Origin of the sequence: Streptomyces acidiscabies (assembly GCF_020010905.1) — a bacterium.
GTDB classification, from domain to species: Bacteria; Actinomycetota; Actinomycetes; order Streptomycetales; family Streptomycetaceae; genus Streptomyces; species Streptomyces acidiscabies.
The window spans coordinates 2310795-2368465 of sequence record NZ_JAGJBY010000001.1 but is presented as its reverse complement, the minus strand read 5'-3'; the positions used below and the strand labels follow the sequence as shown (position 1 = coordinate 2368465).

Here is a 57671-nt window from a genome sequence, read left to right as displayed (position 1 = left end):
GCGGGCGCTCGCCGGGGTCGACAGTCCATATGTGGCGCGGGTCCTCGACCACGGGGTGGAGGGTCAAACTCCTTATCTGGTCGCGGAGTTCGTGGAGGGGGTGACGCTGTCCGAGCTGATGCTGGGGAGCGGGCCCGGGGTGTCCGTCCCGGTGTACGCCGCGCTCGCGACCGACGTCGGCAAGGGGCTCGACGCCCTGCACGCGGCCGGTCTGGCGCGTGGACAGACCGGCGGCAACGGGCTGTTGCTGCGTGCGGACGGCGCCGTGCTCATCAGCCGGTTTGCGCTCGGTCAGGAGGCGGCCGACAAACGCCCCGCGGATGACGTCGTAGAACTCCACCGGCTCACCCAGGAGTTGGTGAAGCGCTCGCCGGACGTCCGGGAATTCCTGGCTCAACACCCCAGGCAGACCGAGGAATCACTGCGCCGGGCTCGCGCGTCCGAGCACCTCCAGATCCAGACGACCTCCCCGATACAGGTCACGCGAGGCTCCGTCTCCCAGCACATCCACTCCCACGAACTGATGGCGCTGCTGGTCAAGCTGCTGCACAACCGGGGCCACCGGGTGACGTTCGACGAACTGGCGCGCGTCCTGCCGGAGTGGAACCAATCAGCGTCCCGTATCAGGGAGTTGATCGCCGAGCTGGTCGTCGGCTTCCTCGGTCCCGGCACCATGGCCGAGGTCACCGACGGCTACGTCCTGCACCTCCCGGCGGTCCAGGTCCGCGCCCCTCAGCCCCTCCGTTTCGAGACTCTCGCCCCCCTCACTCCCGAGTCCCGCATCACCCTTGAGTATGTGGTGGACGAGGTCCTCTCCCGGGGCGGCCTCACCCCCACGGAGTACGAGACGCGCGTACTACCTCAGGGCTACCGCGTCGACATCTCCCCCGACACCTACCTCGTCCCCCTCCTCGCGGCGGCCGTCCGCTGGCTCCCCGGCCCGCTCGCCACCCTCACCGACCCGCCCCGCCTCCACGTCACCTTCGACGACGCCCCCGCTCCCCCGCCCACCGCCGCCCAGGTGACCGTCACGGTCCCGCCCGCGCTGTACGAGTCGTTCATCGAGAGTTCCGCGGCGTACGGCCCGCACCGCTTCCGCCCGCTGTACGGCGAGGCCCTCGACTCCCCGCCGCTGGCCTGGTACTGCCCCCTCCCGGCCCCCCGCCCCGAGGACGACGAGCGGGACCTCGTGAAGGGCCCGTACCTGGCCCGGGACCTGCGCGAGCTGCACCTCCCCGCGCCGGGCCGCTCGGCCGTCGTCCACACCCTCCCGGACTCCCCCCTCACCCTCCTCAACCCGGCCCAGCCGTACGGGAGTCGGCAGCCGGGCAGGGCGACGTACTACGAGGTGGACCTCATGCCGCAGAGCGCGACGCGCGAGCTGGGCCTGCCCAGTTCGGGCAAGGCCCGGTTCGCGGCGTCCGCGCACCTGACGTGGCGGGTGACGGACCCGGTCGCGTTCGTCCGCGCGGAAGTCCCGCACGTCGCGGACGCCCTGTTCGCGTACGTCGCCGAGCGGGCGCCGGGCATCACCCGCCACCACTCCCACAACCGCCCCCAGGGTGCCGAGCGGGCGCTGGGCAAGGAGCTGAAGCGGTGGCCGGTGCCGGGGCTCCAGGTGAGCTGCGAGGTGCGGATAGTGCCGTACGCGCAGCAAACGGTTGCACAACAGGCGGCGCCCGATCTCATGGCGCTGCTCGCCGCGCCCACCGTCCTGCTCGGCTTCGACGGCCCGCTCACCCGGCTCTTCCCGGCGGCGCAGGCCCGCGAGGCGGCGCTCGCGCTGCTGGCGGTGGCCGCCGAGCACCGGAACCCGGAGGACGCCCTGGCGGGCCGGCCGTTCGGGACGCCCCAGGCCCGCGACAACGTCGTCCATCCCCTGGAAGTACTACGTACCTACGCCCACGACCCCGTCGGGCCGGTCCTGCGGGCGCGGCTCGACGAACTGGAGCTGGCCGCTGTCCCGGACGCGCCGACGACGCACAACGCGGTGGCGCTGGTCCGGGCGCTGCACGCGGCGGGGAAGCGGGTTCTGGTAGTAACCGATTGCTGCGAGGAGGCGGTACGGCGGTACGTGGCGCCGTACCGGCTGCCGCTGGCCGGGGTCCATGGGCGGGCGGACGACCCGGCGGCGCTGATGCCCGACCCGGACTGCCTGCGGCGGGCGCTCGGCGAGGAGGCCGGGCCTGCCGTGTTCCTCGGGTCGACGGTCGCCGAGCTGACGGCGGCGCAGCGGGCGGGGCTGCCCTTCATCGGGCTGGCGCGCAACCGGACGGTGGAGCAGGGGCTGCGGGAGGCGGGGGGCGAGGTGGTGGTGCGGTCGCTGGCACCGGTGCTGGAGGCGGCCCGCACGCTCGGTCGTACCTGAGCGCGCCCAGTGATACTTGAGAGGTAACGCACTACATCCGAGGTGGTGGACATTTCGGACAAATCATCCATTCGGTCGCTCCCTGCCCGGCCCATCCCAGCAGGCGGCCCCTCCCACGCGCCCGCACGATGCGAAGGAGACCGCCGACCGGCGGTCGTGCTCTCGGGAGGACCTGTCCATGACCGCCAGCTTGGAACAGTTGCGCCGCTGCCACTTCGCCGTCGACCTGGGCGCGGCGCGGACGCGGGTGTACGTGAAGGGGGCCGGGCTCGTCGTCGACCAGCCGTCGGCCGCCGCCGTCAACACCCGTACCGGCGCGCTGATCGCGGTCGGCGAGTTCGCCGAGAAGATGACCGGGCGCACGCCCGACTACATCCGGGTGGTGCGGCCGGTGTCCGGCGGGACGGTCGTCGACATCGAGATGGCCCAGCGGATGCTGCGCCACCTCCTCGGGGACAAGATCCGCCGCCAGCTGCGCTACAAGCCGCGCCTGCGGGCCGCCGCCTGCACCCCGCACGACGCCGACCCGCTGGCGCAGCGCGCGACGATCGAGACGCTCGTCGGGCTCGGGGCGCGGCGGGTGGAGCTGGTGGACACGCTGACGGCCGCCGCGATCGGCTGCGGGCTGCCCGTCGAGCGGCCCGAGGCGACCATGATCATGGTGTGCGGCGCGGCGGCCACGCAGGTCGCGGTGCTCTCCCTCGGCGCGATCGTCACCGCCGAGCGGGTTCCCGTCGGGGGCGTGGCAGTCGACCACGCGATCGTCCAACACCTGCGCCACCAGCACGAGTTGATCCTGCCGAGCCAGTCGGTACGGCCGCTCCAGCTCGCCCTGTCGGGCAACGGCCTCTCCCCGCACGGCCCTTCGTCGACGGAGATCCACGGCAGGGACGTCGCGACCGGTCTCGCGCGGTGCGTCCAGGTCGACACGGCCGCCGTCCGGGACGCGATCGAGACGCCACTGACCGCCGTACTCGACGGTATCGGGCGGGTGTTGCGCAACTGCCCGCCCGACCTGGTCGCCGACCTCGCCGACCGGGGGATCATGATGGTCGGCGGTTCGGCGCTGCTGCCGGGCTTCGACCAGATGCTCCGCGAGGCGACCGGCATGCCGGTGCACATCGCCGACCGGCCCGACATCTGCGCGGCGCAAGGGCTCGGCATGATGCTCGAAGGCCGCATCCAGCCCATGGAGTTGGCCCCGCTGAGCGCCTGAAACCGGTGCGGCTCGACGCCCTCCTGGCCATCGGCACCGACCTCGAACTCGCCACGACCGTACGGCACATCGTGGACGCGGCGGCCGAACTCACCGGCTCCCGCAGCGCGGTTCTGGAGACGGGCCCCTGCGACGCGCCCGTCCTGCACGTCCCGGTCGAGGGGTACGGCCGCCTGCATCTCGCCGGCGGCCGGCCCTCCCCCGCCCTCGACGTCCTCGCCGCCCGCGCGCGCACCGCCCTCACAAGCGCCCACCTCTACGAGGCCGCACGCCAGCGCGAACGCTGGATCGAGGGCGCCGCCGCCGTCACAACGGCCCTGCTCGGCAACGCCAGTTCGGCCGACCCCCTGATGACCGTCGCCGACCGCGCCCGCCTCCTCGCCGACGCCGCCGCCGGCGTCGTACTCCAGCCCACCGCCGAGGGCGGCATGGAGATCGTCGCGGCCTCCACGTACGACGACCCCGGTGACATCGTCGGTACGACGATCCGGCCCGGCAGCGCTGTACTCGTCCAACTCCTCGGCGGTGAGCCGGTGTTCATCGACGACTCGGCGACCGATCCCCGGATGACGACCCACGTACGGCACCGGTTCGGGCCCAGCATGATGCTGCCGCTCCAGGCCGACGGCCGCCTGATCGGCACCCTCGCGCTGCCCCGGCGGCACGAGGGGCGCCCGTACACCGACACGGAGAAACGGCTCGCCGTACAGTTCACGTCCCAGGCCGCCGTCGCCCTCATGCTGGCCGACGCGCGGCACCGGCGGGAGCGGCTCGCGGTGTACGAGGACCGGGACCGGATCGCGCGGGACCTCCACGACCTGGTGATCCAGAGGCTGTTCGCGACGGGGATGATGCTCCAGGCGACGGGGAGGCGGGCGGCGAGCGCGGCACCCCGGGAGGCGCGGGCCAGCGACCGCCGTGCCGAGAAACCGCGAGCCGGAGACACCCCCGCCCAGGACGCCATCGACACCGCCGTAACCGAACTGGAAGCCACCGTCCAACAGATCCGCACCGCCATCTTCCAGCTCCAACAACCCCCCGCCGAACCGCCGTCGGGCCTCCGCGCCCGCCTCCTCCGCGAGGCCACCGCATCCCTCGGCACCCAACCCCCCGTACGCTTCACCGGCCCCGTCGACGCCCTGGTCCCCGACCACCTCGCCCCCACCCTCCTCGCCGCCCTCCGCAAAGCCCTCGCCGGGCTCACGGACGCTGACATCGAGGTGTTCGCGGACGGCCGCAAGGGAGTACGGCTGGCGGTGGACGGCCGAACGGTGTGGGAGGCGGCAGCCGAGTGAACTCCCGTACGCCGCCTACGCCTTACGCACCTTCCGAGGCACCCGCACATCGACCGCCGTCAACGCCAACGCCAACGGCCCCGGCATCAGAAACGCCAGCGGCAACAACATCCACGCACACAGCACAGCCGTAGCCACCGCAAGCAGCACGAGCGCACTCCCCCCGACATCCCGCACCCCATCCTCAGCAGCCGCACGAAGCGCCGCCCCCCAATCACTCATCGACTCCGGCCGCCCACAGGCCCGCAACCCGACCAGCAACGCACAGCAACCGATTACCGCCGCCACCACGGCAAACACCGCACCCCCCGGCAACCCCGCCCGCGCCAACGCCAGATCGGCGAGAAACAGCAGCACCCCCGCCACAACAACCGCACCCGCGACCAGATCCCCGCCCCGCAACCGCCGCCGCAGCATGGAGAAGTACCGCCCCGCAGTCGCCGGCCGATCCTCCCCCGCCCCCCGCAGCACCGCACAGGCCGTCGACAGCGCGGCCGGAATCGTCACAACAGGCAGACAGGACACGGCCGTTGCGAGCCCGACGCTCATCGTGTCGGCGAACAGGGCGAACCGGGGCCCGAACACCTCCCCCGGCTCCCGCGCACTACTCACACCCCTCACCCCTCACCCCTTCAGTCCGGAGCTGGCCATGCCCTCCACCAGGAACCGCTGGAAGGCGAGGAAGAACAGCACGATCGGCAGCAGCGCGATCACCGACATCGCGAACATCGGCCCGAACGACGACTGGCTGGACGCGTCGACGAAGGACCGCAGCGCGAGCGTGAGCGTGAACTTGTCGGGGTCGAAGAGATAGATGAGCTGCGTGAAGAAGTCGTTCCAGGTCCAGATGAACGTGAAGATGGCCGTGGTGATCAGCGCGGGCCGGGTCAGCGGCAGGATGATGTGGAAGAAGCTCCTGAACGGCCCGCAGCCGTCGATCCTCGCCGCCTCCTCCAGCTCGCGCGGCAGCCCGCGCATGAACTGCACGATGAGGAAGACGAAGAACGCCTCGATGGCAAGGAACTTGGGCAGGATGAGCGGCCAATACGTGTTCACCAGGCCGAGTTTGTTGAAGATGATGTACTGCGGGATCAGCACGGCGTGGTGCGGCAGCATGATCGTCGCGATCATGAACGCGAACAGCGGACCGCGCATCCGGAACCGCAGCCGCGCGAACGCGTACGCGGCGAGCGAGCAGCTGATGACGTTGCCGAGGACCGCACCGCCCGCGATCAGCAGGGAGTTGGTGAGCAGCCGGGTCACGGAGACGCCGTTCACACCGTCGAGTGCCGTGGAGTAGTTGGACCATTCGAGATGGCTGGGCCACAGGTCGAGGCTGGCGATGACCTCGTTCGCGGGCTTCAGCGAGGTCATGAGCAGCCAGGCCAGCGGATACAGCATGACGAGCAGCGCGGCGAGACAACTGACGTGCAGGACAAGCCGGTTGCGGCTCACCCCGCGCTCCCGAACCACCGCACCGCCCCCCGAAGGCCCCCCAGTTTCCGTCCGCAACAGACTCATCGCTCCCCCTCCGCCGCATAGAAGACCCACGCCCGCGACGTACGGAACAACACCGCCGTCACCACCCCGATCACCACGAGCAGCACCCACGCCATCGCCGATGCATAACCCATGTGCGACGCGACGAACCCCCGGTCATAGAGGTACATCGTGTAGACGAGCGTCGAGTCGGCCGGCCCGCCCTTCCCCGCGCTGATCGCGAACGCGGGTGTGAACACCTGGAACGCCTGGATGGTCTGGAGGACCAGATTGAAGAACAGGACGGGGGACAGCATCGGTACGGTGATGGAGACGAACTGCCGCCACCGCCCCGCCCCGTCGACCGCCGCCGCCTCGTACAACTCCCTTGGTATCTGCTGGAGTCCGGCGAGGAAGATGACCATCGGCGCCCCGAACTGCCACACCGTCAGCAGCGCCACGGCGAACAGGGACCAGCCGGGTTCGTTGACCCAGCCGCCGGTGCCGAAGAGGTTGTCGACCGTGCCGCCGTCGTTGAAGATCGCCCGCCAGACGAGGGCGATGGACATCGACGCGCCGAGCAGGGACGGCGCGTAGAACGCCGAGCGGTAGAAGGCGCGCCCGCGTCGCATCGACTTCAGCGCGAGCGCCACGGCGAGGGCCAGGGCGAGTTGGAGGGGGACGGCGATGACGACGTACGTCAGGGTCGTGACGACCGAGCGCCAGTAGCGGGGGTCCTCCGTGAACATCTGCGTGTAGTTGCGCAGCCCCACCCAGCGCGGCGGGTTGAACAAGTCGTAGTCGGTGAAGGAGAGATACAGCGAGACGGCCATCGGAACGAGCGTGAGGCCGATCGCGCCGAGCACCCACGGGGAGAGGAACACCCAGGCGGCGCCTTCCCGTTGGCGTTTCGCGCGGCCTACCACAGGGGGCGCCTCGGTGGGCCGGTCGACGGTGGTGGTCATGACCGCAGCTCCGCCTTCGCCTCGGTGACGTAGTTCTCGGCCGCCTCGCGGGGCGACATGCGCTCGTACGACACCTGGTCGTAGTCGCGCTGGAAGGTGGTCTGCAACGCGCTGTCGCCGGACGGCGGGGCCTGCGGCGGGTCCTTCAACTTCCCTTCCAGGGACGCCTGATAGTCGGAGATGGTCCGGTCGAAGTCGGCGAGCTGCGGCTCGATGGCCCCCCGGACCGACTCGTTGACGGGAATGCCCCGGGTGGCGCCGAGGACCTTCGCCGCCTCGACGTCATTGATCATGAAGTCGATGAACTTGGCCGCTTCAGCAGGGTGTTGAGTGTCGGCGGACGCACCGAGGAACATCGACGGCTTGAAGTACTGGCCAGGCGTGCCGTCTTGGCCGCTGGGCATCTGCGCGAGGGCGACGCCGCCTTCGAGCAGCGACTTGAACCCGCTCGCCGGGGCGTCCCAGTTGGCGTCGGTGACCGACTTGCCGCGTCCCAGCGGGGTGTTCTCGACCGTGCCGTCGAGCTGGGTGGTCTGCTGGGCGGGCGATACGACGCCCTCGCGGCGCAACTGGTCGGTGAACGTCCACCACTTGGTCAAGTCGTCGGCGGTGAACCCGAGTTGGTTGTCCTTGGTGTACAGCGGCTTGCCCTGGCCGCGCAGCCAGACCTCGAAGCAGTCCTCGCTCTGGCCGGGGTCGGTGGCGCCGGGCTTGCCGGTCGCCTTCTTCAACTCCCGCATGGTGTCCGCCCATTGGTCCCAGGTCCAGGGCCCTTTGGGGAGCGGTACGCCGGACGCCGTCCACGTCTTCACGTCGTACGCGACGGTCTCCGTACCGCGCCCCTGGGGGATCGCGTACTGCACGTCGTCCACTCGGCCGGTGGCCAGCAACCCCGGGTCGATCTCCGAAGTCCGCAGCGCCGCCCGCTCCTTGCCGAGATCGAGCAGGACACCGCCGTCCGCGTACTGGTCGATCTGCCGGTAGTCCAACTGCATGACGTCCGGGGCGTCGCCGCCCGCCGCCTGCGTGGCCAACTTCTGCTTGTAGGCGTCGTATCCGGCGAACGACGTCTGGATGTCGATCCCCGGGTTCGCCTTCTCGAACAGTGCCACGGCCTTCTCCGTGCGCGCGGCCCGGTCCGGGTTGCCCCACCAGGTGTAGCGCAGGGCGACCTTGCCGTCCGCCGAGGCGGAGCCGCCGCAGCCGGCCAGCGTCGCGCACAGCAGCAGCGCGGCGGCGGCCGACAGTCCCTTCGTCCGGTACATGCCTGCCTCGCTCTCAGGTCCAGGTGAGTCCCGCGAGATGCCCGGCGACGCGTTCTCGGTCCCACGCGCCGTCCGCGAACACCACCCGGTAGCGGTAGGCGAACGACTCCCCCGGCGGCAGCTCGAACTCCTCGAAGAACGCCCAGGAGAACGAGACCGTCGGGATGGGTTCGGCGCGTACGAACCAGTGGTGCGTGGCACCGTTGTCCGGCCCGTGCTCGAAGACGAGCGTCGAGTGGCCGTCCACGTCGTCGTGTTCACCGCTGTACGCCAGCCACCGGCTGCGCGTGCCCATCAGCTTCTCGGCGCCGTCCCCCTCCGGGGCGAACGCGGCGCCGCCCGTGAAGTCGCGGGGTCCACGCCAGTGCAGCCCTGTGTACCCGGCGAGTTCACGTCCGGCGGTGGTCGGCGAGCCGAAGGCGAGGGGTACGTCCCTGAGGTTGGTGAGCCGGATCGACCAGTCCAACGCCCAGGCACCGGCGGCCTCGTCGACGGAGTGGACACGAACTCCCCTGGTTTCCCGGGCCCATTCGGCGCCGCCGTTCTCGACCCAGGTCAACTCCTCGGTGAACACGAGCTGTCGGTCGTCGACCGCGAAGTCGGTGAACCCGTCGTGCCGCATCGAGCCGATGATGTCGGGCAGGTCGAGGTACCCCTCGCCGTGCACATAGCTGTGCCCGCCCCAGAAGTTCTGCTCCGAGAGGTGGCTCGCCGTCATCTGGAGGCCCTTGTGCCACCGGTGATCGCTGGGCCGGTACCCGCTCACCAGCCGTCCGCCCAGGGTCCGGAGCGGATGCGCGTACGGTTTGCGCGCCTCGTACGCCTCCGGATCGGGCCGGTACACGTACCGCAGGATCTCGACCCCGTTCGCGGCCTCCACCGCGACGTACTCCCCGTGAACGTGACTGACCCGGATCGCCATGCGTGCTCCCGCCGACAGAGAGAAAGCGCTTGCCCGCGTGACCCTAGGGGCGGACGGAATGTCAGGACAACCCCCGTGCAAGGAATGATCGAAAGAACCTTCGCGGCCCGGGGAGCGAGAGGTTCCGGTACCGCCGACGGCACAGGAGGCTCCCCCGCACCCCTGGGAAGGGGTGCGGGGGAGAACCGAAGGCCGTGTCAGATGATGCGGTAGGGACCCCAGCCGGTGCCGGCCTGGCTGCGGGTACCGAGGGTGTCCATGCCGGAGTTTCCGGTACCGGGGTACACCCACAGCGTCCCGTCCGACGCTTGCCGGGACAGCACGTCGGTCAGCCCGTCACCGTTGAAGTCCCCTGTGCGGAAGACGTCTTGGCTCTGCCAGCTCCTCCCCACCTGGTACCGGGTGCCGAAGGTGCTCATGCCGGAGTTTCCGGTACCGGGGTACACCCACAGCGTCCCGTCGGACGCCTGCCGGGACAGCACATCGGTGCGCCCGTCGTTGTTGAGGTCTCCGGTGACGATGGCGTCCTGGCTCTTCCAGCCGGTGCCGACCTGGTAGCGGGTGCCGAGCGTGTCCATGCCGGACTTCCCCGTACCCGGATACACCCACAGCGTGCCGTCGGACGCCTGCCGCGACAGCACATCGGTCAGCCCGTCACCGTTGAAGTCCCCTGCGCGGAAGACGTCTTGGCTCTGCCAGCCCCTCCCCACCTGGTACCGGCTGGGGAAGGCGCCCATGCCGGGCTTCCCCGTACCGGGGTAGACCCAGAACGTCCCGTCGGACGCCTGGCGGGACAGCAGGTCGCCGATGCCGTCGTTGTTGAGGTCTCCGACGGTGACGGCGTTCTGGCTCTGCCAGCTGGTGCCGGCCTGGAAACGAGGGCCGAGCGTGCTCATGCCGGACTTTCCGGTGCCCGGGTAGACCCACAGGACGCCGTCGTCCTCCTTGATCGCCGGAAGGTCGGCCTTGCCGTCGCCCGTGACGTCGTCCGGATTGCGGGAGGTGGTCTGCTGGACCCAGGCGCCGATGTCGTCGACGCGGGTGTCGACGGCGCCCGTACGGGTCTCGGCAGGGTCCATGCCGAGGCAACCACCCTGCCAGGAACGGGAGTTGACGGCGACGAGTTCCGTGACGCCGTTCACCGTGCGCAGGGCGGGGCCGCCGGCGTCGCCCTGGCAGACGGTCGCGGTGTCGGAGCCGTTCAGGTCCACGGTCGTGGCCGTGGTGGAGGCGACCGTGAACGCACCGGCGTGCAGCTTGTCGGGCACCCACTCGGTCTTCGTCCGCCCGAAGCCCGCCAGCGTCAGCACCTCGCCCGCAGCGGCGGGCGTGGTCGCCAGCGGCACGGGCTTGACGGCCGGATCGGTGATCCTGGCGGCGAGTTGGACGAGCACCAGGTCCCGGTCGGCGTGCGGGACGAGCCGGACGGCGGGCAGGACACCGCCGCCGGTCTGGGTCAGGTCGGTGCGGCCGACGGTGACGGTGGTGGCGACAGCGGGGCTGCCCGCGGGGACCCCGCCGACCGTCCCGAAACAGGAGGCCGCGGTCAGAACCCACTGCGGGGCGACGAGGGTGCCGGTGCAGGCGCTCTCTTCACCGACGTTGACTTTCGCTACGTACGTAAGCGCCGTGGCGTCGGTTCCGGCGAGAGCCGGGGTGCCGTTCACCGCCGTGGCCGGGAGGGTGCTGAACGCGAGCGGGGTCGCGAGCAGCGTGGCGGCCAGCGCGGAGAGGCGGGCGCGTCTGGAGAGGTGCATGGGCGTTGACTCCTGGAGACAGGGCCGCGCGTCCCACGGACACGCGGAAGGCGAGCAAGTGGGCAGGAAACTGCGGCTACTTGATGAACCCGCCGGTATCGCCGTGAGCCTCCGCCGCGACCGCTCCCGGCACGCGCCGTCTCCGCGCTGATCTGCTGAATTCCTTCATCGCATCCCCCAGTTCGTCGCTGACAACCGGACGTACGTCACCGGTCTCGGGTTCGGGTACGCGATGAGGAAGGCAGTCCCCACCCCTCGTATCGAGAGGCCCCCCGGTCTCGGTGATTGTCATCCGCTGCGCCATACCAACACGAAGCGCTCTCCAGGTCGAGCCCAGAAAAACACCACACACCACGCCAATTCCCACGGATCACCTGTGATCCGCGCCACGCTCGACGAGCGAGGCGAGCGGTACGAGCGGGGCGCTCAGGACCGATAGGCCGAGGGGCCGGCGTGATCCGGCCCCTCGTACGGGCTCACACCTCGCAAGAGCCCCGGTCGACCCGCACAAGGCGTCGGCTCCCGGCCCACCGGGCCAGCCGAACCCCGACGACAATGCCCGCGATGGTGACCACTGCGGGCAGATACCCACTGGCGACCTGGACGAGCGGAATCGCCGGGCACCCACCGGAGATCGCCCAGCCGATACCGAACAGCACCGCCCCGGGCACGACACCGGCATGGATACGCCGCGCACCCCGGCGCACCCGCAGCAGCGCGAACACGACCGCGATGATCACGACAGCGCCGATGAAGGAGAGGAACATCCGCAGGTCCTGGAAGGTGAACATGCGGTTGAGCTCGGCGTAGTCGCCGAACCCGATACGCGTCACGGTGAAGCCAAGAGCCAGCCCGGTAAGGAGGTTGGCCAGCAGAATGCCGCCCCGGGTACGCATCAGATCACCTTCCACAGGAGGAACGACACCACGACGGCGGTGGCGCAGAACGTGGCCGTCGCGACGAGACTGACGGGACTCAGCCGACCGCAGCCGTTCAGCCCGTGCCCCGAACTGCACCCACCGGCCAGCCGGGTACCGAAACCGACCAGCACGCCTCCCACGAACAGCAGGACGACCATGACGACCGGGTTGCCGGTCACCACGTCCCGGTACCCCGCCCCCATGTCGAGGCGGAGGTGGAACCGCCCGGAGGTGACGGCGGCGATCAGTCCGCCCACGAAGACCGAGGCCAGCAGGACGGCTTGGGTGACCAGCGGGGCGGGGCGCGGCGGCCGGCGTTCACCCTTGCCCGGGACGCCCTGGCCCGGAACGTCCTTGTCCAGGACGGCAGTTGAGGGCTCGGGCATGGTGGACCCCGACCCCGACCCCGACCCCGACCCCGGCGCGACAGGCACCGTACCGAAATGCTCGGCAGTGGCCACAGCAAGGGCAGCCGCAAGAACCCGCTCGTCGGCGAACTCCGCCTCCACCCGCTCCAGTTCGGCTTCACGCCGCCAATGCAGCACTCGTTCCCAGGCACCCGACACTCCGAACGACCGGTCGGTGGCAAGGGTGTAACCGATGGTCAGCACGGCGAGTCCAATAGCCCCCGCCCACCAGGGCCAATAGGCGCTCATGCGTTGCCTTTCATCCACTCGGCCAACCGGGCCCACCAGCCCCGTTCGGGTTCTTCGGTGACCGGCGGCGGCTGTTCGTCCTGGCGGGAACCGCGTACTGCGGGCTCGGCGGACGCGGGCGTCATCGCCAGATAGCGGGCGTGCCGTCCATTGGGCAGCAGAGTGATAGGCACCCGCTCACCGGTGAACGCCACCTGATAGCGCGCGCACTCACGCCAGTTGGCCTCGCTGTCGCAGTAGTAGGAACGCCAGCCCGCCAGACTCTCGTTGAGGTGAGGGAAGAGCGGGCACGTCGAAGCATGTGAACAACCCACGCGGTTGATCAAACCACCAACCAATTGCTATAGACAACAGTTCGAGGCGCACGGCGGGGACGGCGACCACGACCGTCCGTCTCCGGCGAACCGGCCCCCGCCGACCGGAGGGGTCAGGTCGGCCGACCGGCGGGGTGCCTCCCGCAGCCCGACGGATGTTCGGCCGCCGACCGCCCCGGCACTGTTGTGCCGGTGATCGAGATCGAAAACACCGGGGAAACGACCCCCCGGAGCCTCGCCCGCCCCGGCCGCCGCCGGGAAGCACGCGCCGACCGGCCCGAAGCCCCGGCGCGCTGGGAACGCCCGGCGCTGGCCGCGGTGCTGGCCGTCGCCGCCCTGCTGTACGCCTGGGGCATGGGGCACGCCGCGATCCACCCCTACTACAGTGCGGCGATCCGGTCGATGGCCACCGGCTGGCAGACCTTCTTCTTCGGCGGTCTCGACGCCGGCGGTTCGATCACCCTCGACAAGCTGCCCGGCGCGTTCTGGCCCGACGCCGTCTCCGTACGGCTCTTCGGGCCGCACACGTGGGCGGTCGCGCTGCCCCATGTGGTCGAGGGCGTGCTCGCCGTCTGGCTGCTGCACCGGATCGTACGGGCCTGGGCCGGGCCGTTCGCGGCGCTGATCGCCGCGCTGACGCTCACCCTCACCCCGGTCACCGTGGTGCTGAACAGGGCCACCATCCCGGACACCGCACTCACCCTGCTGCTGGTGGCAGCCGCCGGAGCGCTCCAGAAGGCGGTACGCACCGGGCGGCTGCTCTCGCTGATCACGTGCGGTGTCTGGGTCGGGCTGGCCTTCCAGACGAAGATGCTGCAAGCCTGGCTCGTCCTGCCGGTCTTCGCTCTCATCTACCAACTCACCGCGAACGGCCCGGCGTTGCGGAAGGCCCGCCGCCTCCTGCTGGGCGGCGCGGTCACGCTGGCCGTCTCCTGCTCGTGGGCGCTGATCGCGTGGCTGACTCCCCCGGACGACCGCCCGTACATCGACGGCACGTCGAACAACAACCCCTTCAGTCTGGTCTTCGGCTACAACGGCGTGAGCCGCTTCAGCGGCGACGGCACCGCGCTCGGCGCCGTCCCGGCCACCGCCGCCAGCCGTACCACCGGGAACACCGGCTGGGGGATGCTGGTCAACGACACCGTCGGCCCGCAGATCTCCTGGTTCCTGCCGCTCGCCGTGCTCGCCGTCGGCACGGCCCTGGTCTGGCGCGCCCGCGAGCCGCGCACCGACCCGCTGCGCGCGGGTTTCCTCCTGTGGGGCGGCTGGCTCGCCGTCCACGCCGTGGTGTTCAGCGTCTCCAACGGCAATCACCCCTACTACACGGCCGTCCTCGCCCCGGCGATCGCCGCGCTCACCGGCGGCGGGCTCGCGCTCTTCAGGTCGGCGTACGAGGCGTCCGCGTACGAGGCGGGCGGCCGACGGCGGTTGTGGCTGCCGGCGGCGATCGTGCTGACGGTGGCCTGGGCGCTCGTCCTCGACCGGCCGACCTGGTTCGCCCCCGGGCTGGTGGTGTTCGCCGTGTTCTTCGCGGCCTGCGGGGCGTTCGGCCTGTGGTCCAGCGGGCCCCGTGCCTCCCGGCGCCGGGTCCACGGCTCCCTGGCCGCCGGAGTCGCGGCCATGCTGCTCGTCCCCGCCTGCTGGGCCGTCTCGTCCCTCGACCCGCGCTACGCGGGCGCCGCCACGTCCCCGACGGCCGGTCCGGTCGGTGATTTCCACCACCGGGCTCTGCACGACCCGGCCGCGCTGCGCCGGGCCGAGCTGGGCCGGCCGAGCACCCGCGACACCGCCCTGCTGGACTACCTCGTCGCGCACCGCGAGGGCGAGGAGTACCTGCTCGCGACCCAGGCCGCCTACCCCGCTGAGCGTCTGCTGCGCGCCGAGGCCCAACCCGTGCTCGTCATGGGCGGGTTCACCGGCAGGACGCCCTTCCCCAGCGCCCCGCAGCTCGCCGACCTGATCGCCGCGCACCGGCTCCGCTTCGTCCTGCTCACTCCCCTGCGCCCCACCACCCCTGCCACGACCTGGGTGAAGTCCCATTGCGAGCGCGTCCGCTCCGGTGCCTACGGCTGGCGCACCAAGGGCAACTTCAGCCTCTACGACTGCCGCGTCCCCGCCGAGAACTCTTCACCCGGCATCAACACCCCTGGAAAGGACTTCTCTTGACCACCAGTAGATCCCCGATATCCGAGCGGGGCCCGGCACGGCGTCGGGCCGACATGGCCGTGCTGGGAGGGGTGCGCCCGCCGCTGGTGGCCCTGCCGGTGCTGCTGGCGCTCGTCGCGGGCCTGACGGTGTTCGCCGTCGGCAGCGACACCGAACACGGCGTCCCCGAGGCCGTCCTCAGCTCCCAGCAGCACATCGCCGAGGACGGGGCGGTCGCGCTCCAGGCCGCCGTCGACCAGAACGTCACCGATCTGCGGGCGGCGGCCTCGGAGGTCGCGGCCTCCGGGACCGTACCGGCGGACCGCGTACTGGCCCGCCTCGACCGGCCGCACCGCAAGTGGCGCGGCAGCGCCGTCGTCGACCAGTCCACCGGACGGCTGCTCGCCGCGCAGGGCGAGGCCCTGCCGCTGGGGAAGGTGAACCTCCGCGGACTGCCGGTGAACCCGGCTCCGGCCCTGGTGCGGGACGACTCGGGCGTCACCCGGCTGCTGGCCTTCGCGACGCTGACGCAGGGCGGCGGGCAGCAGGTGCTCGTCGCCTCCCAGAGCGTGAAGCTCCCGGGCATCACCGTCGGCAAGGAGCACACGCTCACCGTCGTGGACCGGGACGGGAACCCGCTCACCTCGACCGGCCCGGCGCCCGGCATCGTCCGGGCGAAACCGCTGGCCGTGACCGCCGCCCGCGAGGCGCAGAGCGAGGGCCCCTCGGAAACGGCCGGCGGCTTCGACGGCCCGAGCGGCAGCCTCGTCGGAGCGGCGGACGGCGACCACCGGACCGCCGTGGGGTACGCCGCGGTGGCCCGAGGGCTCGCCCCGAAAGAGAGCCCGAGCAGCGGACTCGGACTGACGGTCGTCACGACGGTCCCGGCCGAGGGGCACGGGACCGGGACCGGTGACCTGCGCCTCGCCCTCCTCGCCGCGGCCGTCCTCGCGGCCCTCGCGGCCGGGGTCACCGCCGCCCTCCATCTGCTGGTGCAGCGGCCTGTACTGCGGCTGCGCCGCGAAGCGCGGCGGCTCGGCTCGGGTGACCTCACGGCTCCCGTCCCCGTCCCCCGCTTCGGGGAACCCGCCCGGATCGGCGCCTCCTTGGAGGCACTGCGACTCCAACTCCGGGGCGAGGACGGCCCGTCCGCGCAGGCACCGGCCAAAAGACGGCTCGGACTGCGCACCGTCGTGGCGGTGAGCGCGTTCGCCCTGGTGGCCTGGCCCACGTCGATGCTCCTGACCCTCAGCAGCACCTTGCCGCGTCCCGCCGACGCCGTACCCCGGCTGATCTCCGACGACCAGCGGCAGCGCACCGCGACGGCGGCGGACCGGATGCGCCGGGGGATCGACGACGCCTACGCGGACCTCACCCGGCTCGCCACGGTGATCGACGCCGCCCGGCCGGAGAAGGCGCGCGAGGTCCTCGACAGGTCCCTGGAGCGGCACGGCCGCTACCGGTCCCTGTACGTCGTGGACAGCGCCGGCGGGATCCTCGCCCAGGCCGGCGGCGAGCCCCGCACCTCGAAGAAGGCCCGCGTCAAGACCGGGGTCACGCAGACGAACACCTCCGGGACGGAACCGGTGCTCGCCGCCGTGGCCGCCCAGCCGGCGCCCAAGAAGGCCGAACGCCACTATGTCGTGGGCGAGTTCAAGGTCCAGTATCTGACGGGCATCCTCAACCGGCCCGGTCTCGGCTCGGTGTGGCTGGTGGACTCCGGACAGCGGGTCATCGCGTCCAACAAGGGGTTCGTGGCCTTCGACCGGGTCCCCGACCGCCGGCTGCGGAGCCGGCTGCGGGACGACCGCACGGCCAAGGGCTCCGCCGACGTGCTGGTCGGCCGACGCGATCCGGCGATCGCCGCCGTGGCGCCGTTCAGCGACAAGCCGGGCGTCGCGAGCAAGCTCGGCTGGAAGGTCGCCTCGATCCGGCCGGTGTTCTGGATCGGCCTGCCCCAGTACGAGGCACAGCGGCGGATCATGCTCGTCGGTCTGCTGGGGACGGCCGCGGGCGCCCTCTGCGTCGGCTGGCTGTACCTCGTCGTCGTCCGTCCGCTGCGGGACGTCGCCCGGGGCGCCGAGGCGCTGGCGGCCGGGGACCGCGCGGCGGTGCTCTACCCGCGCTATCACGACGAGGTGGGCTCCATCGCCCGCGGCCTCGAAGTGATCAGACAGCGCCTCCCCCGCACCGACGCCCCGTCCCGTCCCGGTCCCAGGAGCTGACCCGCCGTGCTCTTCCTGTACTGCGTCCTCGCGCTGTGCTGCACAGGCCTGCTCGTCGCAGGCATCGTCGAACAGCGCCGCCATGACGCGAACCTCGCCGTCATCCCCACCCGCGTGCTGGTCAACGGCATTCGCGGCAAATCCTCCATCACCCGGCTGTGCGCGGGCGCGCTGCGCGGCAGCGGCCTGGTGACCGTGGCCAAGACCACGGGCACCGCGGCCCGGTTCATCCACCCCGACGCCACCGAGGAGCCGGTCTACCGCAAGTTCGGCATCGCCAACGTCGTCGAGCAGATCGGCATCGTGCGGCGGGCCGCCGGCTACCGGCCCAACGTCCTGGTCATGGAGTGCATGGCCGTCATGCCGGCGCTCCAGGAGATCAACCAGACCAAGCTGATCCGCTCCACCATCGGCGTGCTGTGCAACGTCCGTGAGGATCATCTCGCCGAGATGGGCCCGACGCTGGACGACGTGGCCCGCTCCCTGTGCCGGTCGCTGCCGGTGGGCGGCGTCTGTGTCACCGCCGAGAAGGAACGTTTCCACATCCTCCAGGAGGAGGCCGACGCCCGGAACTGCGAACTCGTCTACGCCGACCCGGACACCGTCACCGACGAGGAGCTGCGCGGCTTCAGCTGGTTCACGTTCAAGGAGAACGTCGCCATCGCACTCGCCGTCGCCGAACTGCTCGGCGTCGACCGCGCGACCGCGCTCAAGGGGATGTACGACGCGCCGCCGGACCCGGGTGTGCTGTCCGTCGAGCGGTACCGCACCCCTGACGAGAAGCGGCTGCGCTTCGCGAACGTCTTCGCCGCCAACGACCCCGAGTCGACGCTGATGAACATCAACCAGCTGCTCGAACTGGGCGCGATCCAGCGTCCGTTGCACGTCGTCATCAACTGCCGTCCCGACCGGGTGGAGCGCAACGGGCAGATGGGCGCGCTCATCCCCCAGCTCGACCCTCAGACGGTGTTCCTCATCGGCCACCCCACCAGATCGGCCGCCGACGCGATCCCCGCCCACTGGAGCGGGAACGTCGTCGACCTCGGCGGCGAGCGCCGCGACCCCGACCGGCTCACCGAGGAGCTGCTGACCCACCTGGGGCCGGAGTCCTCCGTCGTCGCCATCGGCAACATCCACGGCCAGGGCGAACTCTTCCTGGAGCGGCTCGCGGCACTGGCACCCGACCCTGTTGGCCACTCCAACTCCCCCCATGGAGAGCTCCGTTGATCCCCGCAGTAGTCACCCCCCAGATCGCCGCCATCGGCATCGCACTCGGTCTGGTGTTCTCCCTCCTGTGCTACCTGACCACGAACCTCTCCCCGGGCGGCATGATCACCCCCGGCTGGCTCGCCCTCACCCTCGTCGGTGACCTGCGGCGCGCCGCCATGGTCGCGGCCGTGGCAGCCCTGACCTACCTGCTGACCAAGGTGCTCCAGCGGTTCGTCATCCTCTACGGCAAGCGGCTGTTCGCCGCCGTCGTACTCATCGGGGTCCTGCTCCAGGCCGGTCTTTCCCTGCTGCTCCACCAGCAGTTCCCCCTGCTCTTCGCCCACCAGGCCCTCGGGTTCATCGTCCCCGGCCTGATCGCCTACCAGCTGGAGCGGCAGCCCAAGACGGCGACGGTCCTCTCCACGTGCGCGGTCACCTTCGCCACCTACGTGATCCTGGTGTCCGGCCTGCTGCTGGGCGCCCTGCCGACGACATGAGCCGCGCCCTCACCTCTCATCGGAGCCGACCCATGAAACGCCTCCTGACCAGGAACACGGTGCTGTTCCTCGTGACAGCCGTCCTGTTCGCGGCGACCTGCGGGCTGGCCATGCAGCTCAGACACCGCACCGACCGACCGACGGCGGCACCGACGCCGTCGGCCGCACCGGGTCCCCAGATCCCCGCCAGGAGCGGCTCGCTGCTCTTCGAGCGGATCGGCAACCCCGCCCGCACGGTCGCCCGCGACCCGAGCGGCACCGTCGTCGCCACGTTCACCGACGGCGCCCGTACGGCCGTCCTGACCGGGCCCGGCAGAACCTTCGCCGAGCCCCGCACCACGGACGCCAAGGTCGTCACCAAGAGCTGGGTGCGACTGCTGCCCGCGCCCTGGACCCAGGGCGTGGAGCGGAGCGGCTGGTTCGGGCCCTGGCTCAAGTCCCGCCTCGCCGACCGGCGTTCGGACATCCTCGCGACGGCCTTCGAGTACGTCGCCGGCGCCCCGACCCGGACGACAGCGGCAGGAGTCGCGTACAGCGGCGCCGCCCGCTACACCCCGGACACCACCGGCGGCTCGGCGCGCACGGGCTCGGACTTCTACGACTACCTGGGCGTCCCCTGGACCTTCCCCGACACGGTCGTCCGCAGCCCCGAGAAGGACCGCGCGCGCTCCGTCGACAGCTCCGGCTATGTCCGGCTGGTGTACGGCTACCGCGCGGGCGTCGCGCTGAACAGCAGGGACAACGCGACGGGCGGCGGGTTGCAGCGCTCCCCCGACGGGATCGCCCGCGGGCGGCTCGGCGTACCGGTGCTCCCCCTCACGGACCGGCGCCCCGCGGCCGTCCAGCAACTCCAGCCCGGCGACCTGGTGTTCTTCAGGGCACAGGAGCAGTCCGGCAAACGGATCGACCACATCGGCATCTACCTCGGCCTGGACACCGCCGACCACCCGCGCTTCATCTCCAGCCGCAAGAACGCGGGTGGACCCACGATGGGTGACAAGGGCGGCACCTCGCAGCTCGACGGCGGCGGCTACTACGCGCAGGCGCTGCGCGCGGCCCGCCGCATCTGACGACGCTCCCGCACCGTCCCCGCCCCCTGGCCCCCCCACGGCCGGGGGGCGACTTCGCCGGAGCGATCGTGGCCCGGCGCGCTCTCTCCCTCAGGAGTGCCGGGTTCCCGGCATCGTCTCCCAGAACGCGCACTGGTGTTGCGCCGCGTACTGGTCGTCGTCGATCAGGGCACTCCCGCCCCCCGCCCGCAGCGACAGCATCAGGCCCTCGCCCTGGTGATAGCCGGGCCAGGCCGCCTGCCCGGCGACGGACGGCCGGCCGGTCCTCGTGAACGCTCCCCAGTACCGCGTCATCTCGTGGGCGAGCCGGCGCTCCCCGGCGTCGAACAGCGGAGCGATGGGCGTGCCGTTGTGGAAGCTGGGCCAGATGTAGGCGAGTTCCGCGGCGTGGCCCGCGCCCCAGACGTAGCCGGGTATCTGCGTCAGGCCGGGGCCCGTCCGGTGGTCGAACTCGTACGCGTGGGTGGGGGTGTACCGCTCGAAGGTCCGCACGAGCGAGCGGAGCCCGCACCCGCCGATCCCCGAGACCAGCCCCGCGTCGGTCATGATCTCGCCGATGACGTACGGCGCGGTGAACCGGTCGGACGTGCCGGGCCAGGGGTAACGGGAGAGGACCTCGTCGGCGCGGGTGCCGCCGACGGCCTGGACGAAGGCGAGGTATGCCTCCTTGCCCGCGCCGATGTACCCCGCGGCGAAGGTGCGGCCCTCGTCACGGTTGGCGCCGACGACCACGGGCACACGGGCGAACCTTCCGCTGTCCACCGCTTCGCGTACCGGGGCCGGGAACGTCGTGGTTCCGTCCACGAAGCCGGGCGAGAAGGTGCCGGCGTCGAGGAGCGTCCCCGCCGAGGCCGACCTCAGACAGTCGAGGACGGCCGCCCGATCCGCCTGGTCGCAGCCCGCCTGGCGGGCGAACGCCGTCCCGGCGTCCTCCGCCCGGCGCTGCGGGCCGCTGACGCAGGAGCCGCTCTGGATCATGGCGCGAGCGAACAGCCCGCGCGAGCCGGGCGCCACCAGATGACCGCAGACGGACCAGCCGCCCGCGGACTCGCCGCCGATGGTGACCTCGCCGGGGTTCCCGCCGAAGGCTGCGATGTTGCGCTGCACCCAGCGCAACGCGGCCTGCTGGTCCATGAAGCCGTAGTTGCCGGACTCGCCGCCCTCCTCGGTGAGCGCGGGCAGGCCGAGGAAGCCGAAGACGCCGAGCCGGTAGTTGAGCGAGACGCCGATGACGCCCGTCTCCCTGACGAGCTTCGACTCGTCGTTCTGCGCGCCGCTGCCGTTGGTCAGGCCACCGCCGTGGATGAAGACGTGCACCGGAAGACGGGCGCCGGCCCGCACGCCCGACGGCCGCCACACATTGACGCCGAGGCAGTCCTCGGTCTCGCTGCGCGGTCCGTTGCCGCTGGGCAGCACGGGGCAGAGGTCGCCGAAGCCGGCCGCCTCCCGGACGCCGGTCCACGGCGCCGCGGCCTGCGGCGGCTTCCAGCGCAGGGAGCCGGTGGGCGCCGCCGCGTAGGGGATGCCGAGGAACCTCTCGACACCCTTCGAGGTGGCGCCGCGCACGGCACCCTTGTCGGTGCGCACCACGCCCGGCGCACTCGCGGACGCCGTCGCGGGCAGCAGCCCGACGACAGCGAGGGACATGGCTAACGCGCCGCCTAAGACGGTACGGATTCCGCTGGCGGTCATGGAGGGGACCCCTCTGGTCGGGTGTCGGCCGCAGCTGGCGGCCGGAGAAGGGAGCCGGGCCGAGCGGCCCCGCCCGGCTGACGGTGCCGCCCGCGACGCGGTCGGCGAAGGGGAACAGCGGGGCGGCCTGCACCGGCCTCGAAGGCGAGCGCGACCAGCCTTTCCTGTGACGTCTCACCGCTGTCCGACCGAAGTGTTACGTGAGAGTTTCGAAGCTCCGGCGGATCAGCGTCCAGCATCAACCCGAGACTGTCTATGCCATGGGCACATCAATTCACGGGATGTCCTGAACTCGTCGGCCCTGCACAGCCACCGCACGGCCCGCGAGCGGCGACCCCAGATCTCGGCGCGCATCCTTGACGGATTGTCTGCGGATTCTCTGTCCCGGCCCTCACCCTGCTGCCGCCCGTCGCGGCCCCGCACGCACAGGCGGCCGGCTTCAGCCCCGGGGACGCCCAGCCGTGGGAACCAGCATGGTGCACTGATGCCGGCGAACCCGCACAGTGCCGTAGGTCAGACCTCCTACGCACTGCACGTGGACGGGGGCGAAGTCAACAGCGACGAACCCGAGCCGGGTGACTGGGAACTGCCGACGGGTGCCGTGCGCGGAACAGGGTTCAGGAAGCCGCCTGACGGGGTTTCTGTCCACGAATCCGGGCTTGCGTCCACGGTACGTCCACTGGATCTTGGTCCGGCCGGACGAATAAAGGCCGTCACTTTCGGGTGGCGGCCTTCGTTATGACGTTTACGCAGGTCAGAAGGTTTCTTCCCGCGTAGCGCATGGTGGGGCGGGTGGGACTCGAACCCACGGCCGACGGATTATGAGTCCGCTGCTCTAACCGGCTGAGCTACCGCCCCATAGCGGCGTGTCGCGTACATGTGTGCGCGCCGTCTGCCGCAGCATAGCCGGTCATACGATCTCCCGCTTCGGATGGTCGGCTTCCGCATGCCTGCTGACCTCGCCTTCGTGTCCGGGAGGACCGCACCAGGGTCCGTACGGTTCCACCGGACATGAAAAAGGACCCCAACGGGGTCCTCGTTCAGCATGCTCCCCCGACTGGACTCGAACCAGTAACCTGCCGGTTAACAGCCGGCTGCTCTGCCAATTGAGCTACAGGGGACCGAGCTCCCCCGACTGGACTCGAACCAGTAACCTGCCGGTTAACAGCCGGCTGCTCTGCCAATTGAGCTACAGGGGAATGCCTCGTCGCATCGATCGTCGCCATCTGGGTACTTGCCAGGGGGCGTCCTCTCGCTGCGACACATACATTAGCGCAAGCAGGGGGGTGCTTCGCCAATCGGTATCCCCGCCGACACCAGGGAAGGGCCGCCGTCATGCGCTACCGGCTGACGTTCGCCGCCGGACTCGCCGTGGGTTACGTCCTCGGCACCCGTGCCGGACGTGAACGCTACGAGCAGCTGAAGAAATCCGCCCGCGCCGTCGCGCAGAACCCGGCGGTCCGCAACACCGCCGAATCGGCCGCCCAGCAGGGCCGCCAGTTCGCGGGCAAGGCATACGAGAAGGCCGCCTCCCGCTTCCCGGACTCGGTGGCGAACCGGGTCCGTACGCTGCGTGAGCGCGGCGCGGCGACGGAGGACGACGACTGGGGAACCAGTAATACCTGAGGACCCGGTGCGACCAGCCACAACGCACCCGCATCCGAGAACCCACCGCACTCCCCACACACCTCACCGGCCCGAACCGGCGCAGCGCTACGGCAGAATTTGACCCATGGGGATAGTCGCCGGGCTGGACAGTGCGCCCGATTTCACTCGCATCGTCGTCTGTGACACGGATACAGGCGCCGTGCTCAGGCAGGGCTACGCCCCGCACCCGCTCGACACCGCGGAGGGCGGCGCCCGGCCGAGCGACGTCGACCCGCAGTCCTGGCTGCTGTCCCTCGGCGAGGCGGCCGGCGGCGGTCTCCTGGAGGGCGTGCAGGCGATCGGCGTGAGCGCGCAGCAGAACGCGGTCATCCCCCTGGACGCGCAGGGCAACACGGTCCGCCCGGCGATGACGGGCAGCGACAAGCGCGCCCAGGTCGCGGCGGCGGACCTGGTGGACGCGCTGGGCGGTCGCGGCGCGTGGGCGCAGGCCGTCGGCGCGGTCCCCCAGTCCGCGCACCCGGTGACGAAGCTGCGCTGGCTCGCGAAGAGTGACCCGGAGGCCGCCGCGCGCACGGCCGTCCTCCTCCAGGCGCACGACTGGCTGGTCTGGCAGCTCCTCGGCCGCCCGGCTCGCCGTACGACGGACCGGGGCGGGGCGTCCGGGACGGGGTACTGGTCGGCCGCGTCCGGCGGTTACCGTCCCGATCTGGTGGAGCTGGCGCTCGGTCACCAGGTGATGCTCCCGGACGTCATCGGGCCGTCGGAGGCGGCGGGTACGACGCCGGAGGGGCTGTTGATCTCGGCGGGGACCGGCGAGACGATGGCCGCGGCCTTCGGTCTGGGCCTGGGGCTCGGGGACGCGGTCGTGTCGCTGGGCGCCTCGGGCTCGGTGATGGCCGTGCACCCGGAGGCGCTGGTGGACAGCTCCGGGATGATCACGTCGCTGGCGGACGCGACCGGCATGCACCTGCCCGTCGTCACCACCCTCAACGCCGTACGCACCCTGCGCGGGACCGCCGAACTGCTCGGTGTGAAGGACCTGGAGGCACTCTCGGAGCTGGCGACGCAGTCGACGCCGGGGTCGCACGGGCTGGTGATGCTGCCGTACCTGGAGGGTGAGCGGACGCCGAACCTGCCGCACACGGCGGGGACGATCACGGGTCTGCGCCGGGAGTCGATGAAGCCGGAGCACCTGGCGCGGGCCGCGTTCGAGGGCATGCTGTGCGGGCTCGCCGACGCGCTGGACGTGCTGCGCGGGCGCGGGGTCGACGTACGGCGGATCTTCCTGCTCGGCGCGGCGGCCGAGCTTCCTGCTGTGCAAGCGGCGGCTCCTTCGCTGTTCGGGGCCCAGGTGGTCGTACCGCAGCCGGCGGACTACGCGGCGATCGGGGCGGCGCGGCAGGCGGCGTGGGCGCTCGGGGTGTCGCAGGGGACGCTGGACCCGCGGACGCCTCCGGCCTGGCAGGGAGCGGCGGCGCAGGTGCTCGACCCGGGCGAGGATCTCGCGGTGGGCCAGGCCGTGCGCCAGCAGTTCGTGTCGGTGCGGGAGCAGATCCATCCCGGGGCCCTGCACTGACGCTCCGCTGAGGCGGGGCGCGCCTCCAAAAGCGCGTTCCCGTAAGTTCCAACGCACCGGCCCGTCCCCGAGTTCCCGGTTGCGCTGTCAGCTCAAGAGGGCCACCTGATGGGTTAATCGGTTGAGGTAACACGGGTGGAGTGTCCGACGATAGGGGCCAGGGGCAACCAGAAGGCCCCTCGCCGGAACCCACCGTCCACCCTCTGTCGAGAGACGTAAGCGTGCTCATACGACTTCTGCGGACCTATCTCAGGCCCTACCGAAAACCCATCGGGCTGCTGGTGCTGCTGCAACTGCTCCAGACCAGCGCGACTCTCTACCTGCCCACGCTGAACGCCGACATCATCGACCACGGCGTCGTCAACGGCGACACCGGCTACATCCTGACCTACGGCGCCGTGATGATCGGCATCTCGCTGGCGCAGGTCGTGACGAACATCGGCGCCGTGTACTACGGCGCGCGGACGGCGTCGGCGCTCGGCAGGGACCTGCGCGCGGCGGTGTTCGACCGGGTGCAGTCGTTCTCCGCGCGCGAGGTGGGCCAGTTCGGTGCCCCCTCGCTGATCACGCGGACGACGAACGACGCGCAGCAGGTCCAGACGCTGGTGCTGATGACGTTCACCCTGATGGTGTCCGCGCCGATCATGTGCGTCGGCGGCATCGTGCTGGCGCTCGGTCTGGACGTGCCGCTGTCGGCGGTGCTGGTGGCCGTCGTCCCGCTGCTCGGGATCTGCGTAACGCTGATCGTGCTGAAGCTGCGGCCGTTGTTCCGGTCGATGCAGGTGCGTCTCGACACCGTCAACCGGGTGCTGCGCGAGCAGATCACCGGCAACCGGGTGATCCGCGCGTTCGTGCGGGACACCTACGAGGAGGAGCGGTTCCGCAAGGCCAACGCGGACCTCACCGACGTATCGCTCAAAGCGGGGAACCTGCTGGCGCTGATGTTCCCGATCGTCATGACGGTGGTGAACCTGTCGTCGATCGCGGTGGTCTGGTTCGGGGCCCATCGCATCGACAGCGGCGAGATGCAGATCGGTGATCTGACGGCGTTCCTCGCGTATCTGATGCAGATCGTGATGTCCGTGATGATGGCCACGTTCATGTTCATGATGATCCCGCGCGCGGAGGTGTGCGCCGAGCGGATCCAGGAGGTGCTGGAGACGTCGTCGAGCGTGGTTCCGCCGCTCGCGCCCGTGCGGGAGCTGCGGCGGCACGGCCATCTGGAGCTGCGGGGCGCGGGTTTCCGCTACCCGGGCGCCGAGGAGCCGGTGCTGAAGGCGGTGGATCTGGTGGCGCTGCCCGGCGAGACGACGGCCGTGATCGGCTCGACGGGCAGCGGCAAGTCCACGCTCCTGGGGCTCGTGCCCCGGTTGTTCGACACAACGGACGGCGAGGTCCTGGTGGACGGCGTGCCGGTCGCCGAGATCGAGCCGGAGCTGCTCGCGAAGACGGTGAGCCTGGTGCCGCAGAAGCCGTACCTGTTCGCGGGGACGGTCGCGACGAACCTGCGGTACGGCAACCCGGACGCGACGGACGAGGAGCTGTGGCACGCGCTGGAGGTGGCGCAGGCCAAGGAGTTCGTGGAGCGGCTCGAAGGCGGGCTGAACGCGCCGATCGCGCAGGGCGGCACGAACGTGTCGGGCGGCCAGCGGCAGCGGCTGTCCATCGCGCGCACGCTGGTGCAGCGGCCGGAGATCTACCTGTTCGACGACTCGTTCTCCGCGCTCGACTACGCGACGGACGCCGCGCTCAGAGCGGCGCTCGCGCGCGAAACGGCGGCGGCGACCGTGGTGATCGTCGCGCAGCGGGTGTCGACCATCCGTGACGCCGACCGGATCGTCGTCCTGGACGAAGGGCGGGTCGTCGGGACGGGGACCCATCACGAGCTGATGGCGGACAACGAGACCTACCGGGAGATCGTGCTCTCCCAGCTCACGGAAGCGGAGGCTGCCTGATGGCCGGGCCTGCGGCACGCATGATGGCCGGTACGGGACCCGACAGCCGGTCGCTGGACTTCAAGGTGTCCGGGAAGCGGCTGGTCGGGTACTTCAAGCCGGAGCGCCTCACGGTCTACGCGCTGCTGGTGTGCGTCGTGATCAGCGTGGGGCTGAACGTCGTCGGTCCGAAGATCCTCGGGCAGGCGACCGACCTGGTGTTCGCGGGGATCATCGGGCGGCAGATGCCGGCCGGGGAGTCCAAGGAACAGGTCCTCCAGGGGATGCGGGACCACGGGCAGTCGTCCGTCGCGGACATGCTCAGGTCGACGGACTTCACGCCCGGCAAGGGCATCGACTTCGGGGCCGTGGGGGAGGTCCTCGGGATCGCCGTCGGCGTGTTCGTGATCGCCGGTCTGCTGATGGCGGTCGCGACGCGGCTCGTCAACAAGGCCGTCAACCGGACGGTGTTCCGGATGCGGGAGGACGTGCAGACGAAGCTGTCGCGGCTCCCGTTGTCGTACTTCGACAAACGGCAGCGCGGGGAGGTGCTGTCGCGGGCGACGAACGACATCGACAACATCGGGCAGACGCTCCAGCAGTCCATGGGGCAGCTGATCAACTCCCTGCTGACCATCATCGGCGTGCTCGCGATGATGTTCTGGGTGTCGTGGCTGCTCGCGCTGGTCGCGCTGGTGACGGTGCCGCTGTCGGCGCTCGTCGCGACGCGCATCGGCAAGCGGTCGCAGCCGCACTTCGTGCAGCAGTGGCGGACCACCGGTCAGCTCAACGCGCACATCGAGGAGATGTACACCGGGCACACGCTGGTGAAGGTCTTCGGGCGGCAGCGGGAGTCCGCGCAGCAGTTCGCCGAGCAGAACGACGCGCTGTACGAGGCGGGGTTCAAGGCGCAGTTCAACAGCGGGATCATGCAGCCGCTGATGATGTTCGTGTCCAACATCAACTACGTGCTGGTGGCGGTCGTGGGCGGGCTGCGGGTGGCGTCCGGGTCGCTGTCCATCGGGGACGTGCAGGCGTTCATCCAGTACTCGCGCCAGTTCTCGATGCCGCTCACGCAGGTCGCGTCGATGGCCAACCTGGTGCAGTCCGGGGTGGCGTCGGCCGAGCGGATCTTCGAGCTCCTCGACGCGGACGAGCAGGAGGCGGACGCGAAGGACTCCGAGCGCCCCGCCGAACTGCGCGGGCGCGTCGCGCTGGAGGGCGTGTCCTTCCGGTACGACCCCGACAAGCCGCTCATCGAGGACCTGTCGCTGACCGTCGAACCCGGCCACACGGTCGCCATCGTCGGCCCCACCGGCGCGGGCAAGACGACCCTGGTCAACCTCCTCATGCGGTTCTACGACGTCTCCGCCGGGCGCATCACGCTCGACGGCGTCGACGTGGCCCGCATGTCCCGCGACGACCTGCGCGCCGGGATCGGGATGGTCCTCCAGGACACGTGGCTGTTCGGCGGGACGATCGCCGAGAACATCGCGTACGGCGCCTCGCGCGACGTCACGCGCGGGGAGATCGAGGAGGCGGCGCGCGCGGCCCACGCGGACCGGTTCGTGCGGACGCTGCCCGACGGGTACGACACCGTCATCGACGACGAGGGCAGCGGGGTCAGCGCCGGTGAGAAGCAGCTCATCACCATCGCGCGCGCGTTCCTGTCCGACCCGGTGATCCTCGTCCTCGACGAGGCGACGTCCTCCGTCGACACCCGTACGGAGGTGCTGATCCAGAAGGCGATGGCCAAACTGGCGCACGGGCGGACGTCGTTCGTCATCGCGCACCGGCTGTCGACGATCCGGGACGCGGACACGATCCTCGTCATGGAGAACGGGTCGATCGTCGAACAGGGCTCGCACAGCGAGCTGCTGGAGTCGGGCGGCGCCTATGCGCGGCTGTACAAGGCGCAGTTCGCGGAGGCGGTCGCCGAAGTCGACTGAAGTTTACGGGGGTTGGGGTGCCGTCCGGCAGGTACGGCACCCCGTCTCAGTCCAGGTATCCCCTCAGCTGGTCCGCGAACGCGTGGTCCCTGAGTTTGTTGAGGGTCTTGGACTCGATCTGCCGGATCCGCTCGCGCGTCACGCCGAAGATCCGGCCGATCTCCTCCAGCGTGCGCGGCCGGCCGTCGGCGAGCCCGTACCGCAGCTGGACGACCTTGCGCTCGCGCTCCCCCAGCGTCGACAGCACCGCCTCCAGGTGCTCCCTGAGCAGCAGGAACGCGGCGGATTCGACGGGGCTCGCGGCGTCGCCGTCCTCGATGAGGTCGCCCAGGGCCACGTCGTCCTCCTCGCCCACGGGTGCGTGGAGGGAGACGGGCTCCTGGGCGAGCCTCAGGACCTCGCCGACGCGCGCGGGGGCGAGGTCGAGCTGGGCGGCCACCTCTTCCGGTGTCGGTTCGTAGCCGCGCTCCTGGAGCATGCGGCGCTGAACGCGTACGACACGGTTGATGAGTTCGACGACGTGGACGGGGACGCGGATGGTCCGGGCCTGGTCGGCGAGGGCCCGGGACATCGCCTGGCGGATCCACCAGGTGGCGTACGTCGAGAACTTGTACCCGCGCGCGTAGTCGAACTTCTCGACGGCGCGGATCAGGCCGAGGTTGCCCTCCTGGACGAGGTCGAGCATGGTCAGGCCGCGGCCGACGTACCGCTTGGCGACGGAGACGACGAGCCGCAGGTTCGCCTCGATGAGGCGGCGCTTGGCCATCCGGCCCATGACCACGAGCCGGTCCAGGTCCAGCGCCAACTGGCTGTCCAGGTCAGGGGTGTTGAGGAGCTTCTCCTCGGCGAACAGGCCCGCCTCGACGCGCCGCGCCAGCTCGACCTCCTCGACCGCCGTCAGCAGCGGGATGCGGCCGATCTCGCGGAGGTACTGGCGGAACAGGTCGGAGGAGGGTCCGCCGGTGTCGGCGGGGCGGATCCGCTCGGGGGGTTCGTCGATCTCCTCCGTCGGCGGGCCCGCCTCGGGATGGTGCGCGGCGGCGCCCTGCGCGGGCACCGCGGCCAGCGCCTCGGCCTCGGCGTCGGGCTCCGCTTCGGTACTGACGTCGGTCTGGGTGAGCGTCTGGGTCTGCACGGGGGCGACCTCCAGGATGATCGCTGCCAGGGGTACGACAGCGGTACTTCGGGGGCGGAGTGGACGGCCTCGCCGCAGTCCGTCCCGTACGCGGTGAGCGTCGGCCTGGGTGGGGGTTCCGTGGGGGACGGATCGGCCGCGCTCCGAGTACTCAGGCACCGCCACCCAGTGTGGGGTACGACACATCGCCGCCACGAGGGGCGTGCGGTGACTTTTTGAGTCCGGGACGTGACCGGACGGTGACTGAAGATCGAGTCGGCGGCGTGTGCCGGACGCGCTCGGCGGGTGACCTCGGTGTCGGCGTCGTACCGCGCCTCTGGGGGCTTCGTGGCCCTCGGGCGGCCCGGGTGTCCGGCGGCATCGCGAAAGCCGTCGAGGAGGCCGTACAGGGCTTCGGTGTGGCGGGCTCCCGCTCAGAGAGCGATGACGCCGTGCGCCTGCAACGCCCGGTCGTACTCCTGGAGGACCCACAACTCGTTCTGGACGGCGGCCAGTTGGGCGGGGTCGCCGGCTGTGGCGAGGCGGGTCAGCTGGGACTGGATGTCGTGGATGCGGCGTTCCACGGCGCGGCGGCGGACGGTGACCAGCTGGGCGCCCGCGTACACGTCGTCGACGGTGCGGCGCATGATCGGCTCGACGGCGAGTTCGGTGACCATCGCGCGGACCGTGTCGTCGGGGGCGACCTCGCGCACGCACATCAGGTAGTCCTGCGCGTCCTCGGTGCCGTACTCGGCGCCGCCCGCGTCCAGGATGGCCTGGCGGACGGCGGCGTAGGGGGCGCAGGTGAACTCGTCCACGCCGTACGCGTCGAAGGCCGGGGAGACCAACTCGGGGCGCTGGAGGGCGAGTTTGACGAGCTCGCGCTCGGTCGCGTAGACGGGGTTGCGCAGTTGGAGGGCCGGGCCCTTGAGCGCGGGGCGGGGGCTCTCCTCGTACGGCTGGCGCGAGCGGCCCGCCTGCCCCGGGGCGTCGCCCTTGCCCCGGGCCCAGCGGGCGATCTGGGCCACCCGCTTGACGACGAACTGGGTGTCGAGGATGCCGAGCAGGCCCGCGAGCTGGACGGCGACCTCGTGCTGGGCGCCGCTGTTCTTGATGCGGGCGACGACGGGGGCGGCCTCGTCGAGCGCGGCGGCGCGGCCTCCCGGCGTGTCGAGGTCGTAGCGGGCGACGATCTGCCGCAGCGCGAACTCGAAGAGCGGCGTGCGGGGTTCGGCGAGGTCGGCGACCGCCTCGTCGCCCTTCGCGAGGCGCAGTTCGCAGGGGTCCATGCCGTCGGGGGCGATCGCGATGTACGTCTCGGCGGCGAACTTCTGGTCGTCCTCGAAGGCGCGCAGGGCGGCCTTCTGGCCCGCCGCGTCGCCGTCGAAGGTGAAGATGACGCGCGCGCTGCCGTTGTCCATCAGGAGGCGGCGCAGGATCTTGATGTGCTCGCCGCCGAAGGCCGTACCGCAGGTCGCGATGGCGGTCGGGACGCCCGCGAGATGGCAGGCCATGACGTCGGTGTAGCCCTCGACGACGACCGCGCGGCTGGACTTCGCGATCGCCTGCTTGGCGAGGTCGATGCCGTACAGGACCTGGGACTTCTTGTAGATCGGGGTGTCCGGCGTGTTCAGGTACTTGGGGCCGGTGTCGGCCTCGTACAGCTTGCGCGCGCCGAAGCCGACGACGTCGCCGCCGATGTCGCGGATGGGCCACATCAGACGGCCCCGGAAGCGGTCGATGGGGCCGCGGCGGCCCTCCTGGGAGATGCCGGAGAGGGTGAGTTCGCGGTCGCTGAAGCCCTTGCCGCGCAGGAAGCGGGTGAGGTGGTCCCAGCCCTGCGGGCTGTAGCCGACGCCGAAGTGGAGGGCGGCGGCCTGGTCGAAGCCGCGCTCGGCGAGGAACATGCGGCCGGTGTCGGCCTCGGGGCTGGTGGCGAGCTGTTCGGCGTACCACTCGGCGGCGATCTTGTGGGCCTCGACCAGGCGGATGCGTTCGCCGCGCTGGTGGGAGGGGTTGTAGCCGCCCTCCTCGTACCGCAGCGTGATCCCCGCGCGCGCGGCGAGGCGCTCGACCGACTCGGAGAACGTGAGGTGGTCGACCTTCATCACGAACGTGATGGTGTCGCCGCCCTCCTGGCAGCCGAAGCAGTGGAAGAGGCCCTTGCTGGGGCTGACCTGGAACGACGGGGACTTCTCGTCGTGGAAGGGGCACAGGCCCTTGAGGTTGCCGCCGCCCGCGTTGCGCAGTTGGAGGTACTCGGAGACCACGGCGTCGATCGGGACCGCGTCCCGTACCGCCTTCACGTCCTCGTCGTTGATCCGTCCTGCCACGCGGGAATTCTACGGGGGCCGACCGACACTCCGGTGCCGAGGCGGCCCCCGTCCGGGCTCAGACGACCAGGGTCTCCAGGGGTGTGCCCGGGTTCGCGAGGGCGTCCGGGTCGAGCGGGGCGCCGCTCTGGATCAGCCGCTGGATGTGTTCTGTGACATCCCACACGTTCACGTTCATCCCGGCCAGGACCCGGCCCTCGCTCAGCCAGAACGCGATGAACTCCCGCTTCCCGGCGTCCCCGCGGATGACGACCTGGTCGTACGAGCCGGGCGGCGCCCACCCGCTGTACTCCATCCCCAGGTCGTACTGGTCGGAGAAGAAGTACGGCACCCGGTCGTACGTGACGTCCTTGCCGAGCATCGCGCGCGCGGCGGCCGGTCCGCCGTTGAGGGCGTTGGCCCAGTGCTCCACGCGCAGGCGCGCGTCGGCGAACGGGAACGCGGCGACGTCGCCGGCGGCGTAGATGTCCGGGTCGGAGGTGCGCAGGCTCGCGTCGACCTCGATGCCGCCGCCGTGCGCACGGTCGGCGAGCGTGAGTCCGGCCGCCTCGGCGAGGCCCGTGCGCGGGGCCGCGCCGATCGCCGCGAGCACGTCGTGCGCCGGGTGCTCCTCGCCGTCGTCCGTGCGCACCGCGAGGACCATGCCGTCCTGGCCGGTGATTTCGGTGAGGCGGGCGCCGAAGTGGAAGCGGACGCCGTGCTCGGCGTGCAGGTCGGCGAAGAGCTGGCCCAGTTCGGGGCCCAGGACGCCGTGCAGGGGCGTCGGTTCGGGTTCGACGACGGTGACCTCGGCGCCGTACGTGCGCGCCGCCGCGGCGACCTCCAGGCCGATCCAGCCGGCGCCCGCGATCACCAGGTGGCCGTTGTCGCGGCCGAGGGCCTTGAGGACGTGCCTGAGGCGCTCGGCGTGCGCGAGGCGGCGCAGGTGGTGGACGCCGGCGAGGCCGGTGCCGGGGACGTCCAGGCGGCGCGGCTCTGCGCCGGTCGCGAGGAGGAGCTTGTCGTACGCGATCAGGGTGCCGTCGCCGAGGCGGACCGCGTGGGCCTCGCGGTCGATCGCGGTGACCGTCTGGCCGAGGTGCAGTTCGATGTCGTTCTGCGCGTACCAGGCCGGTTCGTGGACGAAGACGCTGTCGCGCTCCTCTTTACCGAGGAGGTAGCCCTTGGAGAGCGGGGGGCGCTCGTAGGGGTGGTCACGCTCGTCGCCGATCAGTATCACGCGCCCGGTGAAGCCCTCCGCACGGAGCGTCTCGGCCGCCTTGGCACCGGCCAGGCCACCTCCGACGATGACGAATGTCTGATCCGCGTCGACCACTTGATGCCTCCTCGTAAGGGTGTCGCCACATGCGAGCGTCCCGCACGCAACGTTCGGGGGGAAGGGGTAGTGCCCCGTCGGGGCGATCTCAGGGGCGGCCCGTCAGCCGTGTGTGCAGGGCTCTCGCGGACGCGTCGGTGAGGGACGCTATCTGGTCCACGATCACCCGTTCGCGGGCGTGGTCGTCCGCCGCCTTGACGTACAGCGCGTGGAACTGGGGGTCGAGGCCGTACGGCGCCCGCGCGGTGAGGGCCTCGGCGAGTTCCGTGATGACGATCCGCTGGTCGGCGCGCAGGCGCTCCTGTTCGGCGCGCTGCATGACGTACCGGTCGGCGACCGCCTTGAGGACGGCGCACTCCAGGCGGGTCTCGTGCGGGACGACGAGTTCGGCGGCGTAGCGCGTGAGGCGGCCGGTGCCGTAGCGCACGCGGGTGGCGCCTTCGGCGGCCAGGCAGAAGCGGCCGATCAGCTGGCTCGTCGCGTCCTTCAGGCGGGCCTGGGCGACCGCCGTGCCGTCGTAGCCGTGCGGCCACCACTCCTGCGCGAGGAGGCGGTCCAGGGCTGCGGCGAGTTCGGCCGGATCCGTGTCCGCGGGGACGTAACGGCCCACCGCCACGCGGAAGATCTCCTCGCGTTCCGCGCGCGCGGACAGGGCGGCCGGGGCGATGTGGCCCGCGTGCAGGCCGTCCTCCACGTCGTGCACCGAGTAGGCCACGTCGTCCGACCAGTCCATGACCTGGGCCTCGAAGCACGCGCGCGTGCCGGGGGACTCCTTGCGGATCCAGTCGAAGACCGGGCGGTCGTCGTCGTACACGCCGAACTTGGGGGACGTCGGGTCCGTGGGGTGCTCGCCTCGCGGCCAGGGGTACTTCGTCGCCGCGTCCAGCGTCGCGCGCGTGAGGTTCAGGCCTACCGAGCCCTCCGGGGTGAAGCGCTTCGGTTCGATGCGGGTCAGCAGGCGCAGGGACTGGGCGTTGCCCTCGAAGCCGCCGCAGTCCTTCGCGAAGTCGTTCAGCGCCTGTTCGCCGTTGTGGCCGAAGGGCGGGTGGCCCAGGTCGTGCGCCAGGCAGGCCGCCTCGACGAGGTCGGGGTCACAGCCGAGGGCCGCGCCGAGTTCCCTGCCGACCTGGGCGCACTCCAGGGAGTGCGTGAGGCGGGTACGGGGGCTGGCGTCCCACACGGGGCCCTGCGTGCCCGGGGTGACGACCTGGGTCTTCCCCGCGAGCCTGCGCAGGGCGGAGGAGTGCAGGAGGCGGGCACGGTCGCGCTGGAAGGCGGTGCGGCCGGGGCGTTTGTCCGGTTCGGGGGCCCAGCGGTCGGAGGCGGAGGGGGTGTAGGCGGGGGTGGCGTCGGCTGTGGTGGCGGGGGCCTGGTCGGGGACGGGGTCGGTGTGCGGGTCGGTGCCTTCCATGCTTCGACAGTACGGGCAGGCACTGACAATTCGGCTGTGCGCCTCGGGTCGGGGCGGGCGGAAGTGCGGGAGCGGGGTGGATCATGCCGCCTTGCTGGTGCCTGCCGTCGCCGCCGCCTCGTCGTAGCGGGTCAGTACCAGGCGGGCCATCGCCTCGTGCGCGCCCAGGGGGGCCGAGACGATCCACGGGGCCGCCTGCGCGCACTCCGTCGCGAAGCGGCCGGGGGCCGTGAAGTACGAGGCGATCGCCACGCGCGTGTATCCGCGTGCGCGGAGGTCGGCCAGTGCCTTCGGGACGGCCGGTTCGGCCGTCGAGGCGTACGCCGGGAGCACCGGGACGCCCAGGCGGGCCGAGAGGAGGTGGGCCGTGCGGTTGGTGTCCGCCGCGTTGTCGGGGTCCCGGGAGCCGGCCGCCGCGAGGACGATGGCGCTCTCGCCGTGCGCGGCGTCCGGGCGGGAGGGCCAGCCGGCCTCCTCCAGGCGGGATACCAGCGTGTCGATCAGGAGGGGGTGCGGGCCCAGCGCTCCCCCTACGCGTGCGTGCGGGTGCGTCTGCGCCGCCATCTCCGGGATGTCGCGCTTGATGTGGTAGCCCCGGCCCAGCAGGAGGGGGACCAGGACGACGTCCTGCGTGCCCACGCGCGCGAGCGTGTCGGTGAGCAGCGGCTCGTTCAGCTCGATGTGGCCCAGGTGGACGTCCAGACCGGGGCGCTGCGCGCGGACGCGGTCCAGGAGGGCGCCGACCGTGCGCAACGCGCGCGGGTCGCGGCTGCCGTGGGCGACGACCACGAGCGCGGGTGCGGCGGGGCGCCGGCGGGAGAGGCGGCTGAGCTGACTGGACATGGGTCGATCCTCGCGCGGGGGCGTTGCGGGGTGGTTGCGTGACCGTCACGGGTGTTTTCCGGGGGTTCACGGTGGGGGTGGGGGCGGTGTGAGGGCGTTCTCGCGAGGGCTGGTGCGTGGCGGGTGGCGAATGGGGCGTGTGAGTGAACCTAATCCGTGCCGGGTGCGTCTTGCCTGGTGAACGTCGTCAGGGGTGGGCCGGGGAGGGTCCGGGGAGGGGTGTCCATGCGGAGGCCGTCGCTGCGCAGGCCGCGCCTGCCGCGTACGCGTGCCGGTCAGCGGCGGCTCGTGCAGGCCGTGATGGCGGTGTGCGTGCTCGCGCTGCTGCCGTCGGCGTGGCTGTTCGTCTCGACGTCCGGCCGGTACGGGACGACGGCGGACGCACCCCGTACGGACGTCGCCGTCGTCTTCGGCGCGGGCCTGTGGAACGGCGAGCCGTCCCCGTACCTGCGCGGGAGGCTGAACGCTGCGGCGGACCTCTACCGCGAGGGCCGCGTCAAGGTCGTCCTGGTGACCGGCGACAACAGCCGTGAGGACTACGACGAGCCGGACGCGATGCGCACGTACCTGACGCGCCACGGCGTCCCGGACGACCACGTGGTGAGCGACTACGCGGGCTTCGACACGTGGGACTCGTGCGTGCGCGCGAAGAAGATCTTCGGCGTCCACCGCGCGGTGCTGATCAGCCAGAGCTTCCACATACGCCGCGCCGTCGCGCTCTGCGAGGCCGCGGGGATCGACTCGTACGGCGTCGGCGTGGCCGAGAAGCACGACGTGACGTGGCTGTACGGCGGCACCCGCGAGGTGTTCGCGGCGGGCAAGGCGGCGCTGGACGCGGTGTTCACGCCGGACCCCCGGTTCCTGGGACCGCGGGAACCGGGGGTCGGGCAGGCGCTCGCTAGCGCCCCCTGAACCGTGGCGGGCGTTTCTCCAGGAACGCCGTCATCCCCTCCGACTGGTCGCCGGTCGCGAACAGGCCGTGGAACGCCCGGCGTTCGTAGCGGATGCCGTCGCCGAGGCCGGTCTCCAGCGCCCGGTCGACGCAGTCGCGGGCCGTCCGGACGGCGAGGCGGCCGTACGAGGCGATGGTGGCCGCCGCCTCCAGGGCCTCCGGGAGCACCCGCTCGTCGGGGACCACCCGGGACACCAGCCCGGCGCTCTCCGCCTCGCGTGCGTCCATCGTGCGGCCGGTGAGGACCAGGTCCATCGCCTTGGCCCGGCCGACGAGGCGGGTGAGGCGCTGGGTGCCGCCGATGCCGGGGATCACGCCGAGTTTGATCTCGGGCTGGCCGAACCGCGCCGACTCCCCCGCGATCACGAGGTCGCACATCATCGCGAGTTCGCAACCCCCGCCGTACGCGACGCCGTTGACGGCGGCGATCTTCGGGACCCGGAGGTCGGCGAACTCCTCCCACGCCCCGAAGTAGTCCTCCGCCACCATGTCGGCGGCGCTCTTCCCGGCCATCTCCCTGATGTCGGCGCCGGCGGCGAACGCCCGCTCGGAGCCGGTGAGGACGACGCAGCCGACCTCGTCGTCGGACTCCAACGGCCGGACGGTGTCGAGGAGTTCGGCGAGCAGCTCGGAGCTGAGCGCGTTGAGGACCTGCGGCCGGTGGAGGCGGACGAGTACGACGCCGTCGTACCGCTCGGTCTTGAGGTGATGCATTGCGGTAACCCCTTTCTGTGAGATTTCTGTCGGGGTTTCTGCTGGGGTTTCTGTTGGATTTCTACGAGTCCCAGATCGCGCCGTACGCCGGTATCCCGCGCCGTTCGAGGCCGTGGACGACCTGCCAGGTGAGCTTCTTGTTGGAGATGCAGATGACCGCTTCGGCGCCGAAGTCGCGGTAGGCGGCGTGCGCGAGGGCGACCATGTCGGGTTTGCCGTGGCGGGAGGTGTCCCAGACGACCGCGTCGGGCTGGACGGCGAGGATCTCGTCCACGAGGGCGTCGCCGTAGGTGACGCGGGGGTCGCGAGTGGCCCAGACGAGGCGGGAGGGGACCTCGGCAGCGAGGAGGTGCGGCAGGCAGGGGCCGATGCCGCTGCCGGTGGCGACGTACACCACCTTGCTGAAGAGGACTTCGATGTTGGCGACCCCGGCGGTGGTGATTCCCTTCACCCACACCTTCGTCGGGAGGTCGTCGATGAACTTCCCCGTCCAGTCGCCCGCCCGCGAGATGGTCAGCCGGAAGCCCGGGCTGCCCGGCGAGGGGACGTTCGCGAAGGAGTGCCACTCCTTGAGCGGGCTGCGGCTGACGGCCGTGGAGGACCCGGCGAACGGGGTCTCGCCGTAGTCGAAGCGGGCCAACACCACGTGCGGGGACGGCCGTTCGACCCGTACGGCGACCTTGCGCAGCCGCAGCCAGGGCAGCGCGACGCTGAACGTGACGACCGCGAGCACCGCCGGTTCGACCGGCCCGGTCGCCGTCAGGATCGTGTGCGCCCAGAAGAGGGCGAGGGCGCCCCAGCCGCCGAAGCGGTGGATCTTCTCGAAGTGGTCGTGGTGCCGGGACCGGAAGGGCGGCAGCGCGGTCGCGACGATGACCAGCAGCAGGACGAGCAGCACCCAACTGACCGCCATAACAGCCCTGTTGGTGGTCGTGAGGGTCAGCGCGGCGAACCACGCCGTCCCCGCGAGCGCGCCTCCGATGTGCAGTCCGCCGAAGTGGTAGACCTTGCCCAGCGTCCAGCGGACCCGCAGCGGCCAACTGACCGGGGCTGAAGTCGCCACCCGGAAGAGGAAGTTGATGACGTACTGCTGGCGGATCAGGATCGCCAGCGTGAGGTTCGCGAGGACGGCGTGGGCCATGCCCTGCTCGGTGACCGGCCAACTCGCGTACAGGCAGACCGCGTTCACCGCGAACACCGTTGCCGCGAGCCGGTTGTAGTGCATCAGCCGGGGGTGCTTGAGGAGGCGGCGCGGCAGGGAGGTGAGGGGTGGGAGCGGGGTGCCGGTGCGGCTCAGTTCCGTCGTCATCGGGCCACCGCCGGTCGGTCCGGGGCGAGTTGGAGGAGCGCCGGTTTGTCGATCTTGCCTCGGTCGGTCTCCGGTAACGATGTCAGGGGCATGACATCATCCGGCACGCAGTAGTACGGCAGGGCGTCGGCGACCGCGCGGCGGGCCGTGTCGGGGTCGACGTCCGCCGGGCAGACGAAGGAGACGAGCGTGCGGTCGTCGCGCTTGAGGGTGACCGCGCGGACGACACCCGGCACCTGCTCCAACACCGAGGAGACGGAGTCGAGTTCGACGCGGAAGCCGCGTACCTTCACCTGGTCGTCGGTGCGGCCGAGGTGTTCGAGGCGGCCGTCCGGGGTCCAGCGGCCGAGGTCGCGGGTGCGGAACATGCGCCGGCCGCCGCCGAGGAACGGGTCGGGGGCGTAACGCTCTTTGTTCATGCGGTCGTTGGGATCGTCCGTGAGGTAGCCGGCCGAGACGCAGTCGCCGCCGGCCCACATCTCGCCGACCTCGCCGATCGGGAGTGCGCGGCGGTCGGCGTCCAGGACGTACACGGTGTTGTTGGGGGTGGGGCGGCCGATCGTGAGGAGGGGGTTCCTCGGGTCGTGCCGGGACATGGTGTTGACGATCGTCGTCTCGGTCGGGCCACAGCAGTTGAAGAAGACGGCCCTGCTCGCCCACGCGTCGGCGAGCGGGCGGGGGCAGGGCTCTCCGGCGACCGCGACCGCGCGCACCCGGGGGCAGGCGGCCGGGTCGATGCCGGACAGGACCGTCGGGGTGGCGATCAGGACGGTCGCCGTGCGGGCGGTGGCCGCGATGTCGCGGTCGCGGATGACGAGGGTGGCGCCGTGCGCGAGGCAGCCGAGGATCTCCCAGGCCGCCATGTCGAAGGCGATGTTGAGGAGTTGGGCGACGCGGTCGCCGGGGCCGATGCCGAGCGAACCGGGGTCGGTGAGCAGGATGTTGGCGACGTTGCGGTGGGTGACCTTCACGCCGTTGGGGCGGCCGGTGGTGCCGGAGGTGAACAGGACGTAGCAGCCGTCGTCCGGTAGCGGCGCCGGGAGTTGGAGCCTCACGGGTGGCAACGGCTCGTCCAGGTCGATGAGTTGGTGACCCTTGTCCGGCGGGAGCGGGACTCGGTGCGCGTGTTCGGCGAGGGTGAGGATCACGCGGGTGCGCGCGGTACTGATGACGTGGGCGAGTTGGGCGGGCGGTGCGAGGCCGATGTCCTGGGGGACGTACGCGGCACCCGCCTTGAGGATGCCGAGCAGGCCGACGAGCATCGGCAGGGAGCGGCGCACGAAGAGGCCGACGTGGTCGCCGGGGCGGATGCCCTCCGCGTACAGGCGGGCGGCCAACGCATCGGCGCGCGCGTCGAGTTGGGCGTAGGTGAGGGTCTGGCCGCGGTGTTCGGCGGCGATCGCGTGCGGGGTGGTGGCCGCGTGTCGGGACACGGACCGGTGGATCAGCGGGTCCGGCACGAAGGCGGTGGGGCCGGTGCCGTGGAGCAGGAAGAGCCGCTGGTCGTGGGGGGTGAGATGGCGCAGAGGCATGGTCGGAGGACCTCCAGGCTGCTTCGAGTGTCGGCGACATGGCCGCCAAGTGCTGCGGCCTGCCCGGGAGTTCGAACGCCGTGCGGGTGTTGGTGCGGAGGCCGTGCGGGATGGTGCGGATTCGCTGCGCGGAAAGGGGCGTGGCCGCGCGGGGCGGGCGCCCGTCGGCGGGGCCGTGCGGGGACACCCGTGTCGGTCGACTTTAGCGGTGCTTCTTCAACGCTCAAGGGTCTGGGACCGGCCAACTAGCGGTGCGGAATGAGTCACTTGTGGCCGATGCCGTCGCATCAGCAACTCGGGCGGGGGGTGGCGGCGACTGGGGTGGGGGGATGCGTGCCGGGCTTTCGGGGCGCGCAGGGGGTCGGGCTGGAAAGGGGTGCCGGGGTGCGACCACACCACCTTGCGCACACCGTTCCGCGCGGCGTACAGTGTGCGCAACGGCAGCGAGAACACCGTACGCATCAGGCGCACGATGTTCGCAACGGAGGGAATCCGATGGACGGACACGGCAGGAGCGGGCGGCGCTGGTGGATTCTGGTCGTGCTCTGTCTGAGCACGGTCGTGCTGACGATCGACAGCATGGCGCTGACCGTGGCGGTCCCGTCGATGACCTCGGACATCGGTGCGAGCGCGCAGGACACGCAGTGGATCCTCGACTCCTACATCCTCGTCTTCGCGGGTCTGCTCCTGACCTCCGGCAGCCTCGGCGACCGGTTCGGCCGGCGGCGGGTGATGCTGATCGGCCTGGTGTTGTTCGGGGCGGCCTCGCTGGCGGCGGCGTTCTGCTCAACTCCCGCCGAGGTCATCGCCGTTCGGATCGCGATGGGGGTCGGTGGGGCGCTGATCATGCCGTCGACCCTGTCGATCCTGATCACGGTCTTCGACGAGGAGGAGCGGCCGAAGGCGATGGCCGCGTGGGGTTCGGTGTCGATGCTGGGCCTGGTCGGCAGCCCGGTGCTCGGCGGCGTCCTGATCGAGCACTTCTCGTGGCACTCGATCTTCTTCCTCAACGTCCCTGTCGTGGCACTGGCGTTGGTCGCCGGGGTGACGTTGATGCCGGAGTCCAGGGCGCCTTGGCAGAAGGCGGACCCGATCGGCGCCGTGCTGTCGGCGGTTGGGATGACCGCGCTGGTGTGGTGGATCATCGAGATCCCCAAGCACGGTGCGTTCGAGGGGCGTTCGGCGCTCACGCTGACCGTCGCGGTGCTGGCGCTCGCCGGTTTCGTGGTGTGGGAGAACGTCACCGCGTCGCCGATGGTGCCGCTGGTCCTCTTCAAGCACCGTAATTTCAGCGGGGGTTCGCTCTCGCTGGCGCTCGTCCAGATCGGCAACGGCGGTCTGCTGCTGGTGCTGACCCAGTACCTCCAGTTCGTGCTCGGCTACTCGCCGGTCGAGGCGGGGCTCGCGTTCCTGCCGCTGGCGGTCGCCGCGCTGGTCGGCAACGGAGTGGGCGTGAAGCTGTCGGCGCGGTTCGGGAACCGGGGCGTGATCTTCGCCGGGATGCTGGTGATGGTGGCGTGCTTCGCGCTGATGACCACGGTCGGTGCGGACAGCGGGTTCACAACTCCCGCCGTGGCCCTCGGACTTCTCGGCCTCGGCGCCGGGCTCGCGATGCCGGCCGCCGTCGCCGCGCTGATGGGGACCATCCCGGCCGACAAGGCGGGCGTCGGCTCCGCGCTCAACGACACGGTCCAGCAGGCGGGTACGGCGCTGGGCATCGCGATCCTCGGCTCGCTGCTGACCAGCGGTTACACGGCGCGGATGCCTCAGGACGCCCCCGAGGCGGCCCGGCAGTCGATCGCCGGGGCCACGGAGCCGGGAGTGCTGGCCGCTGCGCGCTCGGCGTTCACCGACTCGATGGGGACCACGTTCATGGTGAGCGCGGTGGGGGTGCTGGTGGCTGCGGTGGTGGCGGTGCTGGTGATGCGGGACGGTGAGCCGGGGGTGGCTGAAATGCCGGTGGAGGAGCCGGAGTTGGTGGCCTGATCGTCGCGCTCATGGAAAGGCCGGTGCCCTCTTGGGGGTGCCGGCCTTCCGTACGTATTCGTCTGAGCGGGGGCGGGCTGCTTCGGGAAACGTCACGCGGGGATGAGGGAGGGCCACCAAGGAGGAATGTTTCCTGGGCAGACGGGGTCGGGGTACGCGTCCAGGGCCCCGAGTTCCACGACCGTGAACCAGAAGAGCCATGCGTTGAGCAGCACCCCCACCGTCAATGCCACCCAGCGGTGGACTCTCCCGACCACTCCGCAGACGAACACCCAGGCAAGTATCACGGCTGCCCAGACAACTGGGACGGCCATCGCCAGGGCCAGGGAATTCGCCGAGGTGTTGCTCCCGACATCGCAGGTGGCCCACACTCTCCCGACAGCGACCGCCGAAGCGACCGAAGTCAGCCCGCCGCAGAGAACCCCGATCCGCACGCCGGTCCCCCACGCACCTGTCGCTTCCACTACGCCCCTGACTCGGACCCACTGACCGGCTCCACCGGCCATGTCTCGTCCTCGAACCGTACGGCAGACTGCGGTCATGTCCACCGAGGTGTACGGCGTGATCGAGTGCAGGCCGCTTGCGCGGATCTGGGGTGCCGATGACGAGGACGCGGTGTGGCACCCCGCGATCGACCTCTTCCTCCTCGACCCCGGTAACGCGTATAACGCGTTGGCCTGCCTCTTCGGTGTCCGCAACTCCTTTGGTTTCCGTCCCTTGACCGAGGGGCGGGGGCTGCCTGCGGACGCTTCGGAGAGTGTTCGGGAGCAGTGTCACGCCCATGCGTACAGGGAAACGTGGATCAGCTGGGCCGAGTTGGAGTCGGTGGACTGGGAAGAGACGGACGCGGCCGGCAAGTGGAGCCGAGGCGGAGCCGCTGGCGCGGGGACGGGGTGGGCGCCGGTGTGGGACGTGATGAGGACGCTGGCCGGGGTGCACGGGGGTGAGCATGTGCGGCTGGTGGTGTGGTTCGACTGACGCCGGGTCCGTCAGAGGGTGCCTTCACGGAGGGCCGTTTCGAATGCGGTCCAAGTGGGCGGGGTGAGGCGGAGGTCGGGGCCGGTGGGGGATTTCGAGTCGCGTACGGCGATGAGGGTGGGGAGGTTGGTGGCTACCTCGACGCACTCCGCCGCCTCATTGCTGTAGCTGGACTTCCGGTACTCAGACACGAACACGAGCTCACAGCTCCTTACGGGTCAGCAAGCCGTCCCGCACAGCGCCCTGAAACGAAGTCCAGGCGGACGGAGCAAGGCAAAGGGAGGGACCGACTGGGGCCTTGGAGTCGCGTACGGCGATGAGGCTAGGGACGTTGGCGGCCACCTCGACGCACTCGCCGTCCTCGTGGCTGTAGCTGGACTTGCGGTACTCAAACACGGACACGGGCTCACAGCTCCTTGCGCAGTTTCTCGACGAACGCTTTCGACTCCCGCTCATCGAGCGAGTGTTCGGTGATCTTCTCAAACAATGCATCGTAGATGGCCGCGCTTTCCCCTCCTTCCGCCCAACGTTCGGTGTAGGCGGACTCCATGTAGACGACGTCCATGGCACCCGGTTCGGCGAACGACATGATGTTGAACGGGCCATTGAGGCCCTGATGGGTTCCGCCACTGAACGGGAAGATCCTGAAGCTGACGTTCGGCAACTCCGATGCGCGGAGCAGCTCTTCGTACTGGGCTGCGGCTGTCGCTGCCCCGCCGGGGATGTTGCGGAGCACGGCTTCGTAGACCAACGCCCGCAGCACCAGCGGCGGTTCCTCGACCAGGCGGCGCTGGCGAGCCAGTCGAGTCGCGGCGAACTGCTCGTCCGGTTGCGCCCCCTTCTCCAGCATGGCCACCGGCGCCTGCCTCACCGCTCGCACGTACTCCGGCGCCTGAAGCAGCCCGGGAATGTATCCGGTCTGCCACGACCTGATGGCCGTCGCCACGTTTTCCAACGCGACGTACTCCTGCATGACGCCTCGGATCTTGTAGTCGTCCCACCAACCCTTGGCCTTACGGCGTTCCCGGTCGATCCTGGCCAACTCCAGCAGACCGCCGATGACTCCGATGTCCCGCACGCCGTACAGCTCACACAACGCCCGGATATCCGGGTCCCGAATCGGAACCCAACCGCCCTCCATCTTCGCCACCTTGGCGGTCGATGCGGTAAGGGTCTTCGCGGCCTGCGGCTGGGTGAGGCCCGCGGCGACGCGCAGCTTGAGGAGTTCGGCGCCAAGTCGGCGTCCCAGAACGCTGGTTGTGCTGTTGCTCTGCCGCGCCTGACTCTCGGTCACTTGCCTGCTCCTTAGCGTACGGTGCGCCGCCAGTCTGGCGGGTGGAAATCGAGCTGGCAAACACGATCGGTGGATATCTACTGAGTAGAGGTTGAAGCCATAGCAGTCAGATCGCTACCTTGCGTGTCGTACCAGTCACGCACTCCGAGTGTGGAGGTCCGCATGACCGCACCCACCGAACCCCTGCATCACGACCTCGTCGAATACACCCCGTACCCCAAGAACGTCACCCTCGCCCGCCACCGAGCCCAGCACCTCATCCGCGACTGGGGCCACCCCCAACTCGCCGAGAACACCGGCCTCTTGGTCTCCGAGCTCGCAGGCAACGCCGTCTTCCACGGCACCCTCCGTGGCCGTCTCTTCCGCGTCGAGCTCTTCCTCACCGAGAAGGCTCTCCGCATCGAAGTCACCGACGCGCGAGGTGAGTTGCTGCCCGTGCCCCGCACCGCCGCCCCGGACGAGCACTTCGGCCGGGGACTGATGATCGTCGAGAAGACCGCTGACCGGTGGGGAGTCAGCGAGCTGATCGTCGGCAAGACCGTGTGGTGCGAGCTGGACACGGCGTGAGTGTGAGCGTGCACAGACGGAACGGCCGCCCTGGTCAACTTCCTTACCAGGGCGGCCATTTCAGCGAAACCCGCTAGTTGACGTTCACCGCGCTCCAGGTCGCCGCCACCGCGTTGTACTCGGCGCTGCCATTGCCATAGAGGTCACGCGCGGCGTTCAGAGTGGCCGTCCGCGCGCCCGCGTAGTTCGTCGAGGACGTCATGTAGACGGTCAGCGCCCGGTACCAGATCGCGCCCAGCTTGGCCCGGCCGATCCCGGTGAGCGTGGAGCCGTTCGACGTGGGCGAGTTGTACGTCACCCCGTTGATGGTCTTCGTGCCGCTGCCCTCCGCGAGCAGGTACGCGAAGTGGTTCGCGACGCCGGAGGAGTAGTGGACGTCCAGCCCACCCACCGAACTGCTCCAGTAGTCAGCCGAGTTGGCGTCACGGCTCGGACGGTCCATGTAGCGCAGCGCGTCCCGGCCGAAGCCCGAGCGGACGATCTTCTCGCCGATCAAGTAGTCGCCGGGGTCATTGGAGTTGGCGGCGTGGAATTCGACGAGGGTGCCGAAAATGTCGGAGGTCGCCTCGTTGAGGCCGCCGGACTCACCGGAGTACGTCAGGTTCGCCGTCTTGGACGTGACGCCGTGGGACATCTCGTGGCCCGCGACATCGAGGGCGACCAGCGGACCGAGCTGCGTGCCGTCGCCGTCGCCGTACGTCATGCAGAAGCAACTGTCGTCCCAGAAAGCGTTGTTGTAACCGTTTCCGTAGTGGACGCGGTTGTAGGAGCCCTTGCCGTCGTTGCCGATGCCGTTGCGGCCGTGGACGTTCTTGTAGTAGTCCCAGGTGACGTCGGTGCCGTACTGGGCGTCGACGGCGGCGGTCGCGCGGGACGCCGTAGTACCCGTACCCCAGTGGTTGTCGGCGTCGGTGAAGAGCGTCGCGGGCGCGCGGACGATGCAGATGCCGAAGATGCAGAGGTCGGTCTTGTTCTCCGCGTCACCGGTGTACGTGTTGCCCCGGCTCGGATCCTTGAGCTGGTATGTCGTACCGGAGAGGGTCGTCTCCAGCGGGACCGTACCCCCGTAGAGGGACTGCCCGTCACCGGCGGCCGTCTCGATCGCGTCCCAAGCGTCGATCTGGGCCCCGGTCCGCGCGTCGGTCACGACGGTACGGGCGACCGGGTTGCCCTGGGCGTCGAGCCCCACGGCGTCGGTCTTCCAGGCGAGCTTCGGCGTACCGTGCAGGGCGTCGACGACGAGTTGCGGCTTGGCCTTGGCCTGCCGGACCCCGGCGCCGAGGTGCGCCGCGCGCAGCGCGTTCACCGCCTTGTCGGCGGCCTCGGGCGCGGGCACGGCCGGGGTGATGGTGGCCAGCGCGATGGCGTTCCGGGTCGCGCGGTCGGCGTTGCGATATGCCCCGTCGGGCGCGAGGTGGACCACGAAGTCGCCGCCCAGCACCGGGAGTTGCCGGTACGTACGGTCGTAACGCACGTGCTGCGTACCGTCCTTGTCGACGACCACGTCACGAACGCTCGTACCCTGCGCGGAGTTGATGCCGAGACTCGCGGCCCGGTCGGCCACGGCGCTCGCCGCGTTGTCGATCGCCTGGGCGCGGGTGGGTCTGTCGGCCGCGTCGGCCACGGGGCTCAGCACCGCGGCCATCAGGGTCGCCGTGGTGGCGGCTATGCCGGCCGCGGCGAGACGGGAACCTCGGACGTGCTGCCGGAAGGGGCTCATCGGTCTCCTCGGGGGCGCGTGGTGGGGTTGGCGCTGACGTCGCCTGCGATTTATAGGCGCCACGACTTGTCATGTCCATAGCGCACCCACAGGGACGGCCGGGAGACAATCCCTCCGTGACCCCCGCGCCCCTCCCCTTCTTCGTCTACGGCACCCTGCGCCCCGGCGAGACCAACCACGCCCTGTTCCTGTCCGGCCGCACCCTCACCGAGGAGCCCGCGCGCCTGACCGGCGCGGTGCTGTACGACGGCCCGGGGTACCCGTACGCCGTGGAGGCACCCGGCGGACACATAGACGGCGACCTCGTCACCGTTGTCCCCGAGCACTACCCGGCTACCCTCGGCGAGCTGGACGCCCTGGAGGAATACCGGGCGGACGACCCGGACAGCCCCTACCTGAGAGTTACCCGGGAAGTAGTACGCGGCCGTAGCTCCGAAGTAGTACGCGCCTGGGTGTACCTCGCCGGCCCCCGCATCTCCACCCGCCTCCGTGACACCGGAACCCTCATCGAGAACGGCGACTGGCTCGCCCGGCACCGACCTGACGGCGTGTCGGTCACCCGTTCACCCCTCCCCGGAAAGGTTTTCCCCGGCCTCTCCTCGCACCCCCACTGACCTGCTGAAACGGCAGCGACAACACCTCTTCCCCGCCACCCGTTCATCCCATTCCTGACGCCCCCTCAGGAAGCGCGCCCGCCCCGCTGCCTCTTACCTCGGAAGGGCACAGGCACGAAGGGCACAAGGCACGACCGAGGCTCGGAGGAGCACCGATGCGACGTACCGTCCGGCTGCTGACCAGCGCCGCGTTCGCCGTGGTCGCGGTGGGCGGCGCCGTGGCGCCCGCGTACGGCGGGGACGGCGGAAGCCTGGAGGTGTACCCGTCGACCGTGGTGCCGGGCGGGCAGGTCACCGTCAACACCGACGCGTGCGGGGACGGCGGGAGCGCAGCCGGGGACGCGAGCGCGGTCGGCGCCGGCCGGTTCACGCTCGCGCCGTCCACCCACGAGGGCGACGCCATCGGCCAGTTCGCGGTGCCGCCGAGCGCGCAGCCGGGGACGTACGAGATCGTCGCCGTGTGCGCGGAGGGCGGGAAGAAGGTCACCGGAGATCTTGTGGTGACGCTTGCTACCGCTCGGCAGCCGGCGCATCCGAGGGGGAGTGTGAAGACGGGGGTCGGCGGCGCGCTAGGCCCCGACCCCGTGCAGACCGCGGCCGGTGTGGCGGCACTCGCCGTCGCAGCCGCGGGCGGTACCTGGCTCCTGCATCGCCGGGCGAGAGGCGACGGGATCTGACGGACACCCTCCGCTGTCCGTCCTCCGGTACCGCATACCCCTCCCCCTCCGGGTCCGACGCCCCTCGCGGCCCGGAGGGGGTACGGGGACCCGTAGAGGAGAGGGGTACGTCTGATGCGCAGGGTCGGCAACACCGCGATAGCGGTCGTTACGGTAACCGCTCTCTGCTCAGGTGCCTGGTTGTTGCACAACGGCACCGAGGAACACGCACCGCCCCAGCCGTCCGCCGCGCAGGCCCGCACCGCAGCGGTCGACCCCCGCTCGGCCCCCGCGCTGCCGCCCTCTCCCCCGGACCGCATCCGCATCCCGTCGATCCGGGTGGACGCGCCCCTGATGGGTCTGGGCCTCACCCCCCACGGCAGTCTCGACGTCCCGCCCGCCGCGAAGAAGAACCTCGCGGGCTGGTACGAGGCCGGCACCACGCCCGGCGAGACCGGTACCGCCGTGGTCGCGGGCCATGTCGACAACGCCGACGGCCCCGCGGTCTTCTACTCCCTGGGAGCCATCCGCAAGGGGGCGACCATCGAGGTACAGCGACGGGACGGCACCGTGGCCCTCTTCGCCGTGGACGCCGTGGAGGTCTACCAGGCGAGCGCCTTCCCCGACGAGAAGGTGTACGGCGCGGCCGACCGCCCCGAACTCCGGGTGATCACCTGCGGCGGCCCCTACTCGAGAGCTACGGGGTACCAGGGGAACGTGGTGGTGTTCGCGCACCTCACGGGGACCAGGTGATACCCGTAATACCTCAGCGCCACCCCGCCCCTCCCCCTCACGCCACCCACTGCTCGTACGCCATGTTCGCCACCAGCGCGAACACCACCGTCAGCAGCACCACCCGCACGAACCCGCTCCCCTTCTTCAGCGCGGTCCGCGCCCCCACCGTCCCCCCGATCAGGTTGAACACCGCCAGCAGCGCGGCGAGTTGCCAGATCACCGCCCCCTGCCAGGCGAACGTGACCAGCGCGCCGAAGTTCGTGCAGCAGTTGACGATCTTGGCGGTCGCGGAGGCGGTGACCAGGTCCAGGTGGAGGATCGCGGTGAGGGCGAGGACGAGGAACGTACCGGTGCCGGGGCCGACGAGACCGTCGTAGAAACCGATTCCCACCCCGGCCAGCCCGATCGCCGCGAGGACCCGGCGCGGGCCCGCGGGGCCGGTCGCCGGCGCCGTACCGAAGGCCGGGCGGGCGATGACGAAGGCCCCGACCGTGACCAGGACGACCATGATCACCGGCTTGAGGACCTCGGTGCTCATGCCCGCCGCGAGAAAGGCGCCGCCGGAGGAGCCGAGCAGGGCCGCGACGCCGATGCGGACGGCGAGGCCGACGTCCACCTTCGTCTTGCGGACGTAGGTGACCGCCGCGCCGGACGTGCCGACGATCGCGATCGCCTTGTTCGTGCCGAGCGCGTGGGCGGCCGGGGTGCCCGCGGGGAGGCCGAGGAGGAGCGCGGGGAGCAGGAGGAGGCCGCCGCCGCCCACCACCGCGTCGATCCAGCCCGCCGCGAGCGCGGCGAGGCAGAGCAGAAACAGGGTGGTCAGGGGTATGTCGGGCATGATCGGGAGCCTACGGACGGGGTAGGTGCAGAGTCCATCGATATGAGGGGCTCCTGAGGTTCGCGGTGTTCCCGTCTCCGGCCCGGCCCGCGACCTCACACCCCGTACGGACCCTTGCTGAGGGCAGCGTTCCTCGTGGGAAACAGGCGTGATGCGGTCGGGTAACGTCCGCGCCGCAGTCTCATCGGCATGACCTCGAATGACGGAGGCTGCTGATGCCCACGGACAACACCCCCACGATCGTGCTTGTCGGCCATGGCATGGTCGGCCAGCGCTTCCTCGAAGCGCTCGCCGCGCGCGGCCTGACCGCCACGCACCGCGTGGTCGTGCTGTGCGAGGAGCCGCGTCCGGCGTACGACCGCGTCCAGCTCACCTCGTACTTCTCGGGCACCAGCCCCGAGGAACTCTCCCTGACCGACCTGGAGTTCATCGCCGAGCACGGGATCGAGCTGCACGTCGGCGACCCGGCGGAGACGGTCGACCGCGAGACGCGGACCGTGACCTCCCGTTCCGGTCTGCGAGTTGAGTACGACACCCTCGTACTCGCCACCGGCTCCTACCCGTTCGTGCCGCCCGTGCCCGGCAAGGACGCGGCCGGCTGCTTCGTGTACCGGACGATCGACGACCTGCTCGCCATCGAGGAGTACGCGAAGGCACGGGCGACGGTCGGCGCGGTCGTCGGCGGCGGGCTGCTCGGCCTGGAGGCCGCTGGCGCGCTCCAGGGGCTCGGACTCACCACACACATCGTGGAGTTCGCGCCCCGGCTGATGCCGGTGCAGGTCGACGAGGGCGGTGGCGCGGCGCTGCTGCGGACCATCGAGGACATGGGCCTGAGCGTCCACACCGGCACGGGCACGCAGGAGATCGTCGTCGACGAGGACGGCATGGTCACCGGCATGAAGCTGTCCGACGGGTCACAGGTCGCCACGGATCTGGTGGTGTTCAGCGCCGGGGTCCGCCCGCGCGACCAACTCGCCCGGGACTGCGGCCTGTCGGTGGGTGAGCGCGGCGGTATCGCGGTCGACGAGCAGTGCCGTACGGTCACCGACCCGGCGGTGTTCGCGATCGGCGAGTGCGCGCTCGCGGCGGACGGCCGGGTGTACGGCCTGGTCGCGCCCGGCTACGAGCAGGCGGAGACGGTCGCCGCGACCATCGCCGAGGACGAATCGGCCTTCCTGGGCGCGGACTTGTCGACGAAGCTGAAGCTGCTCGGCGTGGACGTCGCCTCCTTCGGCGACGCGCACGGCACGGCCGAGGACTGCCTGGAGGTCGTGTACTCCGACGCCCGCTCCGGCCTCTACAAGAAGCTCGTGATCGCCCGGGACGGCACGCTGCTCGGCGGCATCCTGGTCGGCGACGCGGAGGCGTACGGCACGCTGCGCGCGTTCACCGGTTCGGTGCCGCCGGTCTCCCCCGAGTCCCTTGTCCTGCCCGCCGGTTCGAGCGGCGGCGCGCAGCTCGGACCGTCCGCGCTGCCGGACGAGGCGGTCATCTGCTCCTGCAACAACGTCACCAAGGGCACGATCCGCGGCGCGGTCACCGAGCACGCGTGCACGAGCGTGCCCGAGGTCAAGAAGTGCACCAAGGCCGGTACCAGCTGCGGCAGTTGTGTGAAGGTGCTCGGCCAGCTCGTCACCGCCGAGCTGGAGGCGAGCGGCGTCGAGGTCGACAAGGGCCTGTGCGGCTGCTTCGGGCAGACCCGCGAGGAGCTGTACGAGATCGTCCTCGCGCTGCGCATCAACACCTACCGCGAACTCCTGGACCGCTACGGCCGCGACGGCGCCAAGGGCGGTGACGGCTGCGAGGTCTGCAAGCCGGCCGTCGGCTCGATCATCGCGTCCCTCGCCCCGGTGATCGGCGCGAGCGTCTACATCCTCGACGGCGAACAGGCGTCCCTCCAGGACTCCAACGACCACTTCCTCGCCAACATCCAGAAGAACGGCTCCTATTCGATCGTCCCGCGTGTCCCCGGCGGCGAGATCACCCCGGAGAAGCTCATCGTCATCGGCGAGGTGGCCCGCGACTTCGGCCTCTACACGAAGATCACCGGCGGCCAGCGCATCGACCTCTTCGGCGCCCGCGTCGAGCAACTCCCGCTGATCTGGGCCCGGTTGGTGGACGCCGGTTTCGAGTCGGGGCACGCGTACGGCAAGGCGCTGCGGACGGTGAAGTCCTGTGTGGGCCAGACCTGGTGCCGCTACGGCGTCCAGGACTCCGTGCGGATGGCGATCGACCTGGAGCTGCGCTACCGGGGCCTCAGGTCGCCGCACAAGCTCAAGTCGGCGGTGTCGGGCTGCGCCCGCGAGTGCGCGGAGGCCCAGTCGAAGGACTTCGGGATCATCGCGACGTCGAACGGCTGGAACCTGTACGTCGGCGGCAACGGCGGCGCCACCCCGCGCCACGCGGACCTTCTCGCGCAGGACCTGGACGACGCCGGGCTCATCAGGCTCATCGACCGGTTCCTCATGTTCTACATCCGCACCGCCGACCGCCTGGAGCGCACCTCGACCTGGCTGGAGCGCATCCCCGGCGGCCTCGACCACATCCGGGACGTGGTGGTCGACGACTCCCTCGGCATCTGCGAGGAGCTGGAGTCGCTGATGGCCGCGCACGTCGCGAACTACCGCGACGAGTGGGCGGAGACCATCAACAACCCCGAGAAACTGGCCCGGTTCGTGTCCTTCGTGAACGCGCCCGACACCCCCGACCCGGTCGTCGGATTCGTCCCGGAGCGCGAACAGATCAAGCCCGACCTGCCCCTGCTGTCGATCGGCATGCGTCCCATGGAAGGAAGTGCCCAGCGATGACCCTGGCACCCGAGACGACCGATCTGAAAGTCCAAGTCGGCCTGGACCGCGCCTGGCTGACGGTATGTGACCTCTCCGCGCTGCTGCCGGGCCGGGGCGTCGCCGCCCTGCTGCCGGACGGCCGTCAGGTGGCCGTGTTCCAGGACAGGAACGGCGATCTGTACGCCATCGACAACCGGGATCCCTTCAGCGGGGCGGGAGTTCTCTCCCGCGGCCTCACCGGCACCCACCAGGGCCGGCCGTTCGTCGCCTCGCCCCTGCTGAAGCAGCGCTTCGACCTGGCGAGCGGGGAGTGCCTGGACGACGGCGACGTGAGCGTCGCGACGTACGAGGTACGGCTCGGCTGAACTAACTCTGCCCACGCGCCGCCTGGAGTTCCCTCTCCGGGCGGTGCGTCGGTTTCGCCGGGGTCCTCGCCGGCAGCCGTACGAAGGCGTCCAGTCCCCCCAGCGGAGCCATCCTCAGCAGCGCCTCACCCCCGCTCGCGTGGGCCAGGCGCTGGACGAGGGCGAGGCCGAGGCCGGTGCCGCCCTTGGGGGCGTCGGGGGCCCGCCAGAAGCGGTCGAAGGCGCGGCGGCGCTGCTCCTCGGTCATGCCGGGGCCCTCGTCCATGACGTGCACCTCCACGAACGGCTGGGTGAACTGCCGCGCGGTGAACCGGCGTTCGTGCTGCGCGGTGCGGCGGACGTCGATGAAGACGGTGGTACCGGCGGGCGAGACGCGCAGCGCGTTGGAGAGGAAGTTGTCGAGGATCTGCTCGACCGCGCCCGGCACGGCGGTCACCTCCCCGACCGGCTCCCCCGCGAGCGCGAGCCGGACCCCGTGCCGCTCGTACAACGGCCGCCAGGCGTGGTGCCGTTCGGCGCGCACGGCGTCCAGGTCGACGCGTTCGCGTTCGGCGGCCTTCTCGTCGAGCCGGGCCATCGCGAGCAGGCCCTCGACCATCCGCGCGAGCCGGTCGGTCTCGGTCATCGCCGCGCCGAGGCTGCCGCGCGCCTGGAGCGCGATGTGGTTCTCCAGGTTCTCAAGTCTGAGGCGCAGCGCGGCCAGTGGTGTCTTCAGCTGGTGGGACGCCTCGCCCGCGAAGGCGCGCTGGGAGGACACGAGATGTTCGAGCCGGGCGGCCGTGTGGTTGAACGTGGCGGCCAGGCTGCGGACTTCGGGCGGGCCGTCGTTGATCGCGACCGGGTCGGCGGCGACGCCGGTCGCCAACTCGCGGGTCGCGCGCTCCAGTTCGCGGATGGGCCGGCCCGTCCAGCTCGCGATGGCGAACCCGACGACGGTGACGGCCGCGAGGACCGCGATGCCGCCCGCGAGGAGCAACAGCCATACGTGGTGGACGCGTTCGTGCACCATCTCGGTCGGAACCGTGATCCGTACGGCGCCCTGCGACTCGACGCCGTGCCGGACCGGGGCGGAGGCCGCGAGGTACTGGACGCCGCCGATGGTCGAGGTCCGGACGTCGGCCGTGGCCGCGCCCTGGAGGGCGGCGGCGATACCCGGCCAGGCGGCGAGGCCCTGCGCCTCCGTCTCGGTGAGGGGGTGCGAGGAGGCCAGCAGGGCTCCCTCGGCGTCGACTATCAGCACTTTGCCGCCGATGCGTGCCGCGCAGTGCGCCGCGCGGGCGGGGAGGTCCTGGGCCGCGTTCCCCGTCAGGATGGACAGCGAGGCGTACGCGGAGACCGACTCGGCCTCGTCCTCGGCCTGGTTGACGACCCGCTCGCGCTCCGCGCCCGAGTACACGTATCCCAGGGGGATTTCGAGGCAGAGCAGGACCAGCGCGGCGAGCGTCAGGTAGCTGAGCAGCAGGCGGCGGGTCATCGGGCCGCTGTCCAGTCGTAGGTGGGGGCCGGGGCCTGGGGCTGCGGCTGGGTCTGCACGGCCAGCCGGAAGCCGACGCCGCGCAGCGTCTGGATCCACGCCGGGTTCCCCAACTTCCGCCGCAGGGTGGCGACATGGACGTCCAGGGTCTTGGTCGGCCCCTGGTAGTGGGGGTCCCAGACCCGGTCCAGGATCTGCTGGCGGGAGTAGACCGCGCCGGGGTCCTCGGTGAGCAGGGCGAGGAGGTCGAACTCCTTGGGGGTGAGGACGACGGGGTCGTCACCGACCCAGACCTGCCGGGTACGCCGGTCGACGACCAACGGGCCGGTGGCTGCCGGAGGTTGGGCAGGTGGCACAGCGGAGGAGTACACCGGGTCAGGACTTGAGGGGTACACGTTGTTCGGTACGACAGGCTGTGCCGGGTACGCCGGATAAGCGTCCGGCGTAACGAACTCCCCTCCCCCGCTGACCCGTTGGGACCTCCGCGTCACCGCCCTGATCCGTGCCACCAACTCCCGCATGCTGAACGGCTTCGCGAGGTAGTCGTCCGCCCCCAGCTCCAGCCCCAGGACCCGGTCGGCCTCTTCGCCGCGCGCGCTGAGGATGATGATCGGGACCTCGGAGACGCCGCGGATGCCTCGGCAGACGTCGATGCCGTCGATGTCCGGCAGCCCCAGGTCGAGCAGGACGACGTCACCGTACGGACCCCGCAGCCCCTCGGCTCCGGTGCCGACGTGCTGCACCGTCAGTCCGAAGTGGCCGAGCCCCTCGACGAGCGGTTCGGCGATCGTGTGATCGTCCTCGATGAGCAGGACTCGTACACCACCCATGCGTTTCCGTCTCTTCCATTCGATGGATTCGACACGGTACAAGAGGCACCGGAAATCGTCGCCCGGTTCCTTGAAATTGTGAGCAGCGACTCAGCGGCCCGCCGGCGCGCGCCAAGAAATGTCCGGCAACTGTCGGCGATTTAGTGTTCCGCTAACCTTCCGCTGGCCGACGCTCCTCTAACGTTCTGGAACACAAACCTCTGACCTGCGGATCTTCTCCGCAGTATGTGTTCATCGGGAGGAATCGTGCAGGCTTTGCTGGACCGTGCGCGGTCGTTCAAGCGGCGGGTCGACTTCGAAAGCGGCGAATACCGGAAACTGGCCGACGGGCAAAGTCCGGAGGTTTTGTTCATCACCTGCTCGGACTCGCGGGTGATACCGGCACTCATCACCGGCGCGCGGCCCGGCGAGATATTCGAGCTGCGCAATGCGGGGAATATCGTTCCGCCGCACGACGGACAGGGCCCCTCCGGTGAGGCCGCCACCATCGAGTACGCGCTGGAGGTGCTCGGCGTTCAGGACGTCGTCGTGTGCGGTCACTCGCACTGCGGGGCGATGGGCGCGATCACCTCCGGGGACGACCTGTCGACGCTGCCCGGCGTCGCGGCCTGGCTGAGCCTCGCCCGGCCTGGCCTCGCGCCCGCGCTGGAGTCCGTACCGCAGGAGCCGTCGCTCCCGGACGTCACTCAGCTGAACGTCGTCAACCAGCTTGCCGAGCTGGGGAGTTACCCGGTCGCCCGGCGGCGGGTGGAGGAAGGGAGGCTGCGGCTGCACGGGTGGTACTACGAGGTCCACACCGGCCAGGTGCACGAGCTGGACACGGACGGGTCGTTCCGGGTGCACGCGGCATGAGCGGGACGCACGCGGCGAAGGTCGGCCGGGGGCGAAGTCGGCGGCAGGGCAGGGAAGTTGGAGCGGCATACTCGGACACTCCCTACCCCGCTCCGCCGGCCTCCTCCCCGGCCGGCCGGAAGCCGAAGGCGCCCAGGGCCGACCTCGGCACCGAGATCACCGCCTCCCTCGTCGTCTTCCTCGTCGCCCTCCCCCTGTGCATCGGCGTCGCCGTGGCTTCGGGTGTACCGGCCGAGTTGGGGATCATCTCCGGTGTCATCGGCGGTCTGGTCGTCGGCGTCGCCCGGGGTTCCACGCTCCAAGTCAGCGGCCCCGCCGCCGGGTTGGCGGCATTGGTGGCAGAAACCGTGCTGGAGTACGGGGTTGCCATGCTCGGCGTCATCGTCCTGTTCTCCGGGCTGCTCCAGATCGTGCTGGGGCTGGTCCGGTTGGGCCGGTTCTTCCAGGCGATCTCGCTGGCCGTCGTCCAGGGGATGCTCGCCGGGATCGGGCTGCCGCTGATGTTCAGCCAGGCGTACCCGATGATGGACGCGAAGGCGCCGGGCACGCCGATCGAGAACATGGCCGGTGTCCCCGGGCTCCTCGCGGACACGTTCGCGAACCCGCAGGCGCTGATCGCGGCCGGGCTCGGCGTCGTCACCGTCGTCCTGAGCTTCCTGTGGAAGAAGGCGCCGGGGCCGGTCAAGAAGGTGCCGGCGGCGCTGGTCGCCGTGGGGATCGGGATCGGGGTCGCGGCGCTGCCCGGGGTGGAGGTGAAGACGCTCCAGGTCGGCAACCTGCTGGCCTCGATCAATGTGCCGGGTCCCGAGGAGTTCGCGGGGCTCGCGGACGCCGGGATCATCACGGCGATCCTGACGTTCACGGTCATCGCGTCCGCCGAGTCGCTGTTCACTGCCGCTGCCGTGGACCGCATGCACGACGGTGAACGCACGCGCTACAACCCGGAGTTGATCGCGCAGGGCGCCGGGAACACGGTCGCTGGTCTGCTGGGCGCGCTGCCCATCACCGCTGTCGTGGCCCGGAGTTCGGCGAACGTGCAGGCCGGTGCGAAGACCCGGCTGTCCCGAACCCTGCACGGCGCCTGGCTGTTGGCGTTCGCGCTGCTGCTGCCGCAGGTGCTCGCGCTGATCCCGATCTCCGTCCTCGCGGGCGTCCTCGTGCACAGCGGGTGGAAGCTGTTCGCGCCGGAGGAGTTCCCGAAGATGTGGCGGCAGGACCGGGGCGAGTTCGCGGTCATGACGCTCACCACGCTGGTCATCGTCGCGACCGCCCTGCTGGAAGGCGTGGTGGTCGGACTCGCCGCCGGGATCGTCCTGCTCGCCGTACGGATGTCGCGGACCGTCATCCGGCGGCACGAGGAGGAGGACACCGCGAAGGTCGTCATGGCC

The 57671-nt window shown here is 70.8% G+C and carries 48 protein-coding genes, 3 tRNA genes and 1 pseudogene (2 of these 52 cut by a window edge); 23 read left to right on the top strand and 29 right to left on the bottom strand.

From position 1 onward, the window contains the following. From J8M50_RS11085 to J8M50_RS11075, 3 genes are all read left to right on the top strand, one after another. Positions 1–2368: the 3' portion of an SAV_2336 N-terminal domain-related protein gene (locus J8M50_RS11085; RefSeq protein ID WP_010354765.1), read on the top strand. 1733 nt of this gene lie to the left of the window's left edge; 2368 of the gene's 4101 nt are visible here — the last part of the coding sequence; its start codon lies beyond the left edge, outside the window; the stop codon is at positions 2366–2368. A gap of 178 nt (positions 2369–2546) precedes the next feature. Next, positions 2547–3584 carry a rod shape-determining protein gene (locus tag J8M50_RS11080; RefSeq protein ID WP_010354766.1) on the top strand — a complete coding sequence of 346 codons (1038 nt, stop codon included), beginning with the start codon at positions 2547–2549 and terminating at the stop codon, positions 3582–3584. Between the two features lie 5 nt (positions 3585–3589). Then, positions 3590–4879: a sensor histidine kinase gene (locus J8M50_RS11075; RefSeq protein ID WP_010354767.1), complete on the top strand. Its 1290-nt coding sequence runs from the start codon at positions 3590–3592 to the stop codon at positions 4877–4879. Positions 4880–4894: 15 nt separating this feature from the next. Here J8M50_RS11075 and J8M50_RS11070 read toward each other — a convergent pair whose 3' ends face one another. From J8M50_RS11070 to J8M50_RS11030, 9 genes are all read right to left on the bottom strand, one after another. After that, positions 4895–5428, bottom strand: coding sequence for a hypothetical protein (locus J8M50_RS11070; RefSeq protein WP_263303846.1), 534 nt, complete (start codon positions 5426–5428; stop codon positions 4895–4897). Between the two features lie 75 nt (positions 5429–5503). Next, on the bottom strand, positions 5504–6280 hold the full coding sequence (locus J8M50_RS11065) for a carbohydrate ABC transporter permease (protein ID WP_223786297.1): 777 nt from the start codon (positions 6278–6280) through the stop codon (positions 5504–5506). A 116-nt stretch (positions 6281–6396) separates the two neighbouring features. Continuing rightward, positions 6397–7323 (bottom strand): carbohydrate ABC transporter permease, encoded by a 927-nt coding sequence (locus tag J8M50_RS11060; protein ID WP_010354770.1) that lies wholly within the window; start codon positions 7321–7323, stop codon positions 6397–6399. Then, positions 7320–8588, bottom strand: coding sequence for an ABC transporter substrate-binding protein (locus J8M50_RS11055; RefSeq protein ID WP_010354771.1), 1269 nt, complete (start codon positions 8586–8588; stop codon positions 7320–7322). The genes J8M50_RS11060 and J8M50_RS11055 overlap by 4 nt, the downstream gene beginning before the upstream one ends. A 13-nt stretch (positions 8589–8601) precedes the next feature. Then, complete coding sequence (locus J8M50_RS11050; RefSeq protein WP_010354773.1) at positions 8602–9510, bottom strand: DUF6807 domain-containing protein; 909 nt, start codon at positions 9508–9510, stop codon at positions 8602–8604. Between the two features lie 197 nt (positions 9511–9707). Beyond that, positions 9708–11267 (bottom strand): FG-GAP-like repeat-containing protein, encoded by a 1560-nt coding sequence (locus J8M50_RS11045; RefSeq protein WP_010354775.1) that lies wholly within the window; start codon positions 11265–11267, stop codon positions 9708–9710. Positions 11268–11743: 476 nt separating this feature from the next. Next, positions 11744–12163 carry a YeeE/YedE thiosulfate transporter family protein gene (locus tag J8M50_RS11040; RefSeq protein ID WP_010354776.1) on the bottom strand — a complete coding sequence of 140 codons (420 nt, stop codon included), beginning with the start codon at positions 12161–12163 and terminating at the stop codon, positions 11744–11746. Next, positions 12163–12843 (bottom strand): YeeE/YedE family protein, encoded by a 681-nt coding sequence (locus tag J8M50_RS11035; RefSeq protein ID WP_029184007.1) that lies wholly within the window; start codon positions 12841–12843, stop codon positions 12163–12165. Before J8M50_RS11035 ends, J8M50_RS11040 begins: the two co-directional genes overlap by 1 nt. Then, positions 12840–13157: a hypothetical protein gene (locus J8M50_RS11030; RefSeq protein WP_075661653.1), complete on the bottom strand. Its 318-nt coding sequence runs from the start codon at positions 13155–13157 to the stop codon at positions 12840–12842. The genes J8M50_RS11035 and J8M50_RS11030 overlap by 4 nt, the downstream gene beginning before the upstream one ends. A 186-nt stretch (positions 13158–13343) precedes the next feature. On the opposite strand from J8M50_RS11030, the gene J8M50_RS11025 reads away from it, so the two are divergent. The 5 genes from J8M50_RS11025 to J8M50_RS11005 are packed head-to-tail and all read left to right on the top strand — an operon-like array spanning position 13344 to position 20303. Further along, on the top strand, positions 13344–15323 hold the full coding sequence (locus J8M50_RS11025) for a glycosyltransferase family 39 protein (RefSeq protein ID WP_010354778.1): 1980 nt from the start codon (positions 13344–13346) through the stop codon (positions 15321–15323). Then, positions 15320–17527 (top strand): HAMP domain-containing protein, encoded by a 2208-nt coding sequence (locus J8M50_RS11020; RefSeq protein WP_223786192.1) that lies wholly within the window; start codon positions 15320–15322, stop codon positions 17525–17527. Before J8M50_RS11025 ends, J8M50_RS11020 begins: the two co-directional genes overlap by 4 nt. Positions 17528–17533: 6 nt before the next feature. After that, positions 17534–18754 carry a poly-gamma-glutamate synthase PgsB gene (gene pgsB / locus J8M50_RS11015; protein WP_010354780.1) on the top strand — a complete coding sequence of 407 codons (1221 nt, stop codon included), beginning with the start codon at positions 17534–17536 and terminating at the stop codon, positions 18752–18754. Further along, positions 18751–19233, top strand: a complete 483-nt coding sequence (locus tag J8M50_RS11010; protein WP_010354781.1) for a poly-gamma-glutamate biosynthesis protein PgsC/CapC — start codon at positions 18751–18753, stop codon at positions 19231–19233. The genes pgsB and J8M50_RS11010 overlap by 4 nt, the downstream gene beginning before the upstream one ends. A gap of 32 nt (positions 19234–19265) precedes the next feature. Further along, positions 19266–20303: an NlpC/P60 family protein gene (locus tag J8M50_RS11005; RefSeq protein ID WP_010354782.1), complete on the top strand. Its 1038-nt coding sequence runs from the start codon at positions 19266–19268 to the stop codon at positions 20301–20303. 90 nt (positions 20304–20393) lie between these two features. On the opposite strand, the gene J8M50_RS11000 is transcribed toward J8M50_RS11005, so the two are convergent. From J8M50_RS11000 to J8M50_RS10985, 4 genes are all read right to left on the bottom strand, one after another. Continuing rightward, on the bottom strand, positions 20394–21950 hold the full coding sequence (locus J8M50_RS11000) for a carboxylesterase/lipase family protein (protein WP_010354783.1): 1557 nt from the start codon (positions 21948–21950) through the stop codon (positions 20394–20396). An 826-nt stretch (positions 21951–22776) separates the two neighbouring features. Continuing rightward, positions 22777–22853 (bottom strand) — tRNA-Ile (locus J8M50_RS10995). Positions 22854–23043: 190 nt separating this feature from the next. Then, a tRNA-Asn gene (locus J8M50_RS10990) sits at positions 23044–23116 on the bottom strand. A 5-nt stretch (positions 23117–23121) separates the two neighbouring features. Then, positions 23122–23194 (bottom strand) — tRNA-Asn (locus J8M50_RS10985). A gap of 136 nt (positions 23195–23330) precedes the next feature. Here J8M50_RS10985 and J8M50_RS10980 point away from each other — a divergent pair. From J8M50_RS10980 to J8M50_RS10965, 4 genes are all read left to right on the top strand, one after another. Further along, a complete protein-coding gene (locus J8M50_RS10980; RefSeq protein ID WP_010354784.1) occupies positions 23331–23621 on the top strand; it encodes a hypothetical protein in 291 nt (96 codons plus the stop codon). A gap of 106 nt (positions 23622–23727) precedes the next feature. After that, entirely contained in the window at positions 23728–25179 is a 1452-nt protein-coding gene (locus tag J8M50_RS10975) for an FGGY family carbohydrate kinase (RefSeq protein ID WP_050373527.1), read from the top strand. A 221-nt stretch (positions 25180–25400) separates the two neighbouring features. Next, positions 25401–27134 (top strand): ABC transporter ATP-binding protein, encoded by a 1734-nt coding sequence (locus tag J8M50_RS10970; protein WP_010354786.1) that lies wholly within the window; start codon positions 25401–25403, stop codon positions 27132–27134. Next, the gene (locus J8M50_RS10965) at positions 27134–29062 is read left to right on the top strand and encodes an ABC transporter ATP-binding protein (RefSeq protein WP_010354787.1); all 1929 of its coding nucleotides are present in this window, start codon (positions 27134–27136) and stop codon (positions 29060–29062) included. Before J8M50_RS10970 ends, J8M50_RS10965 begins: the two co-directional genes overlap by 1 nt. 46 nt (positions 29063–29108) lie before the next feature. Here J8M50_RS10965 and J8M50_RS10960 read toward each other — a convergent pair. The 5 genes and pseudogenes from J8M50_RS10960 to J8M50_RS10940 all read right to left on the bottom strand — a co-directional run bounded on the left by J8M50_RS10960 (position 29109) and on the right by J8M50_RS10940 (position 36078). Next, positions 29109–30356, bottom strand: a pseudogene (locus tag J8M50_RS10960) (RNA polymerase sigma factor). A 254-nt stretch (positions 30357–30610) separates the two neighbouring features. After that, positions 30611–32509: a DNA primase gene (gene dnaG, locus J8M50_RS10955; protein WP_010354789.1), complete on the bottom strand. Its 1899-nt coding sequence runs from the start codon at positions 32507–32509 to the stop codon at positions 30611–30613. 58 nt (positions 32510–32567) lie between these two features. Beyond that, positions 32568–33824 (bottom strand): NAD(P)/FAD-dependent oxidoreductase, encoded by a 1257-nt coding sequence (locus J8M50_RS10950; RefSeq protein ID WP_010354790.1) that lies wholly within the window; start codon positions 33822–33824, stop codon positions 32568–32570. Positions 33825–33912: 88 nt separating this feature from the next. After that, a complete protein-coding gene (locus tag J8M50_RS10945; protein WP_010354791.1) occupies positions 33913–35235 on the bottom strand; it encodes a deoxyguanosinetriphosphate triphosphohydrolase in 1323 nt (440 codons plus the stop codon). An 81-nt stretch (positions 35236–35316) separates the two neighbouring features. Continuing rightward, positions 35317–36078 carry a sirohydrochlorin chelatase gene (locus J8M50_RS10940; RefSeq protein ID WP_010354792.1) on the bottom strand — a complete coding sequence of 254 codons (762 nt, stop codon included), beginning with the start codon at positions 36076–36078 and terminating at the stop codon, positions 35317–35319. A gap of 225 nt (positions 36079–36303) precedes the next feature. Between J8M50_RS10940 and J8M50_RS10935 the strand changes: the two genes are divergently transcribed. Further along, positions 36304–36990, top strand: coding sequence for a SanA/YdcF family protein (locus J8M50_RS10935; RefSeq protein WP_010354793.1), 687 nt, complete (start codon positions 36304–36306; stop codon positions 36988–36990). On the opposite strand, the gene J8M50_RS10930 is transcribed toward J8M50_RS10935, so the two are convergent. From J8M50_RS10930 to J8M50_RS10920, 3 genes are all read right to left on the bottom strand, one after another. Beyond that, positions 36977–37744: an enoyl-CoA hydratase-related protein gene (locus J8M50_RS10930; RefSeq protein ID WP_010354794.1), complete on the bottom strand. Its 768-nt coding sequence runs from the start codon at positions 37742–37744 to the stop codon at positions 36977–36979. The genes J8M50_RS10935 and J8M50_RS10930 overlap by 14 nt on opposite strands. 61 nt (positions 37745–37805) lie before the next feature. Further along, positions 37806–39053, bottom strand: a complete 1248-nt coding sequence (locus J8M50_RS10925; protein WP_010354795.1) for an FNR domain-containing protein — start codon at positions 39051–39053, stop codon at positions 37806–37808. Then, entirely contained in the window at positions 39050–40585 is a 1536-nt protein-coding gene (locus J8M50_RS10920) for an amino acid adenylation domain-containing protein (protein ID WP_010354796.1), read from the bottom strand. Before J8M50_RS10920 ends, J8M50_RS10925 begins: the two co-directional genes overlap by 4 nt. Positions 40586–41080: 495 nt before the next feature. Between J8M50_RS10920 and J8M50_RS10915 the strand changes: the two genes are divergently transcribed. Further along, on the top strand, positions 41081–42571 hold the full coding sequence (locus J8M50_RS10915) for an MFS transporter (protein ID WP_010354797.1): 1491 nt from the start codon (positions 41081–41083) through the stop codon (positions 42569–42571). Between the two features lie 92 nt (positions 42572–42663). Here the strand turns inward: J8M50_RS10915 and J8M50_RS10910 are convergent, their stop codons facing one another. Then, positions 42664–42843, bottom strand: a complete 180-nt coding sequence (locus J8M50_RS10910) for a hypothetical protein (protein WP_078480885.1) — start codon at positions 42841–42843, stop codon at positions 42664–42666. A gap of 268 nt (positions 42844–43111) precedes the next feature. Here J8M50_RS10910 and J8M50_RS10905 point away from each other — a divergent pair, with 268 nt between their 5' ends. Next, on the top strand, positions 43112–43549 hold the full coding sequence (locus J8M50_RS10905; protein WP_010354799.1) for a hypothetical protein: 438 nt from the start codon (positions 43112–43114) through the stop codon (positions 43547–43549). A gap of 11 nt (positions 43550–43560) precedes the next feature. Here the strand turns inward: J8M50_RS10905 and J8M50_RS10900 are convergent, their stop codons facing one another. The 3 genes from J8M50_RS10900 to J8M50_RS10890 are packed head-to-tail and all read right to left on the bottom strand — an operon-like array spanning position 43561 to position 44843. Continuing rightward, positions 43561–43746 carry a DUF397 domain-containing protein gene (locus J8M50_RS10900; protein ID WP_010354800.1) on the bottom strand — a complete coding sequence of 62 codons (186 nt, stop codon included), beginning with the start codon at positions 43744–43746 and terminating at the stop codon, positions 43561–43563. A gap of 4 nt (positions 43747–43750) precedes the next feature. Continuing rightward, positions 43751–43951 (bottom strand): DUF397 domain-containing protein, encoded by a 201-nt coding sequence (locus J8M50_RS10895; RefSeq protein WP_010354801.1) that lies wholly within the window; start codon positions 43949–43951, stop codon positions 43751–43753. Positions 43952–43955: 4 nt separating this feature from the next. Beyond that, positions 43956–44843, bottom strand: a complete 888-nt coding sequence (locus J8M50_RS10890) for a helix-turn-helix domain-containing protein (protein WP_010354802.1) — start codon at positions 44841–44843, stop codon at positions 43956–43958. Between the two features lie 162 nt (positions 44844–45005). On the opposite strand from J8M50_RS10890, the gene J8M50_RS10885 reads away from it, so the two are divergent. Beyond that, positions 45006–45410, top strand: a complete 405-nt coding sequence (locus J8M50_RS10885; RefSeq protein WP_010354803.1) for an ATP-binding protein — start codon at positions 45006–45008, stop codon at positions 45408–45410. A gap of 73 nt (positions 45411–45483) precedes the next feature. On the opposite strand, the gene J8M50_RS10880 is transcribed toward J8M50_RS10885, so the two are convergent. Further along, positions 45484–47130 (bottom strand): M4 family metallopeptidase, encoded by a 1647-nt coding sequence (locus J8M50_RS10880; RefSeq protein ID WP_010354804.1) that lies wholly within the window; start codon positions 47128–47130, stop codon positions 45484–45486. Between the two features lie 71 nt (positions 47131–47201). Between J8M50_RS10880 and J8M50_RS10875 the strand changes: the two genes are divergently transcribed. From J8M50_RS10875 to J8M50_RS10865, 3 genes are all read left to right on the top strand, one after another. After that, complete coding sequence (locus J8M50_RS10875; protein WP_078480882.1) at positions 47202–47744, top strand: gamma-glutamylcyclotransferase family protein; 543 nt, start codon at positions 47202–47204, stop codon at positions 47742–47744. A 155-nt stretch (positions 47745–47899) separates the two neighbouring features. After that, positions 47900–48421, top strand: a complete 522-nt coding sequence (locus J8M50_RS10870) for a GVDTG sorting domain-containing protein (protein WP_010354806.1) — start codon at positions 47900–47902, stop codon at positions 48419–48421. 114 nt (positions 48422–48535) lie between these two features. After that, positions 48536–49153 carry a class F sortase gene (locus J8M50_RS10865; protein ID WP_010354807.1) on the top strand — a complete coding sequence of 206 codons (618 nt, stop codon included), beginning with the start codon at positions 48536–48538 and terminating at the stop codon, positions 49151–49153. A gap of 37 nt (positions 49154–49190) precedes the next feature. On the opposite strand, the gene J8M50_RS10860 is transcribed toward J8M50_RS10865, so the two are convergent. Further along, entirely contained in the window at positions 49191–49973 is a 783-nt protein-coding gene (locus J8M50_RS10860) for a sulfite exporter TauE/SafE family protein (protein WP_010354808.1), read from the bottom strand. A gap of 215 nt (positions 49974–50188) precedes the next feature. On the opposite strand from J8M50_RS10860, the gene nirB reads away from it, so the two are divergent. Together nirB and nirD are read left to right on the top strand one after the other, a co-directional pair. Then, on the top strand, positions 50189–52780 hold the full coding sequence (nirB, locus tag J8M50_RS10855) for a nitrite reductase large subunit NirB (protein ID WP_010354809.1): 2592 nt from the start codon (positions 50189–50191) through the stop codon (positions 52778–52780). Next, positions 52777–53127 (top strand): nitrite reductase small subunit NirD, encoded by a 351-nt coding sequence (gene nirD / locus J8M50_RS10850; RefSeq protein WP_010354810.1) that lies wholly within the window; start codon positions 52777–52779, stop codon positions 53125–53127. Before nirB ends, nirD begins: the two co-directional genes overlap by 4 nt. A 1-nt stretch (position 53128) precedes the next feature. Here the strand turns inward: nirD and J8M50_RS10845 are convergent, their stop codons facing one another. Together J8M50_RS10845 and J8M50_RS10840 are read right to left on the bottom strand one after the other, a co-directional pair. Continuing rightward, positions 53129–54601: a sensor histidine kinase gene (locus J8M50_RS10845; RefSeq protein ID WP_010354811.1), complete on the bottom strand. Its 1473-nt coding sequence runs from the start codon at positions 54599–54601 to the stop codon at positions 53129–53131. Then, positions 54598–55431 carry a response regulator transcription factor gene (locus J8M50_RS10840; RefSeq protein ID WP_010354812.1) on the bottom strand — a complete coding sequence of 278 codons (834 nt, stop codon included), beginning with the start codon at positions 55429–55431 and terminating at the stop codon, positions 54598–54600. Before J8M50_RS10840 ends, J8M50_RS10845 begins: the two co-directional genes overlap by 4 nt. Before the next feature lie 246 nt (positions 55432–55677). On the opposite strand from J8M50_RS10840, the gene J8M50_RS10835 reads away from it, so the two are divergent. Both J8M50_RS10835 and J8M50_RS10830 read left to right on the top strand, forming a co-directional pair. After that, entirely contained in the window at positions 55678–56283 is a 606-nt protein-coding gene (locus J8M50_RS10835; protein WP_029184009.1) for a carbonic anhydrase, read from the top strand. Continuing rightward, positions 56280–57671, top strand: the 5' portion of a protein-coding gene (locus tag J8M50_RS10830) for a SulP family inorganic anion transporter (protein WP_010354814.1). 378 nt of this gene lie beyond the right edge of the window; only the first 1392 of its 1770 coding nucleotides appear in the window; the start codon lies at positions 56280–56282; its stop codon lies beyond the right edge, outside the window. The genes J8M50_RS10835 and J8M50_RS10830 overlap by 4 nt, the downstream gene beginning before the upstream one ends.

Excerpts from the sequence above, each read along its gene's own strand:
- J8M50_RS11065 (WP_223786297.1), bottom strand. The coding sequence starts at position 6,280 with ATGCTGTATCCGCTGGCCTGGCTGCTCATGACCTCGCTGAAGCCCGCG.
- J8M50_RS10920 (WP_010354796.1), bottom strand. The coding sequence starts at position 40,585 with ATGCCTCTGCGCCATCTCACCCCCCACGACCAGCGGCTCTTCCTGCTC.
- J8M50_RS10965 (WP_010354787.1), top strand. The coding sequence starts at position 27,134 with ATGGCCGGGCCTGCGGCACGCATGATGGCCGGTACGGGACCCGACAGC.
- J8M50_RS11060 (WP_010354770.1), bottom strand. The coding sequence starts at position 7,323 with ATGACCACCACCGTCGACCGGCCCACCGAGGCGCCCCCTGTGGTAGGC.
- J8M50_RS10915 (WP_010354797.1), top strand. The coding sequence starts at position 41,081 with ATGGACGGACACGGCAGGAGCGGGCGGCGCTGGTGGATTCTGGTCGTG.
- J8M50_RS11035 (WP_029184007.1), bottom strand. The coding sequence starts at position 12,843 with ATGAGCGCCTATTGGCCCTGGTGGGCGGGGGCTATTGGACTCGCCGTG.
- J8M50_RS10880 (WP_010354804.1), bottom strand. The coding sequence starts at position 47,130 with ATGAGCCCCTTCCGGCAGCACGTCCGAGGTTCCCGTCTCGCCGCGGCC.
- J8M50_RS10840 (WP_010354812.1), bottom strand. The coding sequence starts at position 55,431 with ATGGGTGGTGTACGAGTCCTGCTCATCGAGGACGATCACACGATCGCC.
- J8M50_RS11005 (WP_010354782.1), top strand. The coding sequence starts at position 19,266 with ATGAAACGCCTCCTGACCAGGAACACGGTGCTGTTCCTCGTGACAGCC.
- J8M50_RS11070 (WP_263303846.1), bottom strand. The coding sequence starts at position 5,428 with ATGAGCGTCGGGCTCGCAACGGCCGTGTCCTGTCTGCCTGTTGTGACG.
- J8M50_RS10975 (WP_050373527.1), top strand. The coding sequence starts at position 23,728 with ATGGGGATAGTCGCCGGGCTGGACAGTGCGCCCGATTTCACTCGCATC.
- J8M50_RS11055 (WP_010354771.1), bottom strand. The coding sequence starts at position 8,588 with ATGTACCGGACGAAGGGACTGTCGGCCGCCGCCGCGCTGCTGCTGTGC.
- J8M50_RS10930 (WP_010354794.1), bottom strand. The coding sequence starts at position 37,744 with ATGCATCACCTCAAGACCGAGCGGTACGACGGCGTCGTACTCGTCCGC.
- J8M50_RS10945 (WP_010354791.1), bottom strand. The coding sequence starts at position 35,235 with ATGGAAGGCACCGACCCGCACACCGACCCCGTCCCCGACCAGGCCCCC.
- J8M50_RS10940 (WP_010354792.1), bottom strand. The coding sequence starts at position 36,078 with ATGTCCAGTCAGCTCAGCCGCCTCTCCCGCCGGCGCCCCGCCGCACCC.
- J8M50_RS10905 (WP_010354799.1), top strand. The coding sequence starts at position 43,112 with ATGTCCACCGAGGTGTACGGCGTGATCGAGTGCAGGCCGCTTGCGCGG.
- J8M50_RS11000 (WP_010354783.1), bottom strand. The coding sequence starts at position 21,950 with ATGTCCCTCGCTGTCGTCGGGCTGCTGCCCGCGACGGCGTCCGCGAGT.
- J8M50_RS10935 (WP_010354793.1), top strand. The coding sequence starts at position 36,304 with ATGCGGAGGCCGTCGCTGCGCAGGCCGCGCCTGCCGCGTACGCGTGCC.
- J8M50_RS10845 (WP_010354811.1), bottom strand. The coding sequence starts at position 54,601 with ATGACCCGCCGCCTGCTGCTCAGCTACCTGACGCTCGCCGCGCTGGTC.
- J8M50_RS10865 (WP_010354807.1), top strand. The coding sequence starts at position 48,536 with ATGCGCAGGGTCGGCAACACCGCGATAGCGGTCGTTACGGTAACCGCT.
- J8M50_RS10980 (WP_010354784.1), top strand. The coding sequence starts at position 23,331 with ATGCGCTACCGGCTGACGTTCGCCGCCGGACTCGCCGTGGGTTACGTC.
- J8M50_RS11040 (WP_010354776.1), bottom strand. The coding sequence starts at position 12,163 with ATGCGTACCCGGGGCGGCATTCTGCTGGCCAACCTCCTTACCGGGCTG.
- J8M50_RS10875 (WP_078480882.1), top strand. The coding sequence starts at position 47,202 with ATGTCCATAGCGCACCCACAGGGACGGCCGGGAGACAATCCCTCCGTG.
- J8M50_RS11045 (WP_010354775.1), bottom strand. The coding sequence starts at position 11,267 with ATGCACCTCTCCAGACGCGCCCGCCTCTCCGCGCTGGCCGCCACGCTG.
- J8M50_RS10860 (WP_010354808.1), bottom strand. The coding sequence starts at position 49,973 with ATGCCCGACATACCCCTGACCACCCTGTTTCTGCTCTGCCTCGCCGCG.
- nirD (WP_010354810.1), top strand. The coding sequence starts at position 52,777 with ATGACCCTGGCACCCGAGACGACCGATCTGAAAGTCCAAGTCGGCCTG.
- J8M50_RS11050 (WP_010354773.1), bottom strand. The coding sequence starts at position 9,510 with ATGGCGATCCGGGTCAGTCACGTTCACGGGGAGTACGTCGCGGTGGAG.
- nirB (WP_010354809.1), top strand. The coding sequence starts at position 50,189 with ATGCCCACGGACAACACCCCCACGATCGTGCTTGTCGGCCATGGCATG.
- J8M50_RS10870 (WP_010354806.1), top strand. The coding sequence starts at position 47,900 with ATGCGACGTACCGTCCGGCTGCTGACCAGCGCCGCGTTCGCCGTGGTC.
- J8M50_RS11080 (WP_010354766.1), top strand. The coding sequence starts at position 2,547 with ATGACCGCCAGCTTGGAACAGTTGCGCCGCTGCCACTTCGCCGTCGAC.
- J8M50_RS10885 (WP_010354803.1), top strand. The coding sequence starts at position 45,006 with ATGACCGCACCCACCGAACCCCTGCATCACGACCTCGTCGAATACACC.
- J8M50_RS10925 (WP_010354795.1), bottom strand. The coding sequence starts at position 39,053 with ATGACGACGGAACTGAGCCGCACCGGCACCCCGCTCCCACCCCTCACC.